55 protein-coding genes, 2 pseudogenes and 2 other annotated features (2 of these 59 running past the window's edge) are annotated in these 57671 nt (G+C 38.3%); of the genes and pseudogenes, 5 read left to right on the plus strand and 52 right to left on the minus strand.

Translation table 11 applies throughout. The features are described 5' to 3' along the window. On the plus strand, nt 1-378 hold the 3' portion of the coding sequence (locus tag M3225_RS12245) for a GntR family transcriptional regulator (protein WP_251394004.1). It extends 354 nt beyond the left edge of the window; 378 of the gene's 732 nt are visible here — the last part of the coding sequence; its start codon lies beyond the left edge, outside the window; it ends in the stop codon at nt 376-378. A 55-nt stretch (nt 379-433) separates the two neighbouring features. Here the strand turns inward: M3225_RS12245 and M3225_RS12250 are convergent, their stop codons facing one another. From M3225_RS12250 to M3225_RS12290, 9 genes are all read right to left on the minus strand, one after another. Next, nucleotides 434-1276: a PfkB family carbohydrate kinase gene (locus M3225_RS12250; protein ID WP_251394007.1), complete on the minus strand. Its 843-nt coding sequence runs from the start codon at nt 1274-1276 to the stop codon at nt 434-436. Nucleotides 1277-1291: 15 nt separating this feature from the next. Then, nucleotides 1292-2176: a carbohydrate ABC transporter permease gene (locus M3225_RS12255; RefSeq protein ID WP_251394017.1), complete on the minus strand. Its 885-nt coding sequence runs from the start codon at nt 2174-2176 to the stop codon at nt 1292-1294. Further along, a complete protein-coding gene (locus M3225_RS12260; protein WP_251394019.1) occupies nt 2176-3057 on the minus strand; it encodes a carbohydrate ABC transporter permease in 882 nt (293 codons plus the stop codon). The genes M3225_RS12255 and M3225_RS12260 overlap by 1 nt, the downstream gene beginning before the upstream one ends. Before the next feature lie 15 nt (nt 3058-3072). Next, entirely contained in the window at nt 3073-4359 is a 1287-nt protein-coding gene (locus M3225_RS12265; RefSeq protein ID WP_251394021.1) for an ABC transporter substrate-binding protein, read from the minus strand. A 116-nt stretch (nt 4360-4475) separates the two neighbouring features. Next, nucleotides 4476-5462, minus strand: coding sequence for an SIS domain-containing protein (locus M3225_RS12270; RefSeq protein WP_251394029.1), 987 nt, complete (start codon nt 5460-5462; stop codon nt 4476-4478). A gap of 123 nt (nt 5463-5585) precedes the next feature. After that, the gene (locus M3225_RS12275) at nt 5586-6695 is read right to left on the minus strand and encodes an ABC transporter ATP-binding protein (protein ID WP_251394054.1); all 1110 of its coding nucleotides are present in this window, start codon (nt 6693-6695) and stop codon (nt 5586-5588) included. Nucleotides 6696-6991: 296 nt separating this feature from the next. Further along, the gene (locus M3225_RS12280; protein WP_243494646.1) at nt 6992-7156 is read right to left on the minus strand and encodes a hypothetical protein; all 165 of its coding nucleotides are present in this window, start codon (nt 7154-7156) and stop codon (nt 6992-6994) included. 288 nt (nt 7157-7444) lie between these two features. After that, on the minus strand, nt 7445-10108 hold the full coding sequence (locus M3225_RS12285) for an MMPL family transporter (RefSeq protein ID WP_251394056.1): 2664 nt from the start codon (nt 10106-10108) through the stop codon (nt 7445-7447). Beyond that, a complete protein-coding gene (locus M3225_RS12290) occupies nt 10105-10566 on the minus strand; it encodes a MarR family winged helix-turn-helix transcriptional regulator (RefSeq protein ID WP_251394058.1) in 462 nt (153 codons plus the stop codon). Before M3225_RS12290 ends, M3225_RS12285 begins: the two co-directional genes overlap by 4 nt. 256 nt (nt 10567-10822) lie before the next feature. Here M3225_RS12290 and M3225_RS12295 point away from each other — a divergent pair, with 256 nt between their 5' ends. Continuing rightward, a complete protein-coding gene (locus M3225_RS12295; protein ID WP_251394060.1) occupies nt 10823-12031 on the plus strand; it encodes an MFS transporter in 1209 nt (402 codons plus the stop codon). 59 nt (nt 12032-12090) lie between these two features. On the opposite strand, the gene M3225_RS12300 is transcribed toward M3225_RS12295, so the two are convergent. After that, nucleotides 12091-13491 carry an amino acid permease gene (locus tag M3225_RS12300; protein WP_251394062.1) on the minus strand — a complete coding sequence of 467 codons (1401 nt, stop codon included), beginning with the start codon at nt 13489-13491 and terminating at the stop codon, nt 12091-12093. A gap of 387 nt (nt 13492-13878) precedes the next feature. Between M3225_RS12300 and M3225_RS12305 the strand changes: the two genes are divergently transcribed. Next, nucleotides 13879-14082, plus strand: coding sequence for a hypothetical protein (locus M3225_RS12305; protein ID WP_251394064.1), 204 nt, complete (start codon nt 13879-13881; stop codon nt 14080-14082). A 171-nt stretch (nt 14083-14253) separates the two neighbouring features. On the opposite strand, the gene thrS is transcribed toward M3225_RS12305, so the two are convergent. Then, nucleotides 14254-15471, minus strand: a complete 1218-nt coding sequence (gene thrS, locus M3225_RS12310; RefSeq protein ID WP_251394066.1) for a threonine--tRNA ligase — start codon at nt 15469-15471, stop codon at nt 14254-14256. Nucleotides 15472-15524: 53 nt separating this feature from the next. Continuing rightward, nucleotides 15525-15753: a binding site (T-box leader), on the minus strand. 39 nt (nt 15754-15792) lie between these two features. Continuing rightward, nucleotides 15793-16019, minus strand: a binding site (T-box leader). 630 nt (nt 16020-16649) lie between these two features. Then, nucleotides 16650-17108 (minus strand): cell wall hydrolase, encoded by a 459-nt coding sequence (locus M3225_RS12315; RefSeq protein ID WP_251394068.1) that lies wholly within the window; start codon nt 17106-17108, stop codon nt 16650-16652. Between the two features lie 248 nt (nt 17109-17356). Between M3225_RS12315 and rpsN the strand changes: the two are divergent. Both rpsN and M3225_RS12325 read left to right on the plus strand, forming a co-directional pair. Then, nucleotides 17357-17634: pseudogene (rpsN, locus tag M3225_RS12320) on the plus strand (30S ribosomal protein S14). A gap of 93 nt (nt 17635-17727) precedes the next feature. Continuing rightward, nucleotides 17728-18120 (plus strand): (2Fe-2S) ferredoxin domain-containing protein, encoded by a 393-nt coding sequence (locus M3225_RS12325; protein ID WP_251394070.1) that lies wholly within the window; start codon nt 17728-17730, stop codon nt 18118-18120. 165 nt (nt 18121-18285) lie between these two features. On the opposite strand, the gene M3225_RS12330 is transcribed toward M3225_RS12325, so the two are convergent. From M3225_RS12330 to M3225_RS12525, 40 genes and pseudogenes are all read right to left on the minus strand, one after another. After that, nucleotides 18286-19587 (minus strand): valine--pyruvate transaminase, encoded by a 1302-nt coding sequence (locus tag M3225_RS12330; protein ID WP_251394072.1) that lies wholly within the window; start codon nt 19585-19587, stop codon nt 18286-18288. 15 nt (nt 19588-19602) lie between these two features. Continuing rightward, complete coding sequence (locus M3225_RS12335; protein ID WP_251394074.1) at nt 19603-20838, minus strand: DUF6421 family protein; 1236 nt, start codon at nt 20836-20838, stop codon at nt 19603-19605. 27 nt (nt 20839-20865) lie between these two features. Further along, entirely contained in the window at nt 20866-21804 is a 939-nt protein-coding gene (locus M3225_RS12340; protein WP_251394076.1) for a DMT family transporter, read from the minus strand. Nucleotides 21805-21836: 32 nt separating this feature from the next. Further along, nucleotides 21837-22397, minus strand: a complete 561-nt coding sequence (locus M3225_RS12345) for a hypothetical protein (RefSeq protein WP_251394078.1) — start codon at nt 22395-22397, stop codon at nt 21837-21839. Nucleotides 22398-22412: 15 nt separating this feature from the next. After that, the gene (locus tag M3225_RS12350) at nt 22413-23675 is read right to left on the minus strand and encodes an ATP-grasp domain-containing protein (protein WP_251394080.1); all 1263 of its coding nucleotides are present in this window, start codon (nt 23673-23675) and stop codon (nt 22413-22415) included. A 293-nt stretch (nt 23676-23968) separates the two neighbouring features. Continuing rightward, nucleotides 23969-25174, minus strand: a complete 1206-nt coding sequence (locus tag M3225_RS12355) for an MFS transporter (RefSeq protein ID WP_251394082.1) — start codon at nt 25172-25174, stop codon at nt 23969-23971. Between the two features lie 180 nt (nt 25175-25354). Next, the gene (locus M3225_RS12360; protein WP_251394084.1) at nt 25355-26527 is read right to left on the minus strand and encodes an iron-containing alcohol dehydrogenase; all 1173 of its coding nucleotides are present in this window, start codon (nt 26525-26527) and stop codon (nt 25355-25357) included. A 190-nt stretch (nt 26528-26717) separates the two neighbouring features. Then, nucleotides 26718-27179: a GNAT family N-acetyltransferase gene (locus M3225_RS12365; RefSeq protein WP_251394086.1), complete on the minus strand. Its 462-nt coding sequence runs from the start codon at nt 27177-27179 to the stop codon at nt 26718-26720. A gap of 39 nt (nt 27180-27218) precedes the next feature. Then, nucleotides 27219-27476, minus strand: coding sequence for a SunI/YnzG family protein (locus M3225_RS12370; RefSeq protein WP_251394088.1), 258 nt, complete (start codon nt 27474-27476; stop codon nt 27219-27221). Between the two features lie 37 nt (nt 27477-27513). Further along, a pseudogene (locus M3225_RS12375) lies at nt 27514-28253 on the minus strand (MBL fold metallo-hydrolase). 256 nt (nt 28254-28509) lie between these two features. Further along, nucleotides 28510-29991 (minus strand): amino acid permease, encoded by a 1482-nt coding sequence (locus tag M3225_RS12380; RefSeq protein ID WP_251394090.1) that lies wholly within the window; start codon nt 29989-29991, stop codon nt 28510-28512. A 101-nt stretch (nt 29992-30092) separates the two neighbouring features. Further along, nucleotides 30093-30371 (minus strand): YokU family protein, encoded by a 279-nt coding sequence (locus M3225_RS12385; RefSeq protein ID WP_013057076.1) that lies wholly within the window; start codon nt 30369-30371, stop codon nt 30093-30095. A gap of 2 nt (nt 30372-30373) precedes the next feature. Continuing rightward, the gene (gene ablA, locus M3225_RS12390; RefSeq protein ID WP_251394092.1) at nt 30374-31783 is read right to left on the minus strand and encodes a lysine 2,3-aminomutase; all 1410 of its coding nucleotides are present in this window, start codon (nt 31781-31783) and stop codon (nt 30374-30376) included. 42 nt (nt 31784-31825) lie between these two features. Beyond that, the gene (locus tag M3225_RS12395; protein WP_251394094.1) at nt 31826-32305 is read right to left on the minus strand and encodes a GNAT family N-acetyltransferase; all 480 of its coding nucleotides are present in this window, start codon (nt 32303-32305) and stop codon (nt 31826-31828) included. Continuing rightward, the gene (locus M3225_RS12400) at nt 32293-33813 is read right to left on the minus strand and encodes a M81 family metallopeptidase (RefSeq protein ID WP_251394096.1); all 1521 of its coding nucleotides are present in this window, start codon (nt 33811-33813) and stop codon (nt 32293-32295) included. The genes M3225_RS12395 and M3225_RS12400 overlap by 13 nt, the downstream gene beginning before the upstream one ends. Nucleotides 33814-33842: 29 nt before the next feature. Then, entirely contained in the window at nt 33843-35300 is a 1458-nt protein-coding gene (locus tag M3225_RS12405; protein WP_251394098.1) for an aldehyde dehydrogenase family protein, read from the minus strand. 28 nt (nt 35301-35328) lie between these two features. After that, a complete protein-coding gene (locus tag M3225_RS12410) occupies nt 35329-36624 on the minus strand; it encodes an aminotransferase class III-fold pyridoxal phosphate-dependent enzyme (RefSeq protein WP_251394100.1) in 1296 nt (431 codons plus the stop codon). Beyond that, complete coding sequence (locus M3225_RS12415; RefSeq protein WP_251394102.1) at nt 36608-37993, minus strand: aminotransferase family protein; 1386 nt, start codon at nt 37991-37993, stop codon at nt 36608-36610. The genes M3225_RS12410 and M3225_RS12415 overlap by 17 nt, the downstream gene beginning before the upstream one ends. Further along, entirely contained in the window at nt 37981-39171 is a 1191-nt protein-coding gene (locus M3225_RS12420; protein ID WP_251394104.1) for a thiolase family protein, read from the minus strand. The genes M3225_RS12415 and M3225_RS12420 overlap by 13 nt, the downstream gene beginning before the upstream one ends. After that, a complete protein-coding gene (locus M3225_RS12425; protein WP_251394106.1) occupies nt 39171-39833 on the minus strand; it encodes a 3-oxoacid CoA-transferase subunit B in 663 nt (220 codons plus the stop codon). The genes M3225_RS12420 and M3225_RS12425 overlap by 1 nt, the downstream gene beginning before the upstream one ends. A gap of 1 nt (nt 39834) precedes the next feature. Then, nucleotides 39835-40491 (minus strand): CoA transferase subunit A, encoded by a 657-nt coding sequence (locus M3225_RS12430; protein ID WP_251394108.1) that lies wholly within the window; start codon nt 40489-40491, stop codon nt 39835-39837. A 179-nt stretch (nt 40492-40670) separates the two neighbouring features. After that, nucleotides 40671-41000, minus strand: a complete 330-nt coding sequence (locus tag M3225_RS12435; protein WP_013057066.1) for a DUF3870 domain-containing protein — start codon at nt 40998-41000, stop codon at nt 40671-40673. A gap of 213 nt (nt 41001-41213) precedes the next feature. Next, nucleotides 41214-41462, minus strand: coding sequence for a ferredoxin (locus M3225_RS12440; protein ID WP_251394110.1), 249 nt, complete (start codon nt 41460-41462; stop codon nt 41214-41216). Nucleotides 41463-41499: 37 nt separating this feature from the next. After that, nucleotides 41500-42384 carry a pyridoxal 5'-phosphate synthase lyase subunit PdxS gene (gene pdxS / locus M3225_RS12445; RefSeq protein WP_014460089.1) on the minus strand — a complete coding sequence of 295 codons (885 nt, stop codon included), beginning with the start codon at nt 42382-42384 and terminating at the stop codon, nt 41500-41502. Between the two features lie 193 nt (nt 42385-42577). Then, on the minus strand, nt 42578-43561 hold the full coding sequence (locus tag M3225_RS12450; protein WP_251394112.1) for a quinone oxidoreductase family protein: 984 nt from the start codon (nt 43559-43561) through the stop codon (nt 42578-42580). A gap of 14 nt (nt 43562-43575) precedes the next feature. Further along, nucleotides 43576-44349, minus strand: coding sequence for an enoyl-CoA hydratase/isomerase family protein (locus M3225_RS12455; protein WP_251394114.1), 774 nt, complete (start codon nt 44347-44349; stop codon nt 43576-43578). A gap of 29 nt (nt 44350-44378) precedes the next feature. Next, nucleotides 44379-45140 carry an SDR family NAD(P)-dependent oxidoreductase gene (locus tag M3225_RS12460; protein ID WP_251394116.1) on the minus strand — a complete coding sequence of 254 codons (762 nt, stop codon included), beginning with the start codon at nt 45138-45140 and terminating at the stop codon, nt 44379-44381. An 11-nt stretch (nt 45141-45151) separates the two neighbouring features. Next, nucleotides 45152-46930: an acyl-CoA dehydrogenase family protein gene (locus tag M3225_RS12465; RefSeq protein WP_251394118.1), complete on the minus strand. Its 1779-nt coding sequence runs from the start codon at nt 46928-46930 to the stop codon at nt 45152-45154. Continuing rightward, the gene (locus M3225_RS12470) at nt 46918-47661 is read right to left on the minus strand and encodes a 2-phosphosulfolactate phosphatase (RefSeq protein WP_251394120.1); all 744 of its coding nucleotides are present in this window, start codon (nt 47659-47661) and stop codon (nt 46918-46920) included. Before M3225_RS12470 ends, M3225_RS12465 begins: the two co-directional genes overlap by 13 nt. Then, on the minus strand, nt 47658-48716 hold the full coding sequence (locus tag M3225_RS12475; protein ID WP_251394122.1) for a phosphotransferase family protein: 1059 nt from the start codon (nt 48714-48716) through the stop codon (nt 47658-47660). Before M3225_RS12475 ends, M3225_RS12470 begins: the two co-directional genes overlap by 4 nt. A gap of 24 nt (nt 48717-48740) precedes the next feature. After that, nucleotides 48741-49142: an acyl-CoA thioesterase gene (locus M3225_RS12480; RefSeq protein ID WP_251394124.1), complete on the minus strand. Its 402-nt coding sequence runs from the start codon at nt 49140-49142 to the stop codon at nt 48741-48743. 18 nt (nt 49143-49160) lie between these two features. After that, nucleotides 49161-49943, minus strand: a complete 783-nt coding sequence (locus M3225_RS12485) for an enoyl-CoA hydratase (RefSeq protein ID WP_374109828.1) — start codon at nt 49941-49943, stop codon at nt 49161-49163. Then, complete coding sequence (locus M3225_RS12490; protein WP_251394128.1) at nt 49943-50824, minus strand: 3-hydroxyacyl-CoA dehydrogenase family protein; 882 nt, start codon at nt 50822-50824, stop codon at nt 49943-49945. Before M3225_RS12490 ends, M3225_RS12485 begins: the two co-directional genes overlap by 1 nt. A gap of 80 nt (nt 50825-50904) precedes the next feature. Next, a complete protein-coding gene (locus M3225_RS12495) occupies nt 50905-51471 on the minus strand; it encodes a TetR/AcrR family transcriptional regulator (RefSeq protein ID WP_251394130.1) in 567 nt (188 codons plus the stop codon). A 90-nt stretch (nt 51472-51561) separates the two neighbouring features. Continuing rightward, on the minus strand, nt 51562-53178 hold the full coding sequence (locus M3225_RS12500) for a long-chain-fatty-acid--CoA ligase (protein ID WP_251394132.1): 1617 nt from the start codon (nt 53176-53178) through the stop codon (nt 51562-51564). Nucleotides 53179-53197: 19 nt separating this feature from the next. Continuing rightward, nucleotides 53198-53971, minus strand: a complete 774-nt coding sequence (locus tag M3225_RS12505; RefSeq protein WP_251394134.1) for an SDR family oxidoreductase — start codon at nt 53969-53971, stop codon at nt 53198-53200. Then, nucleotides 53949-55193, minus strand: a complete 1245-nt coding sequence (locus M3225_RS12510) for an acyl-CoA dehydrogenase (RefSeq protein WP_251394136.1) — start codon at nt 55191-55193, stop codon at nt 53949-53951. The genes M3225_RS12505 and M3225_RS12510 overlap by 23 nt, the downstream gene beginning before the upstream one ends. Before the next feature lie 151 nt (nt 55194-55344). After that, on the minus strand, nt 55345-55608 hold the full coding sequence (locus tag M3225_RS12515; RefSeq protein ID WP_251394138.1) for a DUF1292 domain-containing protein: 264 nt from the start codon (nt 55606-55608) through the stop codon (nt 55345-55347). An 86-nt stretch (nt 55609-55694) separates the two neighbouring features. Beyond that, nucleotides 55695-57419, minus strand: coding sequence for a PAS domain-containing sensor histidine kinase (locus tag M3225_RS12520; RefSeq protein ID WP_251394140.1), 1725 nt, complete (start codon nt 57417-57419; stop codon nt 55695-55697). Between the two features lie 161 nt (nt 57420-57580). Next, on the minus strand, nt 57581-57671 hold the 3' end of the coding sequence (locus M3225_RS12525) for a YckD family protein (RefSeq protein WP_251394142.1). The gene runs 224 nt beyond the window's last position; only the last 91 of its 315 coding nucleotides appear in the window; its start codon lies beyond the right edge, outside the window; its stop codon occupies nt 57581-57583.

Genomic DNA, 57671 nt, shown 5'->3' on the forward strand with positions numbered 1-57671 from the left:
ATGTTATCAATTCCTCCAGAAAGCGAAGTCCTTGAACTGCAGCGTATCTTGTATTATGACGACCAGCCTCTCACCTTAGAAATTTCTCACTACTCCTTAGATTTGTTACCACACTTAGATCAGCACGTCCATAATTCGATTTCAATGTACGATACTATAAAAAATAAGTACAATATTACTCCGGTTCATAATAAAAAATTATTGAACATGGTATTTGCAAATGTGGATGAAGCAAAACATTTAGAATGTGAAGTCGGAGAGCCACTGTTTAAAGTAGAGAAAGTAGCATATGATCCACAAAAAAGACCGATTCATTCATCTTTTCTACACTACCCTGCCAATCGCGTCACGTTCACTATGGACAGTTCTACTTCTTAAATAAAAATAGCGCCTTTGCTCTAAAAAAGCAAAGGCGCTATTTTTATTATTTTATTCATTTTAAAACCATTGCACAGTCTGTTTGGTGCTTTTTTCCATACCCGAATGCTCCGTAATCTTGACAAGTTTGTGATGCCACTAATGCTCCATTATGAAGGGCTTTGGCTATATCTTTTTCTGGTAGATAAGAAGAAAGAAAACCAGCGATGAAAGAATCTCCAGCACCCAGCGTATCCACGACGTTTGTAGAAATTATGGGTTGTTTAAATAATTGATTTTCGACTGATAATAATGCTCCCTCTTCTCCTCTCGTAACACATACGACACTGGTTCCTAACAAATGGACTCGCTTTATTAAATCCATACACTCTTCTTCTAGCAAGCTGCTTCCTGAGAAAAATGCATAGCTGATATGAGGGCATACTTGTTGTAAATATTCCTCGTCATATCTCGTAGAAAAATCAAATGAAATATCAATGATTTTACATAGCAATGGAAGTTCAGCTTCTAAATGACTAAAAACGCTTGTATGAAGGAGATCGTGCTGACGAATATAGGTAAAATCAAGTTCATTCAGCATTAATTTTAATCTGGATTGGATTCCGCCTTTATTCGAGCCTACAAAAATCCGATCTCCTTGTTCATCAAGGGTGACAACCGCCATTCCGTTTTCTCCCACGGCTCTTCTTATTCTCCTAATATCTATCTTTTCTTGCTGTAGAGTATTTACTACATGCTCTGCCGATTCGTCATCCCCTACAATTCCCATATAGGAAGACTGATTATGGTTCAATCTATTACAAAATACTGCTACATTTAATGCGTTACCGCCTGGATAGATCTTTCCTTGATCTTTATAGTAATCTACTACATTATCCCCTACTCCAATTAGTTTCATCTACTTGTCCTCCTATTATTTAACACTTCCGTTAGCAATGCCACGAATAAAATATTTTTGCATAAATAAAAACAACATAACAATTGGTGCTGCTGAAATGGTCAGTCCAGCTAGTAACACTCCCCAATCTGTTTGCAAAGCGTCTCTGAATTGCATTAATCCTGCTGGGATTGTGCGCAAACTGTCGTCGTCGATAAAGATAATGGCAAACATAAATTCATTCCATGTATAGTAAGCTGTCAAAATTGTCGTTGTTAATAAAATCGGTGTGCTCATCGGAATAAAAATCCGAAATAAAATTCCTAAGCTTGTACATCCGTCTAACCGAGCTGCTTCCTCTAATTCTTTTGGAATCGAAAGAAAATAAGCTCGAATTAACAAGATGGTTAAAGGAATTCGATAAGCAACATAAGGCAGAATCAGTGCCAAGTGTGTATTATAGATGCCAAGTTTTTGAATAATGCTGTACAAAGGAATTAAACTTACTTGAGGAGAAAGCATAAGCCCTCCCAGACATATAATAAGGACAAAAGCTTTTCCTTGAAACTCAAAACGTGATAGTCCATAAGCTCCTAACGCACTGACCAGAACCGTCAAAAAACAAGACACGCCCGTGACGATCACACTGTTTAAAAAGTAAGAAGATATTCCGCTTTTCCACGCTGTCACGTAATTTTCAATTAGCCAAGTGTGCGGCATAGACCAGCTGTGAGTAAAGATTTCATCCGTGCTTTTAAAAGAACTTATAATCATCCAAAGCAAGGGATACGCAATGACGATAAAATAGACGATTAACCCTACATATACTATCGTTGTGCCTGTGTACCTCTTCTTTTTTCTTTCTTTAGTGGCTGTATTGACAACATTAGGTAAGGTGACATTTGTTTTAGGTATCTGCATCAAGCGTCTTCCTTTCCTGTTTTAAATGCTTTCATCTGAACAAGAGAAAGCAACAGCGTAATAATTAAAATGACAGTAGCAATTGAAGAAGCGTAGCCCATCATATCTTTTGAAAAGGCTGTTTTGTATAAATACGTACTTAGCACTTCAGATGATGTTCCCGGTCCGCCTCCAGTTAAAATATAAGGTTCATTAAATACTGTAAAAGCACCAGTGAGTGTTAAAATAACAGCAACAAATGTCATTTCTTTTGTTTGCGGCACAGTAATATGAAAGAACATTTTAAATTTATTAGCTCCGTCTATTTCAGCTGCTTCGTACAATTCAGGCGAGATTTTCTGAATTGCTACAATATATAGCATCGCAATATAGCCGATAGATTGCCACTGAGATACAGCAATAACTGCATAAATAGCCGTATCACTGTCTCCTAGCCAAGGTTTTGCCAATGAATCTAATCCGATCATTTTGAGCACTTGATTTAAAAGTCCTACTTCAGGATTGTAAAAAAAAGTAAACAACAAAGCAATAACGGTCATCGAAACGACTACTGGTAAAAAGTAAACCGTTCGAAAAAAAGGAGAAAACTTTCGAATAAGTTTATCTTCTAAAACGGCAGCCACAATCAGACCGCCGCCCACTTGAAAAATAATTGAAATCACGGCATAAAGAATATTATTTTTGAGTGCCTGATAAAAGACAGGGTCTTTAAATAAGTGCACATAGTTATCTATTCCTACAAAAACCTTATCTGGTGAAAATGTGCTCCACTCATAAAGACTATCCCAAATATTCTGAAAAATAGGGATATACACAAGTAGCAAAAAAGCAAATGCAGGAAGAAGATATAAATAAGGGGTTAGCTTATTGCGTTTTAACATTGCTTTTTCACTTCCTTACTTTTTAGATTCGGCACGAACGCTCGCTGCAGCTTTTTGTACATCTTTCATTACTTCTTTAGGTGTTTTATCACCATTTAGCATAAGCTGAGTGCCTGTCAAATAAGCATCTGCAATTCGAGCATCGATTGCCATATCAAACCATGGAGCCATCTCTTTGGCTTGTAAAATATTATCTACTGCTTCTAATTGTTCCGGTGTTGAATTACTACTGTTAGCTGTATCATTTACTGCACTGTATTTCCCTACCTCTTTTACCAGCTTTTCACCCATTTGTTTTGATGTTAAAAATTCAAGAAATTCCATCGCTTCTTTTGGATGCTTTGTTTTAGAAGAAATCATAAATCCTTCAGGGGACCCAGTTAAATTAGTAGCATTTCCTTTTCCATCGTCCACTTTAGGAAAATTAAACATGCCAATCTTAAATTTAGTTGGACCAAAAAGCTTAATTTCAGCGGTTTCAGCATAAAACATAGCTGCTTTTCCATTTGAGAATTGTTGTCTTGCATATTCGTGATCAATAGAATTTGTGTTTTTATTAAAGTAAGGAACTAATTCTTCTAATTTTTCTAGCGCTTTTACATAGCCTTTATCCGTGAACGCCCCAGTTTTTGAATTATAGTCTTTTGAAAGAACGTCAGGCTTTACCATGCGTTGATTTAAGGTTCCTACGTAGTGAGAAATGGTCCACGTATCCTGACTTCCAAATTCTAAAGCTGTATAATGCTTCTTTTTTAACACGCTTAAAACGTTTAGTAGCTCGCTCCAATTCGTAGGCGCTTTTAACCCTAATTTATCGAAGATATCTTTGTTGAAAAAAAACATTTTTCCATCCATTGTAACAGGAACACCGTAAATTTTATTATTAACGGTATAGGGTTTAATTTGAGATTGAACAAGCTGGGAAGACCACGCTGAATCTTTTTTGTAATAAGAGGTTAAGTCTAAAGCTTTATTTCCTCTGACAAATTGTCTAGCAAACTCATCGCTCCAAGAAAAGTACACATCTGGAGGGGTATTAGTACCTGTCATTACTTTAATTTTGTCTTTATACGAATCGTTTAAGACCGCTTCTGTTTTAATATCAATATCAGGGTGCTGTTTTTCAAATTCTTTTACAACTTCTTCAAAGTAGCTTTTTTCAGGTTCTTTTGGCCACCTGTGAAAGAATGTTAATGTTGTCTTTCCTGTGTCTGAGTTTGAAGATGTTTGTTTTCCAGCACACCCTCCGAGCATTAAAGAACAACTTAAAAGTGAGGCTAAGATTAAATTTGTCTTTTTCATATAGAACCTCCCTTATTGTAAGTGCTTTCATATATAAGTTATACTATAATGTTATAAAACATTATAGTATAACTCGTAAGGAAAATATACAGATTTCTATCTTTACTAGGAGATTATTAATATTCTACTTTCCACATATAGCGTCTTTTACTTAAAGGGTGATTGCGTGCTTCCGCTAATTCTTCAGCATATTGACGTAGTACACGGTTTAGTACAAGTGGAGCGATATACCCTTGTACATCTTTGTCAATTCCTTCGAAATCATATGCTTTTGCATCTAGGACAGTTAATTTCTTGCCGTATCGTTTAGAGAATGATAAGGCGCGTTCTTCTAAAGGTCTTGTTTCATCTAGTCCAGCGAGTATGATAAACGGTACGTTTTCATCAATAATTTCGAATGGACCATGGAAATACTCTCCAGCGTGAATAGCGTGAGAATGAATCCACTGCATTTCCATCAAAATACAAATGCTGAATGAATAGGCTGCTCCATAGTTTGAACCACTGGCCATTGTGTAAATAACCGGCTCAGACTTATGTGATTCAGCAAATTTTCTCGCATTGCTCGCTTCGTATTCCAGAGCTTTTTCATAAACAGATTGTAGATTTTCTAAGCTGGTAACTAGCTTTGCAAATTTATCATTTTTTTCTGCTACGTATAAGAGGCCAAATACAAGCTGATATAAAACGCCTAAGTTTGTTTCAAAAGCATCGATATCATTGCCCCACTCATACTTAATAAAAATATCTGCGTTGTGGGCTAAAGGTGAAGTAGGTTCATTTGTTAGGGCTACAGCATAAGCGCCTTTGCTTTTAGCGAACTTAGCTGCTTCTGTAGTCTCAGGAGTTGTTCCTGACATGGAACATAAAATAACTAAGGAGTCTTTTCCTAGCTGCTGCGGATTACGGTGGATAAATTCGTTCGAGCTATACAAATCGGATGTAATCTGTTGGGCTTCCCGATCTAGTACATACTTAGCTGGATACATGATCGCAGAAGATCCTCCACATGCGACGAAAAACACATTACGAATTTGCTTGCTTTTTAATTCGTTTAATACGGCTTGCACATCACTTTTTACATTCACTACTGTTTTGCTCATTTTCCCCACTCCTTAAATAAAATATGATATACAACATTATGTAATGTTATATATTGTTATATTAAACTGCAAACATTAACTAGTCAATACATTTGTCAGAATATTTAACGTTTTTATTTGTCTTTATTTTATAGAAATACATTCTTCGGTTTCTTTATCAAAGAAATGCACGTGGTTTAAATCTAAGGAAAACGTACATTTATCCCCTGCTTCAAATTTATGTGAAAGAGGTACTCGAGCTACAAACGATTGATCTTCTAAACTAGCGTATAAAATTGTTTCAGCCCCTAATACCTCTATCACATCTAATAAGGTAGTAAAGCAGACCTCCTTCTCTAATGTCTCTTTACTATGGGCTTGATTGTATACAATATGTTCAGGTCGCACTCCCATTATGACTTCTTTCTTATTGTATCCTTTGGAATGTAAAGAATATATTAAAAAATCAGGAAGCTGTATTTTAGTGTGTCCTATTATAAAATAAGTGTCTCGGAGACAGCCTCGAAAGAAATTCATTGCAGGTGATCCAATAAAACTGCCTACAAATACATTCTTCGGGTGTTTATAAATATCTTGAGGAGTTCCAATTTGTTGAATAATTCCGTCTTTCATTACTACTAGACGCGTAGCCATTGTCATAGCTTCTACTTGATCATGAGTTACATAAATTGTCGTTGTTTGCAATCTTTGATGGAGCTTAATAATCTCAGCACGCATTTGCACGCGCAGTTTTGCATCTAAATTAGATAATGGCTCATCCATTAAGAAAACTTTCGCCTCCCGAACAATGGCACGACCTAAAGCAACTCGCTGACGCTGTCCTCCAGATAAAGCTTTTGGCTTTCTATCTAAATATGTTTCTAGACCTAATGTTTTGGCTGCTTCATTTACCCGTCTATCAATTTCATCTCTTTTTATTTTTCTTAACTTTAAACCAAATGCCATATTTTCTCGAACAGTCATATGAGGATAAAGAGCATAGTTTTGAAAGACCATAGCAATATCACGATCTTTGGGAGCTACTTCGTTCATATGCTCTCCATCAATGTAGAAGTCACCTTCTGAAATCGTTTCTAGACCTGCAATCATTCGCAGTGTAGTTGATTTACCACAGCCTGATGGTCCGACAAATACAACGAATTCTTTATCTCCAACCTGAAGGTTAAAGTCATTTACGGCGATATTTTTTTTATCATATATTTTATATATTTTGTCCAAATGTAACATTGTCATCAAGCATCAGCTCCTTATATTCAATTTTCTAGAAATACAGTACGGCAAGTTACAAGTTACTTTTTTCTTAACTCTTTCCTCCTTTTTGTTTAAATTGTTAACTTGAGACATTAAAGTAACTTAATGATTATACTAATCGAATCTAGTTATGCAGAAAATAAATATGTAAAGTTTGCTAACACAAAATATACAAGTAACCGTTCACTTCCCAAAAAATAAAAACCTTCTCCACAATAAGAAGGTTTTACATCATAATCTGTAAAGAAACTGCCTTTGCCTTACTTTTGAAGATTTTATTACATATCTTCTTTGCCCTGACAGCTCGGACATTCATAAATATGCACAAAATAAAGTCCAATATGGTGAAATCGTTTCCCCAAGCAATCTGGACATGTGCCTGCTTCACGCATTTGTTCCCGTCGTTTGTCTCGCTGATTAGCTAAGAAATTTACAAATTTCATAAAAAAACCTCCACATGTTTTTGACTATAGGTTTTCCTGATTGGAGGTCTTTTATTCGACTAGGTTTATCTGTAACAGTTTCTGCTTGGTTATGTTTTTATAACAAACAAGCTCAAGTTTTCCAATAGTACAAAAAGGATAGATAGAGCAGTCTTATGACGCTCATCTATCCTTTATTTTTATCCTATATAATGTTTAACGTTATATAGGAGTGTGTCACTATTAATCTTCCTAACAAATATCTGATTTTTGATAAAACCTAGCATATACAAGTTATTCTTCTACTTTCTATTCCATTTCTTTTTCTTTTTTTCGAAGAAACGGCCACCAGTTTCCCTCTCCAAGCGTCACAACAATCGCTGGCATAAGAAGCGGAAGAATAACAAGACCATAAAGTAAAAGACCAATAATAACAACTGTTGCTACATGCACAAGTGTTAATACACCTGATGGCATCATAGCCCCAAACGTTCCGGCTAGTATAATAGCAGCAGTAATAATAACCGACCCCATCTTACTCATAGACGTAACCATTCCTTCTGCTACGCCGCTCTTCACTTCTTCGTTAAAACGGTCTAACAAGAAAATAGAGTAGTCAATTCCCAGGGCAACTAAAATAACAAAACTAAAGAATGGCACCGCCCAGCTGATTCCGTCATTCCCCATTATATCCACGAATAGAAGCTCTGAGATTCCCATTGCTGTATAATACGTAAGCAGCAGTGAAGCAATCATGTATACAGGCATTACCATTGAACGGAATAAAATGGTCAAAACAATAAACAGTCCAATCATCATAATGACCATTGTGCGTGAAAGATCCGTTGTGGATAAATCTTTTAAATCCGCATTTGAGCTCGATACGCCTCCGTAAACAATTTCTGTATGCTCAAACGGCGTATCTACGACTTCGTTTGCCACCGCTTTTTCAATATTTTTTACAGTTGAAATGGCTTCTTCAGAATATGGATTTTGATCAAGCACTACACTTAGCTTAACTCCTTTTCCATCTGCAAAGGAATAGTTATCGATGGATTGTTTAAACCCTTTATCTTTCATCACTTCTGCTGGAAGATAAATACCCGTATCTCTAACTGTTGAGCTGTCACTCATGTTATCAAGCATATCTGTTGCTTTTGTTAAACCATCTGAGATCTTCGTCAGTCCATCATTCGCACTATTAACACCTTTTGCTAACTGATTGATACTGTCCGATAGCGTTCCTACTTGACCTTGCTGAGCTGAAAGATTCTCATTTGCTTGTTCAAGACCGGTTTGAATGGTAGTAAGTTCTTTGCTGATTGCTGCAAGCTGAGGAACCGCTTGTTGCACATTTCCTGTGGTAGAAAGCTGAGTGCTGACGAGCTGCAGCTGTTGATTAATTTGAGCCAATCCGTCTGCTACAGGTGTAAGCGACCCGCTAGATTCTTCTTTAGAAGCAGAACCTGTTTGGTCAGCTATTTGATTTAGCCCTTTTTCAACATCACTTAATCCTTTTTGTACATCTCCAATTCCTTTAACAGCATCTTTGATTCCATCTGATACAGAGCCCAGCTGTGAATTAACATATAAATCATTAATTTTTTCTCCTGTAGGTTGTGTGATGGTCATGACGGAGTCCACGTGATCCACTTTTTCAATTGCTTTGCTTATATTTCCTAAATAAGGAATAACATCCGCTTTTGTTAACTCTTTATCTCCTTTAATAATAACATTGACAGGAAACGCTTTTCCTTCTCCGAGTGCGTCACTGATGGCATTTAGTCCTTTTATAGATTTATAATCACTGCTGATTTCAGCAGTAGAGTCAAACGACACTTTTGAGTCATACGTCACAATAAAAGGCACGGTAATAATAGCTGTAATGACTAAAAACACGAACGGTCGCGTCACTGCATTTTTTCCTAAAAAGCCCCACAGCTTATTATCGCTATGAGAAGCCACTTTTTTAGACGGCCAAAATAATTTTTCTCCAAGGGTAACCATAAAAAGTGGAAGCAGGGTAAATAAAATGACTAGCAGCACACCTACGCCCACTGCTACGCCGACAGCCGATTGGAAAATAGCAAACTTGGCAAATCCGATGGCTGCAAAACCAATAAATACGGCAATTCCGCTGATGAATAGCGTTCTTCCTGCTGTACGGTAAGCTGTGATTGTGGCTTCTACTTTATCATGCCCGTTAGCCAATTCTTCACGGAAACGGTTAAGTAAAAGAATGCAGTAATCCGTACCAATTCCAAACAGAATAGCTACTAAGAACGTTTGCGTAAACGTTGAGATTGGAAAATCTACATTTTTAACTAAAATACCTAATAACGACTGACTGATTAAGTATGTGATTCCTACTATTAAAATAGGAATAAACGGCGTCACTACTGAACGGAAAACGAGTAAAAGTAAACCTAAAATCAAAAAGATGGTAATAAACTCGGTTTTCTTTAACCCTTCTTCTGAACTGTGTGCGAAATCTTGATTAATAAGAGATGCACCTGTTACATATGCGGTAACGTCTTTTGGCACGCTGTCATAAATCTGATTCGCTATTTTTTCGACTTTTTCATCCGATCCACTGACAGTAACCGGAACTAAAACTGTTTTTTTGTCTTTAGACATTAATTGATTACGAACATCTTGATCATCTGTTAAAGGAGTTGTTACGTCTTTCACACCTTTAATTTTCCCTGTCTTATTAATGATTTGCTGTATTTGCTTCTCACTATCTGCATTTAATGCTTTATCTAACTTAATAACCATGCTGATAGTGTTACTGTCTTCCCCGGCATCTTTTAAAATTTGGCTGGCTCTAGATGAAACTGCATCATCTGGAAGCTGGGACTGTCCTTTTTCACTTGCAAGCTTTGTTAAATTCGGTGCCGTTAGCATCAATATAACCGTTAAAGCTAAAATAAAGGCAGCAATCACCCATTTAAATTTCACGATAAATTTCATTCTTTGCTTTCCCCTTTTGTATTTAACTTTTCTTTTGCCATTGTAAGAATTTCAATAAATGTATCTATTTTTTCTTCTTCTACATCATCAAACAAATTCTCAATGATACCAAAACAGGCAGCATTCCCGTCATTTATTACCTTTTCTCCTTCAGCCGTAATCTTAATAAGCTTAGAACGTTTATCGCTCTCTAGTTCGTTAGTGTCCCACTCTACAAGCCCTTTCTCTAATAGTTTTTTGATTCGATTGGAAATGGCACTTTTATGAACACCTTGTAAGACAGCGAGACTGCCAGGTGAGGACGGGCCTTTGATCATTAAGCTATTTAGCAAATCAAACTGCTGCCTTGAGACATGTTCGAAGAGGTTATGGCTTATCTCTCTATGAATCACTTCTGTTCCTACAAACAAAACTTCTTCAAAAAGTTCTACAGCTTGATATAACTTGCTTTTCGTCACTTATTTTCCCTCCTTTACTCATTTAGTTTATAGGTATAAACTATTTAACTTTAAAAATAGTTTATAGGACTAAACTTTATTCTGTCAATAAATTTATGTCTGACTGTCTTCATATATGATAAAGATAAATGGAATTTTAAAAGATACCGCTTACATCGACTTTTTTGGTTGTCAAAGCTCAATCACTTAAGTATTATTAGTAATTGACTTCTTTTTAAGAAGATATAAATTTTATACACAGAAAGGGTGACTACACATGAATACAATGCATGCTAATGAGCAGGTCAGTAAGAAAGATTCCTTTCCAATTGCTCTCATCTCGTTAACTCTTGGAGCTTTTGCTATTGGAATGACGGAATTTGTTATTATGGGGATACTGCCTAACGTTGCAGAAGACCTTCATGTTAGCATTTCGACTGCTGGCCAGCTAATTACGAGCTACGCTTTAGGAGTAGCAATCGGCGCGCCAATTTTAACCATTTTTACTCATCGACTTCCTCAAAAGCTTTTGCTTTGTTTACTCATGCTTTTATTTATTCTCGGAAATGCAATTGCTATTATTGCACCTAACTATGGAATTTTGATGGGAGCTCGTTTAGTTACGGCACTGTGTCACGGTACTTTCTTTGGAGTAGGTGCTGTTATTGCTTCACGGCTCGTGCAGCCGCACAAACGTGCAAGTGCTGTCGCAACGATGATGGCAGGTTTAACTATTGCAAATATCATCGGCGTTCCTGTAGGAACATTCATTGGTCAACACTTAGGTTGGAGAGCTTCATTTGGGGCTATTACGATCATGGGGATTATTGCATTTATTGGTATTATTCTGTTTATCCCAAAGCTTGGTCAAGACAAATTAACGGGTCTAAAACAGCAGTTTGCTGCTTTTACTCAACCAAAACTTCTCGTAATGCTTCTTTTAAGCGCAATAGGATGCGGTAGTTTATTTACTGTTTTTACGTACATTACACCGCTTCTTGAAGACGTTACAGGAGTAAGTGAACATAGCGTTACATGGATACTTGTATTATACGGATGCGGCGTTACACTTGGAAACGTTGTTGGAGGCAAGCTTGCAGACTGGAAGTTAATGCCTTCAGTTGTAGGTATATTTGCTTTTCTTTGCATTGTGCTGACTATTTTTACGTTTACTGTTAAAAGCCCAACAGCAGCGATTATCACGCTGTTTTTCTGGGGAGCAGCTGCATTTGCTGTAATGCCTGGTATTCAAGTGAAAATTATGAATTTAGCACAAGAAGCACCTGCTTTAGCTTCTACTTCAAACCACTCATTTGCTAACTTAGGAAATGCTTTTGGCGCCTTTTTCGGAGGCGTAATCATTAACCATATGGGACTTACTTCACTTCCTTGGATTGGCGCTATTTTTGTAGGAACTGCTTTTATTATCAGTACTTGTCTCTTTATTGTGGAAACACGCAAAAAACATATGGAACAATCGTCCTAACTGTCTGACAACTGAATAAAAAAAGAGCCTTTCTTTGATGAAAGGCTCTTTTTTTGTTTCTAACTCGCTTTTTTCATTTCTTTACTTGTTAATCGACTGTGTTTACGAGAGTAACCTATATACACAACTATACCAAGCACAATCCATATGCTAAAATATAGCCATGTTGTTTTAGGAAGGTTAATCATTAAAAATAAACAAGATACTACAGATAAAATTGGCAAAACCGGCACAAACGGCATTGTAAATCCGCGTTTTAAATTTGGATGCGTTTTACGTAAGATGATAATACTGACGCCCACCATGCCAAAAGTTAAAAGAGCTCCGATATTTGCTAAATTCGCAAGTTCTTTCAGATCAATAAATCCTGAAATTAACGCCCCGATAACGCCTACTAGCCAAGTAGAAAGAGTCGGAACTCCCGTTTTCTTATTTGTTTTGGCAAATGCTTTTGGCAGCAAGCCGTCGCGGCTCATCGAGAATAAAATGCGTGTTGCTGCAAAAATGTAGGCGAAAATAACAGCCATAATTCCAATGACAGCTCCTGCAGCAATAACTCCTGCCACTGCATTTTGTCCTACTGAATGGAGAACATAAGCCATTGCTTCTGGAACGTTCAGTTCCTTGTAAGAAACAACTCCAGTCATAACAAGGCATACTGCTACATAAATAATCGTGCAGATCACGAGTGAACTAATAATTCCAATTGGCAAATTGCGCTGCGGGTTCTTTACTTCTTCTGCTGATGTAGATAGAGCATCAAAGCCTAAGAAAGCAAAAAATACGGCCGCTCCCCCTGTCACAACACCTTCAATTCCATAAGGCATAAAAGGAGTCCAATTAGACGGCTTCACATAAAAAGCCCCTACAATAATAAAGAGAAGGATAATAAATAATTTAACAAGCACCATAAAGTTATTCACTTTTTTACTTTCTTTTGTTCCTCTTGAAAGCAGCCATGTAATAAGAAGTGTAATACAAATAGCAGGAAGGTTCACTAGACCTCCATTTGCAGGAATCGTAATCAATTCTTTTGGCAGTGAAAAACCAAAGCCTTCTAAAAAATTGTTAAAATAAGAAGACCATCCATTTGCTACTGCTGACATTGTTAATAAATAGACGGAAAGCAACGTCCATCCCATTAAGTGTGCTACCACTTCTCCAATTGTTGCATATGTATAGGTGTAAACGCTGCCAGATACAGGTATAGTTGAAGCAAATTCCGCATAGCACAGCGCAGCAAAACCGCATACAATAGAAGCCAGTATAAAAGAAAAAATAACGGCTGGTCCAGCATCGTTAGCAGCCACCAAGCCTGTTAACACTAAAACCCCCGTTCCTATTACGGCTCCAATACTAAGAAGAGTCAAATCGAATGCTCCTAATGTTTTGACTAGAGATTTGTTTTGACTTTGTTCTAATAATTGCTCGATTGACTTCTTTTTAAATAGTTTTCTCATTGCACTCTCTCCTCTCTGTTGCACTCACCCATTAAAAAACCTGAAAATGACGTCTTTTCCCATTTGGCTACCCATTTCTACTTTAGATACAGAAGTAATTATATAGAAATAGTTACTAACTTGTCTATTAGTATACTAATATCATTATATATATTTCAAGAGTTTTTGTAAGCGATTTCTTAATATCGCTATGTTTTAGATTTATAAACTAAATAAAGCAGTTATCATTGTACTTATGCATAATAAATTTGAATAAAAATAATATTCTAAAAAATAAAATTATAGGTCTTTAGATAACTTTTTCACCAACTATCTCCAGATATAAACTCCTGACGTACGTATTATTTAAGGAACTATGAATGTTTTATCTTACCGGGTGTTATAATGATGAAAAATGAAGTGTATGAATGGCGGAAAGAGATGCTTAACTTACTTATTGGCTGTATTTTGTTAGCTTTAGGAGTGTACTTTATGTTTAAATTACTTTTTTATTCTCCTTCTAAAAAGAAGCGAGATCAGCAAAAGGTGAGCAAATTACCTAATGAGAATTCAGCTTCATCCAGCACAAACGATTCGAATGGCATAAGATAAATTTTTTTATAGAATACCGGCATTTGTCTAAGGCAAAAGTTATACCGCTGATATATATTATCTTATACCCTTCTAGTTCAATATTCCCTTCATTTTGGTGTAAGACAAAATGAAGGGAATCACTATCCGACTTAAAAAATCGGATTTTTCTATTTAGTAAGGTGAGTAGTTTCAATAAACTCCGTTTGAATTCATTTCTTTACTCAAGTGTATAGCTGCATCTTCAACACTTATTGTTCCAATATTTTTCTTTCCATGCTTTCGCATGGAAAGAAATTCATTTTCCACTTCTTTATCTCCTATCACGGCCATATAAGGAACTTTCATCATTTCTGCTTCTCGAATTTTCAGACCTATTTTTTCAATGCGATCATCCACCTCAACACGATACCCTTGTGACTCCAGCTCATGTTTCACCTTATATGCATATTCCACATGCGGCGGTGCAATAGGCAATAGCTTGAGTTGAACAGGAGCTAACCAAAGAGGAAATTGACCTTCGTAATGTTCAATCAAGATAGCCATAAATCGTTCAACGGATCCGTATATAGCGCGGTGAATCATTACAGGGCGGTGCGGTTTGTTGTCTTCTCCAATATACATACAGTCAAACTTCTCTGGCATTAAGAAATCAAGCTGAACTGTTCCGCACTGCCAGCTGCGACCTAAGGAATCTAAAATATGAAAATCGATTTTCGGCCCGTAAAAAGCCCCGTCTCCTTCATTTACCTGGTAGTCTAAGCCTTTTTCAATTAACACAGATTGAAGAGACTTTTCTGCTTGGTTCCATGTTTCAATATCCCCCATAAATTTTTCAGGACGTGTGGATAGCTCCACTTTGTAGTCGAAGCCAAAATGTGAATAAAAGTCATGGATAAACGCTAGAATGCGGCTAATCTCAGCTTCTATCTGACTAAGTTCTACGAATAAATGCGCGTCGTCCTGTGTGAATGACCGAACTCTCAGCAATCCGTTTAAAGAGCCTGAAAGCTCATGACGATGAACTAATCCAAGCTCTGCGTATCGAATCGGAAGTTCTCGGTAGCTTCTTCTCTTGCTGTTAAACAATAAAATGGCTCCGGGACAATTCATCGGTTTAATCGCATAGTTTTGTTTGTCAACATTTGAAAAATACATATTCTCATGGTAGTGCTCCCAGTGCCCTGATTGTTCCCAGAGCTCCTGTTTCATCATGAGGGGTGTCTTTATTTCTTGATAGCCTGCTTTGTAATGCTTTTGTTTCCAGTAGTTTTCTAACTCATTTCGAACAATCATTCCATTAGGTAAAAAAAACGGCATTCCAGGAGCTTCTTCCATCGACATAAACAGCTCCAGTTCTTGACCTAATTTTTGGTGATTTCGTTTTTCTGCTTCCATTTGTTTTGACATGTTCATTCCTCCAATATGTTTTTATTCATCAAAAAAACCGCACTCATCCCTAGTGAAGGGACGAATGCGGCCGTGGTACCACCCTAATTCCGTAAAATACCCATACGTATTTTACGCTTAAAAAGATAACGGTTTTACCGGTCGCGGTTTCAGTGTATACACATTCCCCGCTGCAGCTCCAAGGTGGTAAATTCATTTCGTTTTCTAAGGGTTCTCAGCCAGTGACCCTACTCTCTGTAAAGAAAATTCAAAAATGATTCATGTCCTTTTCATTGCTTGTATATTCATTTTTCCCACATAAAAAACCGCACTCGTCCCTAAAGAAGGGACGAATGCGGCCGTGGTACCACCCTAATTCCGTAAAATACCCATACGTATTTTACGCTCAAAAAAGATAACGGTTTTACCGATTGCAGTTTCAGTTATGTACGTTCCCTGCAATAGCTCTAAGGTGGTAAACTAGATGATTTCTTAAGGGCTCTCAGCCAGTGGCCCTATTCTCTGCGAAGAAAACTGCATCTAATTCATGTCCTTTTCATTGCCAAATAATGTTTGTTAGTTGTTAAAAGCGATTATAGTGTATAAATTTAACAGAAGTCAAGAGATATTTTTTATTTTTTAATGTTATAGAATTACCTTATGCTTGAATTTCTAAAAAGTTACTTAGGAATACGCCCACTTAAAAAGTTTTTTATTATAATGTTCATAACTTACTTACGGCGTTATCATAAATTGATTTTATGCTTACTTTACTTTTATTTTAAGGTAAAAGAAGAAAAGCGAGATAAATGTTATGAACCCATATACAGCTCATTCAAATCCTCTATCCGCAACAAAAATATCACAAAACAGCCGAGCACCTGCCAATCCAAAATGCTCTTGGAGACATCTTAAGAAAGCGTATAAAACGAAATAGCGACTTCGGGTAAAACAGAGACTATCGATAATATACTAAAATATTAAATCTTTTTAAATCGCGTAAATATTGGACGAAAATTCATAGGAACTATTTTGTTAGATACATGGACGTGAAAACTCATCTTGCATACTTCATGCTATGTTATTTCTTCTTAAAATTTATTCTAATGCTCTAATAGTGAATATTACTCTACTGTTTATTTTGTATACACAAGTAAAAAAGCTAATGACAGCATGTAGCTAACCATTAGCTTTTTTAGTTATTTTGCAAATACATGATGTCCAATTTTAATTGTTTCTTGTTTTCCGCGAAGCCACTGATCTCCCGTTTTATCAGGGTTAAAGAAGAATAATGAACCTTTTCCTTGACCTTGGAAGTTAATTGCTTCTTCTACAGCTTTTTTTGAACCTTTGTCTGCAGGTTTATTAATTTGACCGTTGCTGACTGGGCTGTACTGACCTTTTTGATAAATAACGCCTTTTACAGTGTCTGGGAATTTGCTGCTGTCGACTCTATTTAATACAACTGTCGCCACGGCTACTTTGCCTGCGTACGACTCTCCTTTGGCTTCAGCTGATACAAGACGAGCTAATAATTCTTTATCATTTTTATTTACTTGAATGTGCTGTTCATGAGCGGGCGCTGCAGCAACTGCTGAGTAACCTGCACCAAAACTTGGGATAAGCATTGCTATAGCAATCACTAGTTTCTTCATCATAAAAATAAAAGCCTCCCTGCTATTTCTTGACGTGGTTCATATGCTAGCAGAAATATAAGAGGCTTTCATTACGAAAAATTATCCAATTACAAAAGAAATTGGATGTTATTATCTTCTTTAAAGGATCTTTAACTTATAAAACTGCACCTTTTATGATTAAGTATTAGTTGCATTTACTTCCTTAGTAGTTTATGATGTAAAAATATAAATAGTAATGATTACGATTTATATGAAATTCTTAAGAAAGGATTGATTATTTTGCTAAAAAATCAAAAATAGCGAAAGAAAAGAACGACAAGCGCTTGTCGAAAAATATGCTGAGTTAAGAAAACAGGTAAAGGAACAGGGAAATTATGATGAACTACGAAAACTCCCAAGAGATTCTTCTCCTACTCGCTTGCATAATCGCTGTGAAGTAACGGGAAGGCCTCGCGGATATTTACGTAAATTTAAACTTTCTAGAATTACTTTTAGAGAGTTAGCTCATAAGGGACAGCTTCCTGGAGTGAAAAAGTCAAGCTGGTAAATTTCTAATCAAGTAAAAGCCTCTCTCTTTGCTAAAAAAGAATTAACACGCTTTTTAAATCGTAATCATTACTTTTTAATAGGAGGAATCAAAGTGGCTACATGGAACTTAGATAAAACGAACCATCACGTTCTCATTTGCAATGGAAGCAGCTGCAATCGAGTTGGAGCCGAAGAAGTTACACAAGCGATTCGAACTGAGATAGCTAATCAAGGGATGGACGAATACATACACACCACTCGCACTCGATGTAATGGAAGATGCCATGATAAATGCGTCGTAATTTCCTATCCAGACGGTATTTGGTATAAAGATATGAAACCTCATGATGCACGAGAGCTTATTAACTCTTTAAAGACAAGTCAACCTTTTGCCGAAAAAATAAGCCATACTTTTTGCGGAGAAGGTTTCCAACGAACAGAAGGTACTGTGAAAGGTATTTCAAAAGAAAAAGAAACAGTCATAAAAGTATCTAAAAAACTTTAATTTACAACAGTGAGAACATGGTACTTATAAAGTTAACCAACTAACAGAGAAACATCATTAAAAATGTATGGTTGTTCTCTCTAATGCACCTATTACTTAATCTAAACAACAAAAGCCGACCTTAGAAAACTGGTCGGCTTTTGTCATCTCTGAATCTTAAAGAAATTATATTGTTTCTATTTGAAATATAAAATCTGAACTGTATATTTCCTTAACTACTGACGAAAGAATATCAATTCCTTTCTTTAACTCCTCATCTGTAGCAGTAAGACTTATGCGAATACACTCCTGATTGTGAGAAGAAGATTGACTACCGTGAAAGAATGACCCTCCTGGTACTACAATCAAGTTTTCCGCTTTTAATTTATTGTATAGATCGTTATCACTGAAAGGCAAACCTTCTAACCAAAGCCAACCAAATAACGAACCTTCTGCTTTGTGCAAATACCAAGGAATATCATCCGGCATACGTGTAGTTAAAAGATTTTTTAAACAGTCATGTTTCTGTTTATAATGAGCTCTTATATAGTTAGTTGAAATTCCAGCTAACTTCCCGCTCTTCAAGGTGTTAACCACCATCCGTTGACCTAGCCTAGAAGAGTGAATCAAAATATTTGATTGAAATGCTTCCATTACTTTTATAAATTCACTTTTTCCTATAGCAATCCCTATTCTCTCTCCAGGCAAACCGGCTTTAGAAAGACTCATGCAGTGAATGATGTTGTCATGTATAATTGGATTCATTTCAACAAAATTGATAGCCGGAAACGGCGGTGCGTACGCTGAGTCAATTAGCAATGGAATGTTATAGTCCTTGCATACTTGGGATATAAACTGTACGGCTTTTTCTGAAAGAATGTTACCGCTTGGATTATTAGGTCTTGATAATACGACAGCTCCGATATCTGGATCCTGAGCTATTTTATCTTTAAATGCCTGTTCGTTAAATTCATAACGAAACGTATGATTATCAAGCTTTGAGACGATAGGCGGAATTCCTTCTATTATACCTTCCTCTAGCCCCACTCCACTATACCCAGCGTAATCTGGCAGCATAGGTATTAATGCTTTTTTTACTCTTCCTTCTTTACTTGTACCGCAAAATGAATTTAGAGCTAAAAAAAAGAGATTTTGACTTCCTGAAGTTATCAAGACTTGTTCTCTGTCCAGTTTAATATGATAATTCGTAGAAAAGTATTCTCTTATGCAATCAATTAATTCATGCGTACCGTAACTAGAACCATATTGGCTAATCAAATTCTTTAATTGTTTGTCGTTTACAATATCTCTTAAAGCTTCTTCCCACATTTCATAAACCTGAGGGAGTATTGCAGGGTTGCCAGCACTTAAATTCACATATTGATTGAGATCAGAATTGAGCACTTCTTGGATGTCATGCATAATGGCGCGAACGCCTACTTTATTAGTCATTTTGTTTCCTATTTTACTTAAATGTAAAGTAGTCATTATTGCACCTTCTCCTTAGAGGTTATGGTCATCGAATAGTAAGTATGGAACTTCAATCTTTTTATTTTGCTGATTAATAAAGTAATTGTCCGGGATAATAAATTTATCACCGTTCTCACTAGGTAATAAGTATTTTCGAACATAATGTTCAGCTTCTTCTTTATAGTCAAGGTCACTTTGAATCGTTTCAAGTTCCTCAATTTCTTTTACTAAAAAATCTAGTTCTTTCAAACACATGTCTAAATCTAGATAAGCATGTTCCCTTTTTCGGGATATTGAACGCCCATTTGCAACCAGCCAGCTAAAAAGAAAAAATCCTGTTCCGGAATCAAAGTTTCGAGGTGCATTATGCTGACTAGGGTATCTTAAAAGTCGTTCAAAGAGAACAAATTCCGTTATCTCTTCCCAAAAAGGATATTTTCTTTTATGAAGAGTCAGCACCGTCTGGCAATCTACTTTAACTTCTTCTAGTATGCCTGCAAAAAAATTCATTTTAGCCTGTATATGTTGGTTAAAAGGTTTATTTCCGCAGTGATGATAATAATCATGTAGATATCCCCAGATTACTCTTGCTTGATAAGTGTCTTCTCTATTCATAGTATGAGATTTAAAGTTAAAATCAGGAAAGATAGAATAGGCTCTTTTTAATGTATCATCGTTGTATATGCTGCAAAATTTATTAAAGAAAAATATCGCAAAGTTTTGACTTGTTACTTTTTCTTTTGTTTTTACATTCTCAGGGAAAAATACAATACACTTCCCTTCCATAAACCCTTGAGTTCCAGCTAACAACTTTAAAGATTCACATCCATTTTTAGGGTGAGGAAGATCTGCTTCAATTGATTTCATGATTTCAGGTTCATCGCGAACGGCGATAAAAGCCTCTAAATAAAACCCTCTTTTTGTAGGGCCATTAGGCGTTACAATCGGTCCTAAAAAGAACGTCGCTTCCCCGTTTGCAGGTGGACTATAAGTGATTAATGTTTGATCAAAGTAAGGAACCTGATCGAGTCCTCTTTCAATCCAATTACATACGTCATTTTTTAATGCATTCCACACTTCAGGTAAGTTTAAAGAGTTATATACCGTTTCAGTTTCAGCAACTACTTTTAATAAGAGTTCTCTAGCTTTTTCATAATTTCTTTTGACTTCTCCATTTGGCCCCTGATATTTTCTTATCTGATTTAGAGCGGGTACTATTTTATCGTTCAATAACTCCACTAAACTTTGGGTATGATTTTTTGTTAACATGATTAACAACCTCCTTTTTTAGAACAGCTATTTAGCAGAAATATTTTTAGATGATTTAAGAGTAGAGTTATTTGTGTTTTTCTCTATTTGCTTTTTCAAGTTAATAAATATAACCCCTGCTATTACAAACGCTGTACCTATATAGACCTGTTTGTTTAATGTTTCACCTAAAAAGACAAACCCTACATACAAGGCGATAACCGGTGAAATAAATAAATGCGCCGTTGCTTTTGATATATGCCATTTTTTTAATAAATAAATATTAATAGAAAACCCCAAGACCGACCCTATAATGGCCAAATATAATAATGATATAAGACTAATCCCAGAGAAAGTGCGGTTTCCATTCTCTACAAATAAACTAACAATCAGTAAACAGGCTCCTCCACTTAGCATCGAAAATGAATTAAAGGTCATAATAGGCAAAGATTTGATGCGAGATTGTACTTGAACAGTTATAAAAGCAGAACCTAGCATAGCCATTAAAATGACAATCATTGCTACTATTTGAATCACATTTCCCTGTATAAACAGCTGATTTCCAAATACAACGCTCATACCAATTAAGCACATGACGACCCCTATCTTTTGTCCTTTTGTAGCTGGTGTTCCTTTAAACAATCGATTAAATAAAAGGGCAAACACTGAAATGCTGGCAGCTAAAACAGAAACAAGTCCGCTTGGCAAATAAACAGAGGCCCAATAAACAGAACCAAACGGTAGAGCAAAATAAAAAAGTCCGTTTAATGCTGAAATGATTACTACTTCTTTTGAAACGGCCATTTTTTTTGTGAATAAGAGATAGAGGGCGATTAATAAACTAGCAATTAAAAACCTCATACCTGCTGACCATAAAGGCAAGCTATCTTTTAATCCAGTCTTTTGAAAAGCCCATGTCGTCCCCCCGATGACGGCTAATAGACAAAACAAAAGATGTACATGAATACGGGTTAATTTAGAAATCATTGTTTCACCTTATTTCTTTTAAAAAGTTGAGCCTATTTTCTTCCGTGGAGCGTAAAACACATCGGCACTTCTCCAAAATCTTTTACAACTGTTAAGCCCTGCTCGTTAGCAGCTTTACTTGTTGTAATACAAGCGTCTACCTTTCCTTCTAAGCAGTCAATTGCCGCTTGAGCATTACTATTTACTAACTGAACATTGGTACTGATGGAATGAGCTAAATCAACAGGGGCAGGATGTGAAGCAATTAATAGATTATTGTTTGCTATCACCTCTTCTTTAGAGGCAAGTACCATGTTATACGTTGGCATAATAAAGCTATCTACTAGCTCTAGACTAGTTAAATTTTTGAACACAATATCATGTAAGTAAGGATATACCGCACAGCCTAAAAGAGCAGAACTTTCCGTTCCTTTTACATGAACTAAAGCTTCTTCCAACGTTTGATGTAAAAATACCTGACCTTGTATGCCTTGGTGTTCGAACCACAGATAGCCTGCTTTTTCACAATTTGTTCCTTTAGGACCCAAGGTATGGATAATGCTAATCTTTTGAAGCTGCTTATTTTTTTTACTAGATGACTCTGCAACTATCATGTCCTTTGATACCCCCTATGCGTTGACTTTATTTTTATACACGATTTTCACCTTGTCATCTAAATAGCTGTAATACTGTTCACATTCGGAATAAGAGTCATGAGTGGTCAAAATAAATCCAGGGTAACCTGAAAAGTGCGGATACGGTAAAATGTCTGTACCTTTAGCTATGAATTGAATAATCCTTTTTACTTCAGTATCTCTACGAACGTCTTCTAAGCCTTGAATTTCTTTAAAAATTCCATGGCCTTGCACAGGAATAATATAGTTGCCCACCACTTTCTTTTGTTTTCTTTCATTTTTTAATGCAGGAGGTTTTAATCCTAATACATAGTAAAAAACTAGCTCCATATAGTTAATGCCTGTACTTTCTTTTACAATATAATGAGAAATACCAGATCCTCCAATGCGCGCTCCTATTTCAATTACATAAGGTTTTCCTGTTGGATCTAAGCGTAATTCAATGTGAGCAGGTCCATTCTCAATCCCTAAAGCGTTTGCCGCTCTAGCTGCTTCTTGTGCAATAGATTTCCAAACATTTTCTTCTAGCTGAGCTGGAGCTATATAAACACCTTCTTCAAAGAAAGGTCCTTTGGAATTTCCTTTGTAACCTATAGAGAGTACATAAACCTCTCCTTCTACAGAAAACGTCTCAATAGCAAACTCTGGTCCGTCTATAAATTGCTCAATTACCATTCCCGTTTTATTTTTTGTGAATTTACTTAGGTCTTCTTCATTTACGCGCCTCACTTTTTCTATGCTGTCGATAAGTTCCTTTTTGTTATTCGCTCTTGTTACTCCTTGACTGGAAAATCCATTAGAAGGTTTTACCACCACAGGATAGGAAAATAAAAGATTCTTTAATTCATCCTCATTTTCAACCTCTTTAAAATAAGGAGTATTAAGATCATTATCTTTTAAAATCTTCCTCATCTTCTGTTTGTTACGACAGTTACTAATCACAAACGGTGATAAGCCGGGTAAGCTTAATTCTTCTATCAGCTGAGCTACAAACTCTAACGCCGGCTCATATAATGTCATAATGCCGTCAAAAGGATTTTTGTTATGCTCTGCTTTAATAATTTCAAGAGCTTTGTCTGGAGTGTGAAATAGATCAATGGGTATAAAATTTTGTACGTTTTTAAGATGCTTAGGTTTTACTTCCTCTTGGTTATAAAAAAACGTTACTTTAATTCCGAGAGCTTCCGCTTCTTCAAAGATAAACGGTAAATATGTATTTTGTAACACAACTGCGAGGTGCTTATTTTTTAACGTCATTTAATTCCCCCCTACTTTTAAACAGCCTTTCACTGTTCGATTACTAAATTCTAATGACAGCTTCATATATTTGTCAATTTAATTTTATATAACATTAGGAATATATAGAATATTTAATATATTAGTAAAGGGTAGCGAAACAAATGGTTTATAGGATTGGTACTAAGGCGAAATTAAGAGCGGAAATTTTGCTATTTGATTATAAGGATATTGTTAGAAAAAATTTAATGAGAATCTTTGTAAAAAAAGAAAAAGAAGTGAACTATAGATTCACTTCTTTTTTGACGTAACATTTATTTCATAGCCTGTACATGGTTATTAGACTTTTGTTTTGCCTCTCGCTGAACGAAAAAAACAATGCAAAGCGCCAGTAAATACAAACACGCAAAAGCTGTTATGTACCAAAGTGCTGAGGTAATTCCGCTTGCGTCCATAGTAAAGCCAATAAGTGCAGGAAAAATAGCGCCGCCAAGCCCTGAAAAGCCAGTAATTAAACTGGTTACAATACGAGCAGATCCAGTAAACGTATGGTTAGCATATACCATCGTAATGGAATAAATACCTGACATTGCAAGCCCTAAAAAACCTAGTAAAATATAGCCTGCTAAAGCTTCTTTTAACACGATAAACAGCACTAAACTCACAATTGTTCCTCCGATGCTGCTAAAAAGATAGCGTTCGTATGTAACGATTCGAATAATCCATCCAGTGGCCACTCGTCCTATTAGCATAGCAACCCAAAAAACGCTTATGCTCAAAGTAGCCTGTGATGGAATTACGTCTAGATACGTGATAAAAATAGACGAAAGAAAATTATTCATACTGCTTTCTACTCCGGCGTACATAAAAATCATCACACTAAAAAGAGCAAGTATTTTCCACCTTTGACTTTTAGAAAGCACAGGCGCAGGTTCTGAGCTGGCATCTGAAGCATCGCTTTCTAAAGTTGAAACAGTCTCTTTTTTAAAAGGAATCATTTTACATGCCACAACCATTATTAAAGCCAGTACACTTGTTATAAAAAATGAAAACCTCCAGCTGTTCTGTGAAATCAATAAGCTAGCTACTAACGGCATCAACAGCGCGCCTAAGCCAAACGATACTTCTAAATAGCTCATAACAATAGCTCTTCTACCGATAAATACTTCCATCATTAAAGTAGCTACAACTACTTCCAATGCTGCTACACCAATACCATTTAAAAAATTGAATACAATAATCCATTGAAATGGAGGCAGCAAAAGCATACCTATTTGTGATAGCGCTATCATTAATGCGGCGATTGTAAGTAACTGCATTTCGCTGAAGCGTCCTAATAGAAAAGAAGAAAGCGGAACTCCTATTAAAAACCCTAAAGATCCTAATAATACAAGCTGTCCGCCAACTGTATAGGACACATGATAATGTGTTAATAATTGCGGTAAGACAGACCCTACTGCTGTAATGACTAATCCACCTAACAAATAAAGCGCATATGAAGCTAGCGCAAACTTTTTCATCTCTCCACTCCCTTAAATAATCATCTAAAGCTTTCTTTCTGTACTTAATTATAAAGCTTTTTCTTTAATTGTTAACTGAAATTCTAGAAAAAGTCCCTTCTTCATACTCTACTTAATTTCCAGTCATTTATAAGATAAAAAAGAAGAAGACGTATGTCTCCTTCTTTTTTATCTTTCACTTTATAGTGACGCTTTTAGAATAGCTAGAATGTCATCTTTATTTAGTTTCTTAAAGTTACCAAAACCTCCGTGCTCCATTTCACGAGCAGCAATTCCAGCAATTTCGTCTAGTCGCTCTTCTCCGATATTGTAATCCGCTAAGCGAGAAGGCGCGCCAAGAATTGACCAAAAAGCGCTTAACTTATCGATTCCTTCTAAAGCAATTTCTTTGTCGCTTTTACCTGTAGTGTCAATATCGAACATGCTTGTCATTACACGCTTCATACGAGTTACATCTTGATCTACAACGTATCGCATCCAATTTGGGAATAGTATTGCTAAACCGCCCGCATGAGGAATATCGTATACTGCTGATACTGCGTGTTCAATTGTATGTGAAGCCCAATCTCCAAAATAGCCCATTTGAAGAGTTCCGTTTAGTGCGATTGTTCCTGAATATAAAATAGTTTCACGGTGTTCGTAGCTTTGCAGATCTTCTAGTAATTTCGGTGCTGTTTCAATCACTGTTTGTAATACGGAATAGCACATACGATCTTGTAAAGGTGTGTTTTTCACGTTATGGAAATATTGTTCAAACACATGGCTCATCATGTCCACCATGCCGTAAATGGTTTGATCTCTAGGAACAGACATCGTGTTAACAGGATCTAATATAGAAAATACAGGGTGCGTAACAGAGCTTCCCCAAACGTATTTTTCATTTGTTTCCCAATTGGTAATAACGGAATCAGGGTTCATTTCAGAACCTGTCGCTGCCAATGTTAATACCGTTCCAAACGGCAATGCTTTTGTAGCCGTTACTTTTTTGTTAATGATATCCCAAACGTCGCCTTCATACTCAGCTCCGGCAGCAATTGCTTTTGTGCAGTCAATAACGCTTCCTCCGCCGACTGCTAACATGAAGTCAATGTTTTCATTTCGGCAAATTTCAATTCCTTTTCGTACTGTAGATAGTCGAGGGTTAGGCTCTACTCCAGCTAACTCGTGTATGTTTACGTTTAACCCTTTTAATAGCGTAAGAACTTGATCATATAAACCGTTTTTCTTAATGCTTCCTCCGCCGTACACAAGCAAAATATTTTTTCCGTATTTCGGGAGTTCTTCTGATAATGCTTGAAGCTGATCTTTTCCGAAGATTAGTTTTGTGGGATTATGATAAATGAAATTTTCCATACTATCTGTATACCTCCTAGTTGAATGTGAATTAAGTTGTCGCATTACGCGAACAAGAATGTAATTATAAATGTAAGACAAAAATTTTTCAAGAGTTAAGTTCTCATATCGCGTACTTTATTTTATTGATTGATTAAAATGAAGAAAATGATTTCTTAGACATAGAAAAGAGAGCACCTACATGCTCTCTTTAAAGTTCTTTGTAAGCCACTTTCCTATACGTAACAAAGCCTTCTTTTTCGTAAAAGCTCTCTGCAATCGTATTGTCACTCCAATAATCTAACTCAATTGTATTTATGTCGTTTGCGCGAGCAATGTTATAGATTTCTTTCATCAAATTTGAGCCAAACCCTTTATTTTTATGATGTTCTGCAATATTTATTTGATGAACGTAAATTGACTCGTAAGTCTTTTTAAACACTGTTTCTGCATACTGCTTTATTTCTAGCCAAGCGAATCCTACATGTTGCCCTTCGTCTTCTGCTAGAAGGAAGATAAACCTATCGTTTTCCATCATTTTTTTTAAAAATTCATTTATCTGATGAAAATCATATTTTTGAAAGTGCTGCGGGTATAATTCTACATGCAGTTGATGAACAGACTGATTAAGTTTGGTAACCTTATCAGCATCAAAAGTACGGCTAATCTTCAATTTTCTCTCTCCCATATATCTCGTATTTAGTAATGGTCGTTATGAATTTATTTCATTTAATATAGCCGGTGCGTTTGATGTAAATAACAGATAGTTTTTATTGGTCGTTTTAATAAAGATTCGGTCAGTTGTTCCGTACGGAGGGCCAATTCGAATGGCGTTTGCTTCTTTACCTCCATACGTGTCATCTTCCGTTACTTCAATAATGTCTTCTAACGGAATCGTAAAGTGTGAAAGCTGCCATTTTATAATGAGATTACCGTTTGTTTTTTTGACACTAATAGTTGGTGTAAACATTTTATACATCCTCTTTGGTTTCTATTTTCCCTTAACTTTATCCCTCTACAACATGTTCTTTTATTTTTAAAATCTCTTCTTTCGGACAACCTTGAAAATAACCTCCATGATAACAAATAACATGCTCGATGTCGTAGTGTAAGAATTTTTCAAGTGATTGTACTGCTTGTTCCATATCTAAGGTCGTTTGTTTAACAGGTCCCATCAGTTGTCCATTTGCCAATACTAAAGCATCCCCAGCAACCAGTGTTTTTGATCTCTTTAAATAAAAACTTACATGCCCAGGCGTATGTCCGGGAGTGAAAATAACTTCAATTTCTCCACAGTATGGGAGCACTTGACTTCCTTTTAATACTATATCTACGCCAACTTTTGGAGGATTGTTATATAAATATTTTATTTCATCAGGTATAGCTTCTAGTTCTTCTTTACTCATTCGACTCGCATTTGTTTTGATAAGCGGAAGTTTACTTCGATATACGGCTTATCAAATTCATGAGCATATACTATGATATTTTCACCTGATTTTTTTCGTATATCGGTAGCACATCCTATATGATCTAGATCTTGATGTGTTAAAAGAATTGCTTGTAGCTGTTCCATAGACATATTTAATTCATTTAACGCCTCTTTAAGCTGATAGATTTGTCCAGGCATTCCTGTATCAATTAAAATAGCTTCATCGTTATTCCACACTAATGTCGGATTTAATGTTATATCTTGATCAAACGCTCTGGCAGTCAACTGTAGCATTTCAACACCTTCAGAAATTCTCATCCCACACCCCTTTTCTTATTAAAATACAAAGGTTTTCAACCTTCATAATTGCTTAGCATGCAGCGCTATTATTGAATTTTATCAATAAACAAAATAAAAACTAGACTGGAAAAAAATCACTTTTTATGTTATGATATTTATAGAATAAAACTTGATATGAGAGAATTTTTGAGATTTCTATAAATAAAAAAGGTGAACCTTGTTGTCTAAGATTCACCTTTTTAGCTTACATTCATCATTAGCCACTATAGCTTTTTTATTTCTTATCCTCTTTTTGAATACACTCATGCAAAGGTACAACCTTCGTTTTCTTTGCTATTTTATATCCCCACCAAGTAGCTAAAAAGAGAGGAAGTCCGATGTATGAGACCGTTAAGCCGTACCAATCAATTTTGTCAGAGAGTACTGCTTGATAGTTCTGTCCTAGAATAACGATGAGACACATTCCAAATGCAAGAACAGGTCCTAGAGGGAACCATTTTGCTTTATACGCCAGCTCATCTATCTCTCTTCCTGAAGCGACATATGCCTTTCGGAAACGATAGTGGCTGACGGCAATACCAATCCACGCAATAAATCCGCTCATGCCTGAAGCGTTTAAAAGCCACATATACATTTGATCACCAAAAATTGATGTTAAAAAGGCAAGACCGCCAATAATAGTGGTTAAAACAAGCGCGTTTACTGGAATCCCTCGACGATTAATTTTTCGAAGTGCTTTAGGTGCTTGCCCTTCATTTGCCATTGACCATAACATTCGCGTAGAAGCGTATAAGCCAGATGTTCCGGCTGATAAAACTGATGTAAGAATAACAGCATTCATCACCGAAGCAGCTGCAGCAATTCCTGCTTTTTCAAAAACAAGCGTAAATGGACTAACAGCAATGTTATCCACGTCTCCTCCTAAAAGAGATGGACTTGTGTAAGGAATGATAAGCCCGATCACAGCGATCGCTGCAATATAAAATAGAAGAATACGCCAAAAGACTTGCCGAATGGCTTTTGGTATATTTTTTTGAGGGTTTTCACTTTCCCCCGCAGCAATACCGACTAGCTCTGTACCTTGAAAAGAAAACCCCGCGATAAAGAAAATGCTTAGTACGGACAGAAATCCGCCGTTGACCGGCGCTTCTTCTAATGTAAAGTTTTCAAAGCCAATATATTCACCGCCGAAGATGCCAAAGATCGTCAGAAGGCCCACACCGATAAACACAATGATGGTTACTACTTTCACGAGAGCAAACCAATATTCAGATTCTCCATAACTTTTTACAGATAGGAAATTAAGTAAAAAAATTAAGCCTAAAAACAAAGCGCTCCAGATAATACTTGGTACATCAGGGAACCAAAATTTCATGATAATAGCAGAAGCAGCTATTTCTACAGCAAGTGTAACAGCCCAATTAAACCAGTAGTTCCAGCCGAGCGCAAACCCAAGCGCTGGATCTACATAATGACTGGCGTACGTTGAAAAAGAACCTGATACCGGCATAAACGTGGCCATTTCTCCAAGGCTAGTCATGAGAAAATAAACCATAATTCCAATGGCCCCGTAAGCAATCAGTGCTCCTCCAGGTCCAGCCGTTTGGATGGAAGATCCCGTGGCTAGAAATAAACCCGTTCCTATTGAACCTCCAATGGCAATCATGGTCATATGACGCGCTTTTAAATGGCGTTTTACATGCTTATCGTCCTGTTTTTTTTCTTCTTCATTACGATTTATATCGATCGCTTCCATACTTACCCCACCTTTATAAATGAACTATGCGAACATGTTTAACGTAAAGCGTATAAGAATATCCATCTCCTATAAAAAGTAGGAGATGGACCCTTCATTGCTTACTTTGAAAAATCAAAGTAGTTTCGTTTTAATAGACGAGGCAAGCTCATAAGTTGTTCGTACGTTACACTTTTTTCTAAGGCAGAGGTGTTGATTAAAAACAGTTGATCTTCAATGTGCCCAACCGTTTCATCTGTTTGATACGTAATTCCGCATTCTGAACATGTAATGGAAGGCGTCTCTTTAATTTCTATGGCTTTTGTACCGTCAGGAAGCTCCCAATAAACCGTTGCATCCGTCTCCTTCGCTTCATATGATTCGCACCATTGGCACTTCAATATTATTCCTCCTTTGCTCCCGCCGTTTCGTATTTCTTCATTTGCGTTTCAAATTTTTTCTCTTTTAATTGATCGCGCTTTTCACGCTTGTCTTTCAAAGAGCTGTGCTCTGGATTTTGGTGATACGTTTTCCGGCGGTCAAGACGGTTTAGACCTTCTGGGGTTAAGTTGAACTTTGTATCATCAATAATCGAAAGAACACCGTTGCTTTCAAATTTTTCAAACACTTCAGGATATACTTTTTTATAAAATTCTTCTGCGCTGCCACCTTGATAATTTTGCGGCTCCGGATAAGATGTAATAACACCTTCAAAGTTTCGGAGCACCACTTTATTGGAGCTTTGAGAAATAATGTAGTTTGGCTGCAACGGAATTTTACCGCCTCCCCCAGGAGCATCTACGATAAACGTAGGAACTGCATAGCCGGACGTATGCCCGCGAAGTCCTTCCATAATTTCTAGACCTTTACTGATTGGTGCACGGAAATGGCCGATTCCTTCTGATAAATCACATTGATAAATATAGTAAGGACGCACGCGAATTTTTACTAAATCATGCATAAGCTGCTTCATGATTGGCACGCTGTCGTTAATTCCGGCTAAAATAACGGCTTGGTTCCCAACTGGAACTCCTGCATTTGCAAGCATTTCACAGGCACGCTTTGATTCTTCTGTGATTTCAATTGATGTGTTAAAGTGCGTATTTAGCCAAACCGGATGATATTTCTTTAAGATGTTGCACAAATTTTCTGTAATGCGCTGAGGGAATACTACCGGCGCTCTTGTACCAATACGAATAATTTCTACGTGCGGAATATCACGCAAATTCTTCAAAATGTATTCTAAAATATTGTCATTGATTAATAGGCCGTCTCCTCCGGAAATTAATACATCACGAATTTGAGGATTGGCTGCAATATAATTAATAGCTGTATCCAGCTGTTTTTTTGGAACGCCCATTCCGATTTGTCCTGAAAAACGTCTTCTTGTACAGTAGCGGCAGTACATAGAACATTGATTTGTAACTAAAAACAGCACGCGGTCGGGATAACGGTGCGTTAAACCAGGAACCGGTGAATCTTCATCTTCGTGAAGCGGATCTTCTAAATCATACCTTGTTTTATGCAGTTCTTCTGAAATAGGAACGGACTGCATTCTGATTGGACATTTCGGATCATTCTCATCCATTAACCATGCGTAATAAGGAGTGATGTTTAACGGAATCGTTTTGGTTGCGATTTTTACACCTTCTTCTTCTTGAGATGTTAGATTTATGACTTTCTTTAAATCTTCTAATGTTTTAATCGTGTTTGTCAGCTGCCATACCCAGTCATTCCACTGCTCGTCCGTTACATCTTTCCAAAGCTCGATTTCTTTCCAGTGTCTGCTTGCTTTATATAATGTATTTTTCATTTTATATTCCCTCCAAAGTTCATTTTTTGAATAGATTTTCCACTAAGAGATTGACCGCACCATATAATAACGATCTTCTCCTTCGCCAAACTCTCCTGCTCGTGTTTCTTTAATCATAAAGCCCATTTTTTTATACAGCTTCACAGCGCCTTCATTTTTTACATTCACAGTCAAACAAACGCTTTCAAAATTATCTTTTTTTAGAATCGAAAATATTTCTTCTAAAAAAAGTTGTCCAATTCCGCTTCCTTGTTTGTCAGAGCGGACGTAGAAACCAAAGATATAAGCCTTTTTGACATCTTTGTAATCTCGAAGCAGCTCGCAAATGGCAATTGGCCTTGCGTCATTTTCCCGGAAATATTGAATGAGCTTGCCGTAGCGGGCTAAAGGTACAAGCGTCTGTTCATCAACGGCTCCCATGCCCGGAAATGCATCTTTTTCAAGTTCAATCATCACCTTTTGCTGCTCGGGACTTAACGACTCTGGGACTTCGATATAGTACTGCTCTTTTAATGCATCCATTTCTCTTTCCTCCTTTTTTCACTTTCATATTTTGCATCTTGCAGCGGCCATATTGGGCTTGGAAGGTGCCGATAATTAAAGGTCGTTAAGCGATTTGATGCTACGCCAGGGGCATCAACATAGATGATAGAGCCTACAAGTGGTTCAAAGGCAGCTCTGAAATGATTTTTAGCTTTTAAACCAATGATTTTTTTCGTCGCTGGCTCAATGCCAATGTGGCGAAAAAGTTCAGGATCATTGGCTGATACCGGCCTTCCAATCAGCAAAATGTCCATTTCTCCTACTTGAATATGAGCTGCACCTTTTACATTTACTTTTAAATGCTGATTAAACGGTCCTGAATTGTAAAACTCACCTTCTGATAAAGCAATGACCTTGGCTTCAACTTTAATGGGCTTTCCGAACTCAGGAGAGACTTTCCCTCCTAAGGAAAGAGAGACGTAATTTCCTATTCCCGCTTGCACGCATTTTTTGATAGAGTCAGGGTCGTAAAGACCTCCAAACAGCGTCCCCGGCATATTTAGCTTCAGCATGTATTCCAAAAGCTCTGTTGTATCGCCGCTTCCGCAGCTTAAAGGATTGTCCGCTATATCAGCGAGCACTGTCGGCTTTGTGTTTGATAGTTTTAACGCTGTTTGCACACCTTCTTCAACGGTAGGCAAATCCATGATAAATTCTTCTTTTATACTCCAAAACTGAGAAGCTAGTGCATTTGCTACTTTTTCTGCTTTTTCAGGATTCAAAGCAGCTACGAGCACGCTTGCTCCGGCGATTGGAATATCAGAATACGGAAAGCCTCCAAAAACGGAAACATTGTATACGTCTGCTTCTTGCTCGGCTTGTTTAGCAAGGTCAATCATTTTTTTCATAGGCCCTTTTGCAGTTCGCATATTAATTGACGGCAAAAGCATAGGCAATTTCTTTAAAGATGCATAATAGAGAGCGCTTTCTTTTATTTGTGTTAAAAGTGCTTGCGCTGCATTTACCCCTTGTTCATACATATCAACATGAGGATATGTTTTAAAACCGAAATGAAGCGGCGTGTACTTAAGCATATCTTCACTGATATTTGCATGCATATCGAGCGTAGTAGCAATGGGAACGTCACTTCCTATACAGCCTCTTATCTGATGTAGCAAATGGGCTTCAGGATCAAAAAGATGTTCTACTACCATTGCACCGTGCAAAGCAATTAACAAACCGTCCAGCGGGCCGACATGAGTAAGTACATGCAGTATCTGCTGTTCAATTGTGCAATAAGCTTCAGAAGATACAATCCCGGACGGAATCGCTGCTGCACAAACAAGGGGAACGATTTCTACTTGCTCATCTTGCTTTAATACATCTAAAAATCCTCCTACTTCTGTTTTGGTTCCTGAGTATGCTTTATATATTTCCGTTCCAACAAAATATCCTTCTTGTACAAACTGTTCTATCTCTGTTTTTAATGGACTAAAGCTGTGAGATTCATGATAAAAAAAGGCAATGCCAATGCGATGTGAAGACATGTGCTCCTCCTTTTCGCTAAGGTGCGAGATTAATAGTTGGTGTAGACAGACTTCCATTCTGTCATAACATCAAATGCATGATGAGAAACTTCCCTGTGGCCGTTGCCAGACATTTTCATCCCTCCGAATGCTACCCCCATTTCAGCATTAGATGTTCCGTTATTGATATAGACTAACCCGCTAACAGCCTCTTTAGCTGCTCGGCTGGCGTAATGCAAGCTGCTTGTATAAATAGAAGTGGAAAGCCCGTACATCGTCCCATTATTGACGCTCATTGCTTCTTCATAGCCCTCTACTTCAATAAAAGCAAGCACAGGACCAAATATCTCTTCTTGAGCAATTGTATGGTTAGAACGGACGTTATCGATGATAGTAGGCGTGTAATAACAAGTACCTAACTCTGATAAAGCATGACCTCCGAGCGCAATATTCCCGCCTTCTTCTACCGCTTTTTGTACGTAATTTTCTACCAAACGGCCCTGCTGTTCATTTACAAGCGGGCCTATCACAACCCCTTGTTCAAGACCATTTCCAATCTTCATTTCTTTTGTAAGAGCTACTACTTTTTTCAAAAGCTCTTCTTTGACTGATCGTTCCACAATAACTCTGCTAGCTGCCGTACAGCGCTGCCCCGTTGTCGTAAATGCTGATTTGACAATTCCTTCTGCTGCTTTATCCAAATCGGCATCTTTTAATACGATAACCGCGTTTTTCCCTCCTAGCTCTAATGAAATGCGTTTTAAGGTTTTGCTGCTCATTTCTGCTAATTGTTGCCCAACTTCCGTAGAACCTGTAAATGAGATGATTTTCACTTCAGGGTGCGTAGCAAGCTTTTGTCCAACGATTCTACCCGATCCTGTAAGCAAGTTAACTGTTCCTTTTGGAAGTCCCGCAGCGTGTAATACTTCCATAAAAATCTTCGCTGAAAGCGCCACTTCTGAAGCCGGCTTCCAGACAACGGTATTGCCAGCGATTAAAGCGGCAAACATTTTATAAGAAGCGAGAGAAACAGGAAAGTTCCAAGGTGTAATGCATGCCACAACTCCAAGCGGTTCGCGCACCATTTTTATATCTCGGTCAGGAAAGCCAGCGGGCACTATTTCGCCAAACAAGCGCCTTCCTTCTCCTGCCATATACTGAGCTGTTGCAATGACAACTCCAACTTCCCCTATGGATTCTGCCAGCGGCTTTCCCATCTCTTTTGTCATCACTTGAGCTAGCTCTTCTTTTCTGTTTTCAAAAAGCTCAGCTGCTTTTGTTAAAAATGCTGCACGTTCAGGAATAGATGTATTTTTCCAGTGGCTGTAGGCTGCACTAGCCGCTTTTACCGCATCATCTACTTGACCAGCCGTAGCGGCTGCGCACGTTCCGACGAGCTCTTGTGTTGCAGGATTTATGCTTTCAAAATAGGTTTGCTTTTCTTCACTTACCCACTCTCCATTAATATATAAATTTCCTTGTAACAGTTCGGTTTTAATCTGACTCATATTGTTATCCTTCCTTTCATTTAAAAAGCTAGTTAATCGAAACTGCTTCTGTAATGACTTCCTCTAGTAAAGACAGCCCTTGATTCAGCACGTCTTCATCAATATTTAGCGGCAACATTAAACGAATGGTTTGTCCTTTGACTCCGCAGTTCATAATAAGCAGTCTTTTTTCCAGCGCTTTTGATTTAATAACAGGGACATACGCAGCTGCGGTTTCAACATGAAATTCAATAGCAATCATCATACCGATTCCTCTGACTTCTTTGATGGCAGGTAAATGTCCGATGGAATGCTGAAGGCGTTTAACAATATCGGCACCTACTTTTTCACTGCGCTCTACAAGCTTTTCTTCTTCAATGATTGAAATATTAGCTAAAGCAGCTGCACACGATACGGGATTTCCGCCAAAAGTAGAACCATGTCCAGCGGTTGGCCATTTCTCATGCAGTTCCCGGCTTGCTACAATCGCTCCTAGTGGCATACCACCGGAAAGAGCTTTTGCTAAAACTAAAATATCTGGCGTAACTCCAGCGTGTTCTCCCGCAAACATTTTTCCAGTACGCCCAAATCCCGTTTGCACTTCATCAAAAACAAGCAGAATGCCGTAATCATTCGCTATGTCTCTCAGTGCGCGTAAAAAGCTAGAAGGAGCAGGATAATAGCCTCCTTCGCCCATGACTGGCTCAATTACAATCGCTGCTACGCGTGAAGGATCTACTCGCAGTTCAAACAGCTTTTGCAGCTGATTTAAGCAGTATGCTTCCGCTTCTTCCTCGTCAATATTGGGAAGCTGACTTGGATACGGATAAGGTGCGTGATATACTTCTCCTAAAATAGGCTCGTAGTAGCTGCGGTATTTAGAGCTTGAAGCCGTAATAGCTGTAGCTCCTAGTGTACGGCCATGAAAAGAACCTTCAAAAGCAATAATCGCTGGTCTGCCAGTGGCCGCTTTTGCTAACTTAAGCGCTCCATCAATGGCTTCTGCGCCTGAGTTTGAAAAAAACACCGTATCTAAGTTTCCTGGCGTAATTTGCGCAAGTTTTTCTGCCAAATTCACAGCTGTTTCGTAGTAGCCGTAATTTAAGCCTAGGTGAAGCAGTTGATCTGCCTGTTTTTTAATCGCCTCTACCATCTTTTCATGCGTATGGCCCACTGCATTAACGGCTACTCCTGATACAAAATCAATATATTCCGTTCCATCAGCTGTCCAGAATTTAGCACCATGAGCTTTTTCAATAACAAGCTCTGTTACTCTTGTCATCACGGGTGATAAATGTTTTTTTCCTTTGATTTGAAGCTCTTCTGTTTTATTTTGTACTTTCATATGACTCATCCTTTCTCATGTGCTGATGAAAAATAGAAAATGCATTATCTAGCAATCTCACTATTTCCTCAACTTCTGATTTCGTTATATTTAAAGGAGGACTGATAATCATATGCTCTCCTTTATGTCCATCTACAGATCCGGATCCTGGATAAAACACGCCTCCAAGCTCCATACAAATTTCATTGAGCTTTTCGCTAGCTCCTTCACTTGGGTTGAAAAATACCTGTTGATTGGCATCTTTCATTAGTTCTAATCCGATTAAAAGCCCGCGCCCGCGAATATCGGAAATATAAGGATGCTTGCGCTGAAGGGCTACTAAACATTCCATTAAATACGCACCTTGAGTTTCTACGTTTTGAAGAATATTCATTTCTTCATACATATCCAAAGCAGCATGCCCTGCCGCTATTGAAACAGGATGTCCACTGTACGTATAGCCATGAAGAAATTTTCCACTGCTATTTTCTATCAGCCCTTGAATCAGACGGTCATGGACAATCATTCCTCCTAAAGGAGCGTAACCTGCTGAAACTCCTTTACCAAACGTTAGGATATCCGGTTCAATTCCGAATTGTTCCACTGCAAAATCAGTGCCCGTTCTCCCAAAGCCTGTCATGACTTCATCAATAATCAAAAGAATGTCATAGCGGCTACAAAGCTCACGTACTTTTTTAAAGTAATCAAGCGGAGGTACAACAGCTCCTTGTTGACTTCCTACAATCGGTTCCGCAATAAAAGCTGAAATATTTTCCGGACCAAGCTCTAAAATGGTGCGTTCAATATCGGTGATGCAGCTCCAGTTTTGCTGTGCCACGCAGTCCTCTTGATCGCGGTTATACGGACAGCGATGACAATACGGAGAATAGACGTGAGCAAAATGTAAAAGATTAGGTGTATAAGGGTATCGTCTTTTTACATCTCCTCCGGCTGATAGTGCACCTATCGTATTTCCATGATAGGACTGCCACCTTCCAATCACAATTTGCTTTTGTGTCTTTCCGGCATCTCTGTGATATTGTCTTGCCAACTTTAATGCACTTTCATTTGCTTCTGCTCCTCCTGATGTAAAATAGACTTTGTTTAAATGAAAAGGAGCCATTTGACCAATTTTGCCTGCAAGTTTGTGCAAAACATCCGTTTCAAAACGTAATGTATGAACAAACGCCGCTTTTCTTGCCTGCTCAGCCATCGCCTCGGCTATTTGGGCAATGCCGTGTCCTAAATTTGCCGCCACAGCCCCAGAGCAGCCGTCTAAATACCTTTTTCCTTGTTCATCTATTAAGTAGCTTCCTTCACCGTGTATAATTATCGGATACTTTTTTGTTAAATCTCTATGAAACACATAGTCTCTTTTTATTTCGTCCATCTTTCCACCACCATTGCCATTCCTAAGCCTCCTGCAACGCAAATAGTTGCGAGACCATATCGTCTTTTTTGCTTTTGGAGTTCATGACACAGAGTTGTTATGATTCTTGCTCCGGAGCAGCCTAAAGGGTGTCCAAGCGCAATCGCTCCTCCGTTTACATTCACTTTTTCTGATGTGATATCCCATTCTCTTAAGCAAGCAATACTTTGAGCAGCAAATGCTTCGTTTAATTCAATTAAGTCTATATCACTCAAGTTTAAATCGACTTTATTTAAAGCAATTTGTGAAGCCGAAACAGGGCCAATTCCCATTTCCTTTGGAGAGACGCCCGTTGCGGCAAACGACACAATCTTTGCCATAGGTGTTAATCCGAGGTGCTCAGCTTTTTCTTCCGACATCAACAGCAGCATTGAAGCGCCATCGTTTCTGCCGGATGAGTTGCCGGCTGTCACTGTTCCATTCCTTTGAAAAACTGGCTTAAGCGTACCAAGCTTTTCTTTACTAGTAAGCCGAGGAAATTCATCAGTTGCAAAATGCCTGATTCCTTTCTTTCCTTCTTTTACAGGCACAGGGATAATTTCCTCTTCAAACAAATCAAGTTCTATAGCCCGCCTAGCTTTTTCCTGACTATAAAAAGCAAATTCATCTTGTTCCGTACGGCTAATGCTATACTTTTCAGCGATCCACTCGGCCGTCTGTCCCATTGTAAACGTTCCATATAAACTTTCAGGCTGTGATTTTGGCTGACTTTCTGTATTAGAGTCATAGAGTGTTAAATCACCAACGTGAAAACCAAAACGAGTGCCTACCGTATAGTGCGGTGCTTGAGACATGCTTTCCACTCCTCCGGCTAATACTACTTCGGCTTGACCTGATAAAATAGACATGGCTCCATTCATCACAGCCTGCATGCCCGATCCGCACTGGCGGTGCACGGTATAAGCTGGAATACGTTCAGAGAATTGGGCTTTCAGCCCAGCTACTCTTGCTATATTAGGAGCATGAGCGCTTTGCTTCGTTTGTCCGACGATAATTTCATCAACAATTTCTGACGTGTATCCAGCTGAAGACAAATTGTTTTTCATCACAAGAGAGACTAGTTCTTCCGGAAGCGTATCTGCAAGCGAACCGCCAAACTTTCCAATAGGCGTTCGAAATGCATTTACAATCACTGCCATTATGCCGTCACCTCATTGTCTTTACTAAACAATTTAGAAACATGAAAAGAAGCCTGTGTTTTTTGCTGTATTTCTTCCAAAGAAACACCCGGAGCTGTTTCAAGAAGTTCAAGACCAAGGTCCGTTACCGAAAAGACAGCTAATTCCGTAATAATCATATCGACTCGCCGCTCTGAAGTAAGCGGATAGGTTAACTTTTTGACTAGCTTTGACTCTCCTTGACTATTCGTATGAAGAGTCGTAACAATAACTTTTTTTGAGCCTTCTAATAAATCCATTGCTCCACCTACACCAAGAACACTTTTTCCGGGAACAGCCCAGTTCGCAATTCGGCCTGCTTCATCTACTTGAAGTACTCCAAGAATGGATACATTTACATGGCCCCCGCGTATCATAGCAAAGGAATCAGCGCTGTTAAAAAATGAGGAGCCTTTCAAAACCGTGACGGGCAGCTTCCCAGCATTCACAAGTTCTGGATCTACATAAGCTTCTTTAGGAGTAGGCCCAACACCGAGAATCCCGTTTTCTGAATGTAAAAACACATGAACATCGGGTGAAATGTAATTAGCAACAAGAGTAGGAATCCCTATCCCTAAGTTCACTACATCTCCGTGACAAAGCTCTTTTGCAGCACGCGCAGCAATATATTGTTTGACGTTCATCTTATTTTTCTCCTTTCATTACAATATAGGTAACGTATAAATGAGGAGTTACAATTTCTTCAGGAGAAATCTGTCCAACTTCAACCACTTCTTCTACTTCTGCAATCACTATATCAGCGGCCGTTGCCATCATTGGATTAAAGTTTCTTGCTGATTTGCTGTAAATAAGATTTCCGAGTCGATCTGCTTTTTTAGCTTTTATAAGAGCTACATCTGCGTGCAGTGATTCTTGCAAAACATATTTCTTTCCTTTTAACACTCGTTCTTCTTTTCCTTCAGCCAGCTGGGTTCCTACGCTCACAGGCGTGTAAAATCCTCCGATGCCTGCGCCTCCTGCTCTAATAGCCTCAGACATTGTTCCTTGCGGGATGAGCTCCACTTGAAGTTCTTGTTTTTGATAAGCATGTACAACTTCTGGGTTGGAAGTAAAATAAGATCCTATAGCTTTTTTGACTTGTTTTTTTTGAACTAATACACCTAATCCTTTTCCAGGTTCGCCGAGGTTATTACTAATAATCTCTAAATTTTTAAGGTTTGATTTGGCAATCGCTTCAATGAGACTAAGCGGGCTTCCAACAAGACCAAATCCACCTACCATAATGCGTGCGCCATCTGTTATTTTTCCTACTGCTTCTTCGCGCGTGATGATTTTGTTCATTTTGTTTCCTCCTTTTCTTTTTATATTTCACAGCGCTTTACACGAAAAAAACCAAGCAGGACACAATGACTCCAAAAAGAAACAGGAATGTCCCCGACTCTTTGTAAAGTGTGTGTGTCTGCTTGGTTTTAATAAGACCATGAAAAGAGGTTGTCTTCTCACTTTATTCTAACCAAACGCTATGTAATTTTTTGATTCACATTATCCCAGTAACGTTGGATTGCAGCCTGAAGCGCTACGATAATCGCCTGTTGAGATGGAGCAAAATAATAATTTTGAATACGTTCAATAAGAGGTTCAATTCCATCTGCAAGGCAGTAACCAATAAGCAGCTTCCGGAAAAAATTTTGCGTCAGCTCCGTAATAAACGTAAACTCAGCATTTACAATTTTATGCTCTGTCAGATCCACTTCTAGTACAATTCCCGCATGCTTATACATTTCATACATGGAAGTTCCCTGTGGAGCTTTTGCATATCCTGTCACAATGACTGTATTCAGTATTTGCATGCCCCTTAATCTCCTTTTAAAAACTATTTGGTTAATTCGCACTTTCACATGAATAATTCTGAAAGATCAAATGAGATTCTCTCATATGCTTTTAGTTATGTAAGTGCTTTCATTTTTAAAAAGATATGTTCTTACACAACTAACATTTCGCCTTTTCTAGACAAAATCCTTCTTTTCTTTTTAAAAAGTTTTCTATTTTTTATTTATTCCGATTTATTGGAATTTATTCGAGTCTCCATTAAACTTTTCGTCTGCTATACGGATGGATTCTGTTGGACAGCCCTCAAACGCATCCATTAAATCATCTTCTAGCTCTTTAGGCACTTCAACCGTTCCTTGATTATCATCAAGTATAACAAACGCAATTCCTTCATCATCGTAATCATAAATATCAGGTGCCGCAGCTCCGCATGCGCCGCACGCAATACACGTTTCTTTATCGACTATCGTATATTTTCCCATCATCATTCTCCTGACTAAGTTTAAAAGTTATTACTCATTACCAGCCGCGTTCTTGCATACGATTTTCCGGTAATAACGATGAAATTTCAATCCCTTTCATTGCGCTTCCTAATCCTTTTGACAAGCTTGCAATAAGTTCATAGTCTTGATAATGTGTTGTTGCTTCAACAATTGCACGAGCAAATTTTTCAGGGTTGTCTGATTTAAAGATCCCTGAACCAACAAACACACCGTCTGCTCCTAGCTGCATCATTAACGCTGCGTCTGCAGGCGTTGCTACACCGCCTGCTGCAAAGTTTACAACCGGTAAACGACCTTCACGTTTAATTTGCAGCAATAACTCATAAGGCGCACCTAATAGTTTGGCTTCTGTCATTAACTCATCTTCGTCCATACCTACAACTTTACGTACTTGAGCGTTTACTTGGCGCATATGACGCACTGCTTCCACGATGTTTCCTGTCCCAGGTTCGCCTTTTGTACGAAGCATTGAAGCACCTTCGCCAATTCGTCTTGCTGCTTCCCCTAAATCACGGCATCCGCATACAAATGGAACCGTAAATGTACTTTTGTTAAGGTGGTATTCCTCATCAGCTGGAGTGAGCACTTCACTTTCATCAATGTAGTCTACACCCATTGCTTCTAGCACGCGTGCTTCAACGATATGGCCGATACGAGCTTTTGCCATAACTGGAATGGATACAGCGTTCATTACTTCTTCAACAATTGTTGGATCTGCCATACGAGACACGCCGCCTGCTGCACGGATATCAGCTGGAACACGCTCTAATGCCATAACGGCAACAGCACCTGCTGCTTCTGCAATTTTTGCCTGTTCTGCATTGATAACGTCCATGATAACGCCGCCTTTTTGCATTTCCGCCATTCCCCGCTTGACGCGGTCAGTTCCATTTCTTACCATATTCAATTCCTCCTTTATATGTTCAAATACTTATTATGCAACTTCCATGCCAGTGTTAAAATATAGAAGAAATTAGTAAAAAGCATTGATTTTTATGCCAAATTATTAAGCGGTTTCTAAAAATTTGGCATATAAAAGCCAATTTTTTAAAACAAAACAGCTCCCATCCCTATTAGAGACGGAAGCTGTTTTGTTAAGGAACTAACACTAATTTCCCGGTCGTTTTTCTTCCTTGAAGCAGACGATGTACATCTGCCGCTTCATCAAGTGAAAATGTGCCGCCCAGCATCAATTTTAACCGACCAGAATTTACGTAGTTTAATAGCTCATGCAGGCTTTCCTGATAAAGCGTTGGTTTTGTCATCATTTGAGGTAAGAAAAAACCGAGAACCGATTGATTTTTTTCCATCAGGCGGGCTGGGTTTAATTTTACAGGTTTTCCGCTAGCCATTCCGTAAAAAATGAGGCGCCCAAATGGTGCAAGACATTGAAGGGATTCATAGAATATATGCCCCCCTACCATTTCTAAAATAATATCGGCTCCTTTTCCTTCCGTTACTTCTAAAATTTGTTTCTCCCAACCCGTTTCTGTATAGTTAATCACTTCGTCAGCCCCGAGATTTTTTGCAAGCTCAAGCTTTTCTTTGGAGCTCGCTGTAGCAATGACTTTTCCAGCTCCAAAAATTTTGGCAAGCTGGACAGCTAAGGTTCCAACACCGCCTGCTGCCGCATGAACGATGACGGTTTCTCCTTTTTCAAGACGACCCATTGTTTTTAAAATATGATAAGCCGTTAGTCCTTGAAGAGGCAAAGCAACTGCTTGTGTTAAATCCACATCGTCCGGCAAAGGAATGAGGCCTCTTGAATCTGCCAGCGTGTACTCAGCGTAGCCTGTTGCTCGATTAGATCCTAGCAACGTCACAACTTTTGTACCTACTTTTATCCCTTTTACGTCCTCACCTACTTCGACCACTTCTCCCGCAACTTCAGAACCTGGAATAAAAGGGAGCGGTGTTTCTACTACATAGGCTCCTTCACGCCGCGCAGCATCGGCGTAATTAACTCCAATTGCAGCAACTTTAATGAGTACATCTTTCTTTTTTGGTATAGGGCGTGCAATATCGATAACTTGAAGAACATCAGGTCCTCCGTACTGCGTAAATTGAATGGCTTTCATCGTATATCCCCCTCTTATTTCCCTTGAAATATTGGCTTTCTTTTTTCTTTAAACGCGGATATTCCTTCTTGATGATCACTCGTTTCTACCATAAGAACTTGCGTTAGCCTTTCTTGTTCGAGGACTTGTTCTAACGTTAAATGAAAGGAATCATTGACAATTTTTTTCATTTTCCCATACGCTTTAGTCGGTCCTTGCGATAAGCGACTTGCAAAGGACGTGACCTCATCTTTCAGCTGATTTAACGGCACTACACGGTTCAAAAACCCGGCTTTATAAGCTGTATCGGCATCCAGAGGCTCTCCTAAAAACAATAGTTCCTTAGCTCTGTGGGGTCCAACGACCTTTGTAAGAAAGTAAAGGCCTCCTCCGTCTGAAATCAATCCAACTTGAGAAAAGCTTAATACGAACCGACTTTCTTCTGATGCAATGATAAAGTCAGAAGCGAGAGCTAAATTAAAAGCCGCTCCTGCTGCAAACCCCTGAACTGCTGAAATAATCGGCTTCTCTAGATTTTGCATCGCTAAAATACATTCATTTAAACGGCCGATATGTTCATAAACATCAGCTCCTGATGCTTTGCCCATCGTTTTTACATCGCCTCCGGCAGAAAACGAGCGCCCTGCTCCATTTAATATAACGACTTTAATAGACTCATCGCTTTGTGCCTTTTTCATTTCAGCTGTTAACCGTTCAAGCATTTCCTCACTGAATGCATTTAAACGATCCGGACGATTTAACGTTAAAGATAGAATAGATCCCTGCTTTTCTACTAATAAATCACTCATAATTCGGATTCCCTCCTCTTTACTGTGTATTAAACGATAAGCCATCCACCATCTACTAATAAATCACTTCCCGTCATATAAGATGCCTCTTCAGACGCTGCAAAAGCAATGACGTTTGCAATTTCTTCCGGCTTACCAACACGTTTTAAAGCCGTATTTCTTTCGATTGCCTTAGTGAAGCGCTCATTTTCAAGTCCAGGCTGTGTTAAAGGCGTTTCTACGAATCCAGGAGACACAGAGTTTACTCTGACTTCATGAGGTGCTAATTCAAATGCCATTGCTTTTGTAAAATTGATTAAAGCAGCTTTAGCAGCGCTGTAGTGAGGAATTTGCGCACCTGCTTTATGTCCTGAAAGAGAAGCGACGTTGACAATAGAGCGATTTCCTCCTATCTTTTCAGTTAACAAAGGAATCAATTGTTTTGTCACAAGAAATACGCTTGTTAAATTGACGTCCTGCACGTGTTTCCACTGTTCAAGAGTTGTTTCTTTGATTGTTGAATTAACAGATCCTCCTGCATTATTAATTAATAAATGAATTTGTCCATACTTTTCTTTTATGAATTCAGCCAGCTCTTTGACGTCTTCTTCTTTCGTTACATCAGCTGAGAAAATATCTGTGCATTTTCGCTCACAACGTGTGTCAACAGCCGATGCAGCCTGTACTAGTTTTTCTTTCGTTCGCCCGACAAGAATGACGTGAGCGCCTTCTTTTGCCATTCTCTGAGCGGTCGCTTCTCCAATGCCGCTTCCAGCCCCCGTAATAACAGCTATTTGCCCTTCAAAACGCATGATACCCCTCCTTATACAACATATCGTCCGCTATTAATAAACTCACGCGCGATGTCTCGATTGCGCGTGAATTCGCCTTCACTTTGCAAATCATTCATCCACTTTCCAAGAATTGTGCGGTACTGTCGGTGCTTTTCACCCGTTAACATCCCATTTATTAATTGTCGGGCCTGCTTTTCAATGTCAAATAGCGTTTCGCTCACAACAGTTTCTGTCAGCTTGCTTTTTAACTTTTCTTTTTCTTCTCCATTTCTATTCAAGGCTTTTTCCGCTCGCAGCACGGATGATTCCATAGCAAATAGTCCAACAGCAATTTCTGCGAGTTTCATAAGCGTTTCTTGTTCTTGTGCTAGATTTGCGTGAAACGTTTGAAATGCTGTTCCTAGCAAAGCAAGAAATAAATGTCTTGTCGTAATAACAGCCTGCTTTTCTCTTGCTAGAAGTTCATTTGAAGGTATTTCCCACTGACCACTCATCAATTCACTAACAGCATGCTCCACTTGTTTGTTTAGCTTTATTTCTCCTTTGCCTGCTTTTTTTAGAAGCTGAGTCGGAAGCAAAAGGCGGTTGATTTCATTTGTACCTTCAAAAATACGGTTGATGCGTGAGTCACGGTATACTTGCTCTATTTTATATTCTTGAATAAACCCTGCGCCGCCATGAAGCTGCAGCGATTCATCGGCAATTAAATCAAGGGTTTCTGACCCATACACTTTACATACTGAACATTCTATTGCAAATTCGGCCAGCTGTTTAGCTACTAACTTATAATTTTCACTTTCATATAGGCCACCAAGCGCTTCTTCTAGTAAACCAGCTGTACGGTACTGAATAGATTCAGATGCGAAAATACGCGCTGCCATTTTTGCTATTTTTTCTTTTGAAGCATTAAATTCCGCAATAGCTGTTTTAAACTGCTTGCGCTCTTTTGTATAAGCTAAAGCAAGTTCAAAGGCATATTTGGCTGCGCCCATACACGCAGAACCTAAGTTAAAACGCCCGAGGTTTAAGACGTTCAAGGCAATTAAATGACCTTTGCCTACTTGTCCAAGTATGTTTTCTACAGGTACCAAACAATCTTCATAAATCACTGGGCGGGTAGACGACCCTTTAATCCCCATTTTCTTTTCTTCTGGCCCAAGAGACAGTCCTGCAAAATCTTTTTCTACAATAAAAGCAGTAAAATGTTCTCCGTCTACTTTTGCATACGTAATGAACGTATCTGAAAAGGCAGCATTGGTAATGTACTGCTTCGTTCCATTTAATACATAATGCGTTTTTTCAGGATTTAATACGGCTTTTGTCTGAGCCGCAAGAGCATCAGAACCTGCTTCTGGCTCTGTCAAACAGTAGGCACCAATATATTCGCCGCTTGCCAATTTAGGCAAGTATTTTTCTTTTTGCTTCTTGGTGCCAAAATACGTAATAGGAAGTGTCGCGATGCACGTATGGTTAGAATGAGCGACTCCATATCCGCTTGTCCGTCCAATGATTTCACCGACGAGTCCTTTGCTTACTTTATCAAGACCTAGTCCTCCATAGGTTTCTGGAATACTATGAGCAAGAAGTCCAAGCTCGCCTGCTTTATGCATCAATTCTACTACTTTATTAAAATCTTGCTGCTCAATGTCATGATGGTAAGGGTCGACTTCTTTTTCAATAAACTGCTTTGCTGTCTGAGCAATCATATAATGCTCATCCGTTAAGTCTTCGGGTGTATAAACGTGATGCGCAGATGTTTTTTTTAGTAAAAATGATCCGCCTTTTGCTCTTGTTTTCATTTCAGACATATCATTTCCTCCCCGTTTACTAACATTTTTTTCACTATTTTAGGAACTACGGAATAGATGTTTTTCCGGCTTACAAAGCCAATTTCGTCTAGAAAACCATACTGAGTGAGCATTTCTCCTACGGCTGAGCGTTTCAATATTTCAACAGGTGAATGCTCGTAAGCTTCATAAAAAAGCAGTGCAGCTTTTGCAGCATCCGTTAAATGAAATGTTTTTAGTCGCAGCAGGCAGTTTATAAAATAACCCGCTCCATATAAATCTTCTAGACAGAAGCGATCAGATGAACCTGAACAAACCAATAAAACACTTTCATCTTGGCTTGGTTGACAAACAGCACTGGCAACCGCTTCTCCGTTTAAAAGTGAAGCTGCATATACGTGTTTCGCTTTTTCAGCGTTATGGATGGCTACCGTTCCATTAGTGGTAGACAAAATAACTGTTTTATTTTGAACATGCTGCTTTAAAGTGCTAGGGTTTGGATCAAAAAAGCCTTTAATCGTTTTTCCTCTATATTCGCCTACAAGCGCAATTTCGTCAGGCTTATACGTTTTTGCTTTTTTACGCGCTTCTTCTTCATTTTTCACCGGAATAACCTCTATTGCTCCTTGCTGTAAAGCAGCCGTGATTGTTGATGTAGCCAATAAGATGTCAAATATAACAACCGTTTTTCCTTCTAGCTTTTTGGCAAGAAGCTCTTCTTTTTTCAGTATTACGTGAATTTTCCCTTTCATATATGCCCTCGTTCTGTGTGCAGAGCATGAATAATCAGTGTTTTTACATAATCTCCAAATTGTGAAAACCGTTTATCATTTGTTTGGCCTTTTTTATAACGGTAATAAATTTGCTGACAAATGACAGCAAGTTTGAAGTACGCAAATTTTAGGTAAAAGTCAATGTGTGAAACATCCCGTCCGCTTTTTTTAGCATATGCTTCTACAAAGTCTCGACGGGAATAAAAGCTTTTTTGCACAGTAACAGGTGGATTCCCCAGTCCTCTTTTTAAAAGTTCAGGGTCGCTGTCTTCCATCCAATAGCTCAGCGCCACTCCCAAATCAGCAAGCGGGTCTCCAACGGTTGTCATTTCCCAGTCGAATAACCCTACAATCTTATTTCCATCCGGTGAAAATAACGTATTATTAAGCTTATAATCATAGTGAATGATAGTTGAATGCTGTGATTTCGGGATGTGTGTGGTCAACCATTTCTTTAGTGCTTCTACTTCCGGTATGTCACTTGTTGTTGCTTTTTCATAACGATGAATCCAGCCGTGTACTTGACGTTCTAAAAAACCTTCAGGCTTGCTGATTCTTTCAAGAAGTGTTCCTTTATAAGAAATGTCATGAAGTTGAACAAGGACATCTACCATTTGTTCTGAAATACGACGGCAAAGTTCGCTAGTTCCTTTCATTTCTTTTGGAAACGCTGTGTCGATGAGAACACCGTGCTTTCGCTCCATTAAAAAAAAGGATTTTCCGACCACTGTCTCATCTTCACAAAACACATACGGCCTAGGAGCGAGAGGGAAAGATTTCGATAAAACAGATAAAATCTTGTATTCTCTTTGCATGTTATGCGCTTTTGGCGCAACTTGCCCAAAGGGAGGGCGTCTCAACACCGCCTCCCACTCTCCGACTGAAAGAGCATAGGTTAAATTGGACGCACCTGATCCAAATTGCTTGATTAAAAGAGGCTCTGTAGGTAAATCAGGAATAGAAGTACGGAGAAACTGATGCAGTTTTTCCGTGTTTAATTCTTCTCCTTTTCGTACAGGAATGATTTGTGACATTTTTTACCACCTGCTTTTTTATAGTTAAACAGCTACTTTATAATTCATTAAAAACTGCTTAATGTCCGCTGGAATGGAAATGCTTTTTTGTGTGCCAAAATCAAAGTACACGATGACAGCTTCTCCTTTAGCAATCAATGATCCCGTCTTGCTGTCGGTAATTTCATGGCCAATTGTAAAGCTTTTATTACCGACTCTAGACACAAAGGTTTTAATCATTAACACTTGATTAAAATAACCTTGCGCAACAAAATCACATTTAGTAGACGCTAAAATATACTCCCACTTTTCCGTATGCATTGATGCTCCCATCTCTTCAAAGAAAGCAATCCGAGCCTCCTCTAAATAAATAAAATAGCTCGTATTGTTAATGTGACCCAGTGCGTCCGTTTCGCAAAAGCGCACTTTGACCTGTGTTTCATACATGATTTTCTCCTCCTTTACTTATTTATGTGAAAAAACAGCGGGACGCTTTTCAATAAATGCTGATACTCCTTCTTTAATATCTTCTGTTTGAAAGACTTCTTCAAACAGCCCTGCCTCAAGTTCAAGGCCTTCAGATAATGTGCGATTCATTCCTTTATTTACCGCTGTCTTAATTCGAGAAAGTGATGGAAGAGAGTGACGGTTAAATTTGCGAGCCAACTCTTTTGCTTTTTCGAGCCCTTTTCCTTTAGGCGTTACATGATTGGCAAAGCCTGCATGAAGCGCTTCTTCTGCAGAGACAGGACTGCCGGCAAACATCCACTCTTTAGCTTTAGATACGCCGATTATGCGTGGAAGACGCTGAGTTCCGCCGCCTCCAGGAAATAATCCGAGCTTCACTTCCGGAAGACCGATTTGAGCATGTTCTTCGGCAATGCGTATATCAGCGGTTAGTGCAAGTTCGCATCCTCCTCCAAACGTTAAACCGTTTAACACGACAATTGTTGGTTTTTCAATGTTTTCAAGCTTTTGCAAAACGCGATGAGTTTTCATAAACTCTTCTTTAATGCCGCTTTGCCCCATTAACTGAGGAAACTCTTTAATATCGGCTCCAGCCATAAACGCCCGGTCGCCCGCTCCTGTTAAAATGATTGTAATCACATCAGATTCTTTGCTAAGCTCTTCATACGTTTCTTCAAGCTGCTGCACAACAGCCTGGGTCATTACATTTAAAGGCGGGTTATCAATGGTTACAATTGCCGTTTTCTCTTCTTTTTCGATACGTACAAATTTTTTCATTATTACTTCACTCCTTGTGTGTGGTATGTGTAAAAACCTTTTCCTGTTTTGCGCCCCAGCTCGCCTTTTTGAACTTTTTCTTCAATGCACGCAGCTGGCTTGTCCTCTGGATCCCCTGTTTCGCTATAGCGCTGCTGCATCACAAAATATCCGACGTCAATTCCTGAGAGATCCATTAATTCAAAAGGACCGATCGGGTGATTGAGTGCTTTTTTGCAAATCGTATCAATGTCTTCAAAATCTGCGTATCCATTTTCGTAAAGGAAAACGGCTTCTTTTTGCAACGCTCCTAAGATTCGATTGGCAATAAAACCTGAGATTTCTTTTTTCAGAAGGACTGCTGTGCGATTAATTTGCTTGCAAACTTCCATTGTCGTTTGAGCTGTTTTTTCATTTGTCTTTTCACTCATCACAACTTCTACGCAGTCCATTACAAGGGGAGGAAAAAAGAAATGCATGTTAACGATTTGTTCTGGACGGTTTGTGGCACTTGCAATAAGCGAGTTAACAATTGTTGAACTATTCGACGCTAAAATGGCGTGACGTGGTGCGTACTCATCTATTTCTTTAAAGACACTTTGTTTTACATCTAACTTTTCCACCACGGCTTCAATAACAAAATCAGCGTTTGAAACCGCTTCCTTTAATGTGTTTGTAAAAGACAATCTTCGAAATGCGGCTTCTTTAGCATCAGAAGAGATTTTGCCTTTATGAATCCACTTGCCCATAATTGCTTCCAGCTTATTTTTTGCATCAATGAGTGACTGTTCATTCATATCTTGAATAATCGTTTCATATCCTCCAAGTGCACAAAGCATACCGATTTGATGTCCCATTTGTCCTGCTCCAATAACAGCAATACGCTGTATATCTTTACTATTCATGTTATAGCCTCCTTTAAGTATAAAAGGAGAGAAAGAGCTTATACTTTCCCGCCTTTTACGAGCACTGTCTAGCCTAGCAGCTACTGTGACTGAATACCTTTCATCAGCATCTTATAAAAAATAGCGGCAACTTCTCGATCTGACTTTTCTCCATCCGGCTGAAACCAAAAATAGCTCCAATTTGTCATTCCTAATATGCCTAGCGTCACGATATCTGAAGGTAAATCTGAACGGAACTGCCCTGCTTCCATTCCTTTTTCAATAATTTCCTGTACGTTCTCTTTAAAACGATCGCGCTTTGGAATGATTTGCTGTAAGTGTTCTTCACTCAAATGACGCATCTCTCGAAAGAACACTTTAGCTCGAAGCCCTTCTTTCTCAATATCATGAACAAGTTTGAAAATAATGCTGTGCAGCTTTTCCGGATACGATGTTGTCTTATCTGCAAGAATCGTCTCTTGATTTTCTATTAATCTTTCAATATATTGAAGGTGAATATCCATTAAAAGCTCTTGTTTGCTTTTAAAATAATAATAAAACGTTCCCTTTGTGACGTTTAATTCATTTACAATATCTTGAATAGACGTTTCTTTGAAACCTTTTTGAGCAAAAAGCTGAATGCTTCGTTCCATCATCAAATCTTTCATCGTCAAACCCTCTCTGTCTTTTCTCATTTTCACAAATTATACCATGGCTTAGAGGGAGCTTTTGAAAAAGTTTGTTTATGTTCAGCTTATTTACATAGTTTCTTTCACCACTTCTTCTCGTAGTGCCCGTCGCAAAATTTTTCCTACATTGGTCTTAGGAAGCTCCGCGCGAAATTCAATGATTCGCGGAATTTTGTAAGCTGCAAGATGATGTCGACAATAGGAAGTAAGCTCTTCTTCGGAAAGAGATTTCCCTTCTTTTAATACCAAAATCGCTTTAATTGTTTCTCCTCGATAAGGATGCGGCACACCGATTACAACGGCTTCTTTAATATAGGCATGTTCATATAAAACTTCTTCAATATCTCGAGGATACACATTAAAACCGCTCGCAATAACCATATCTTTTTTGCGATCAACAATGGATAAATACCCGTCTTCATCTATCTGTCCAATATCTCCTGTGTACAGCCAGCCGTTTCTAAGCGCGTGAGCTGTCTCTTCAGGTTGATTCCAATAGCCCTTCATAACTTGAGGACCTTTAATCACTATTTCTCCAAGCTTTCCTCTTGGCATCTCTTTTGTTCCTGTAGCCACATCTACAATTTTATAAGCAGTTTTTGGAACGCCGAGTCCAACTGTACCTGGCTTTCGTTCACAAAACGGCAGGTTGCAATGCGTAACTGGCGATGCTTCCGATAAGCCGTACCCTTCTAACACTTTAGCACCCGTTTTTCGTTCGAACTCTTTCATTAACTCAACAGGCATTGGCGCACTGCCGCTGTTGCAGATGCGAATACTTTCGATATTGTATTCTTCTGCCCGCGGATGATTTGTAATAGCGACATACATAGTTGGCACGCCAGGAAAGATACTAGGCTGCTCTTTTTTTATTGTATTTAGTACTTCTTCTAAATCAAAACGCGGCAATAGCAATAGTTCATTCCCGCAAAGAATAGATAAATGCATACAGGAAGTCATGCCAAATACGTGAAACAATGGAATAACGGTTAAGCATTTTTCTTTTCCTAATTCAATATCATGCTTAAATATTTCGTATGATTGAACCGCATTTGTATAAATATTAGCATGTGTAAGCATCGCACCTTTAGATGGTCCGGTTGTTCCTCCCGTATACTGAAGAACAGCAATATCATGTGCTGGATGGATGACCGGCGGCTTGAGTTCATGTTTTATGGTTAGAAAATCTAGGAAGGAAATGTCTGGTGATGTAGGAACAAAAGGTTTTTGCAAGCTGACGGTTATTGCTTCTTCTATATCAACGCGGTTTCTTATCTCTTGAAGTCTCGTATAAAAATCATCGAGTATAATTATTTTTTTTGCGCCGGAATCGTGTAAAATATGCTCTAGTTCTTGTTCGACAAGCATAGGGTTGATCTGAGTGACAATGCCGCCCGCTGCTACAATACCAAAATAGCTTATTATATATTGCGGACAATTTGGCAGCATAATTGCTACACGATCTCCTTTTTTAATGCCCTTTTTCTGCAGTGCTCCTGCAAATACGCGGACTGAGTGATACAGCTCTTGGTATGTTAACGTATGCTGATACATGCGCGTTGCTGTGTGAGCAGGATAACGTCCGGCTGTTTCTTTCAGCATATCAAATAGTGAAATATCTTCGATGTGAATGTCATGAGTGTAGGCTTCTGGATAAGGTGTAAACCATTTTTTAACGTCTTCCATCAAGTTACTCCTTTCTTATTCACATAGCATGAACTCCACCGTCTACTGTCAGAATATCTCCCGTAATATAATTAGACGCTGCAGAAGCAAGAAAAACAGCCGCTCCTTTTAAATCAGCTTCGGAGCCAAAGCGTTTTAAAGGGGTTTGACTTAGAAAATAATCTTTTCCTTGTTCCATAATCGCACCTGACATTTTAGTAGGGAAAAATCCCGGCGCAATCGCATTAACTTGAATATTATGTTGCCCCCATTTGACAGCTAAATCTTTCGTGAACGTAATGACCGCTCCTTTACTCGTGTTGTAACCGATTGTATCCATATACTGAGGATCCGTTCCTCCAAGACCCGCAATTGAAGCAATGTTAATAATCTTACCAGCTTTTTGTTTAATCATTTCTTTTCCAGCTTCTTGGGACATTAAAAACGTTCCCGTGACATTAATATTCATCACTTTTTGCCATGCTTCAAGAGGCATTTCTTCAGCCGAAGCTCCCCACGTAGCTCCGCTGTTATTAATTAAAATATCAATGCGACCGAATGTTTCAATCGTTTGATGCACGACATTTTTAATATCTTCAGGCTGACTGATATCGCATGTTAAAGCAAGGGTTTTTACACCGAGGAGAGCCAATCGATCAGCCGCTTGCTGACATGCTTCTTTTTTTCTTGAACATAGAACAATATTTGCCCCTGCTTCTGCAAGCCCTTCTGCCATTTGTTCTCCTAATCCTCTGCCTCCGCCGGTAATAATAGCTGTTTTCCCAGTTAAATCAAACAAATCCTTTATGTGCATATGTTGCCTCCTTTTCTTGATAGGATTTTAGCTCAAGTCTTGCAAGCTGTGCTTTATGCACTTCGTCTGGACCATCAGCGAGACGAAGAGTGCGGGCATTTGCCCAAAGTGCCGCAAGTGGCGTGTCTTCTGAAACACCTGCTGCTCCAAATGTTTGAATGGCGCGATCAATGACTTTTAAAGCCATAGCAGGAGCCATTACTTTAATCATGGCAATTTCTTTCCGCGCTTTTTTGTTTCCAACTGTGTCCATCATATAAGCAGCTTTTAATGTTAATAAGCGAGCTTGTTCAATTTCAATACGCGATTCTGCTACCCATTCTTGAATAACCCCTTGCTGGGAAAGCAATTTATTAAACGTAGAACGACTTTGAATACGCTTACATAATTCTTCAAGCGCTCTTTCCGCTGCTCCTATTAAACGCATGCAGTGATGAATACGCCCAGGTCCTAATCTGCCTTGAGCAATAGCAAACCCTTTTCCTTCGCCTAGAAGCATATTAGACGCTGGCACACGAACATTGTCATAATGAATTTCAGCATGTCCATGAGGAGCGTGGTCGTATCCAAAGACCGGCAGCATTCGTTCAATTTTAACTCCTGGAGTATTTAAAGGAACTAGAATCATAGACTGCTGTTCATATTTAGATGCGGTAAAATCGCTTTTCCCCATGACAATAGCAATTTTGCAACGAGGATCTCCCGCACCTGAAGACCACCATTTTCTTCCGTTGATTACATATTCATCGCCTTCTCTTACAATACTGCACTGAATGTTCGTTGCATCAGAAGAACCTACATCCGGTTCTGTCATAGAAAAGCAGGAGCGAATGTCGCCATTTAACAGCGGCTTTAACCATTTTTCTTTCTGTTCAGGTGTTCCGTACCGAACCAGTACTTCCATATTGCCGGTGTCAGGAGCTCCGCAGTTAAAAGTTTCTGGTCCAATAATAGAACGGCCCATAATTTCGCAAAGAGGGGCATATTCTACATTTGTTAGACCTGCTCCGTATTCGCTTTCTGGCAAAAATAAGTTCCATAATCCAGCTTGCTTTGCTTTTTCTTTTAACTCTTCCATGATTGGAGGAACAGCTGACCATCTAGACGGCTGTTCATTCAGCTGTTGTTCGTATAGCCGTTCATTTGGGTAAATATGCTCTTCCATAAAAGAGTTCAATTCTTTTTGCAGCTTCACTACTTTGTCAGAGTAAGAAAAATACACGGTAGTCCCTCGCTTTCATTTACTTACTAACCGGTTGGTATGTTACATATTCATAATAAATGAACAGAAATAATTCAGCAAGATATTTTTAGGAAAATTCTAAAAATTATATTATTTAAAAATAAAAAAGAGAGGTTTTACCCTCTCCTTTTTATGCGGATGTCATTTCATCAAATACGGCTGATACCTTTTCAAACTCATCATCATCTTCAATTGATGACCATTCACCATCATCTTCAATTTTCAAAAAGAAAACATCAATTTCTTCTTCTGTTTCAATTAAAACTTCTTCCACAAACGCAACGGCAATATAATCGTGCCCTTCAATCGTCATTTTCCCAAGCACTTCAATATCTTGCTCTTGATCATTTTCATCTAAAATTGTAAAAATCTCTCCCGTTTCAATGCGTTCCATCTTATTCCCTCCTAATTTAACATCATTATTCGTTCACTAACATGTATTCCCCTTTAGAAAAGGTTTCATGCTTATAAAAGTAGAATCTACTTTTTAAAAGGCAGAAGAATGTCTACGGTAGTTCCTTTTCCAAGTTCACTTACAAAGTTAATTTCTCCTCTATGTTCTCGAATAATCTTATAGCACACCATCAGTCCGAGCCCCGTTCCTTTCTCTTTGGTACTATAAAAAGGTTTTCCTAAATGCTGCATTCGTTCCTGCGTGATACCTGGCCCCTCGTCGCTAAATCGGACAACAAGGTGCTCGTGATTAAATCTTTTTAGTTGAATCGTTACGGTTCCTCCACTTGGCATAGATTCGACTGCATTTTTAAATATATTGCTAAACACCTGTTTCAACTGATTTTCTACGCATAATACGAGAGGAAGATGAAGATCAATCTCTTTTTTTACGTGAATTTTCTCTGTAATCCCCTGAACCTCAGCTAGCTTTAAAGTATTCTCTAAAATATCTTGGACGTGTTTGTCTTTGTAGGTTTTCGCCTGAGGCTTTGCAAGACTCAAGAACTCATCGGCAATCAATTCAATTCTATCTAACTCATGATTTATCATTTCTACATAGTAAGGCTGACCGCTTGTTTCTTTTAATAACTGCATAAATCCTTTTACCGCCGTCAGAGGGTTTCTAATTTCGTGAGCAATACCAGCTGCTAACTGTCCGACTAAGGAAAGCTGAGCAGATTCACGCAGCAATTTTTCAGTTTTTTTACGTTCTGTAATATCACGAAACAAAACTTGAATTGCCTGCTTTCCCATATAGGGAATAGGAAAGGCAATGGTTTCGGCATCAATCGTATGACCGTCTTTATGAATAAACTTTTCTTCCTGTAGGTCTACAGATTTATTTTCTGTTTTCATTCGATAAATTCGCTGTTTTACAACATCATAGTAATCAGGGTGAACAAACTGATAAACACAAGCTCCTAATACGTCTTGAGGACTTTTGTATCCTAGCGCTTTGGCTCCTGCAGGGTTGATGTAATCAATTTTCCCTTCACTATGAACGATAATAGCCTCCGGAGATAACTCGATCAAACTTCGGTAGCGTTCTTCGCTTTCTTTTAAAGCCGTTTCAGCCTGTTTCCGTGATGTTATATCTCGATAGACAAAAGCAATGCATAACGGCCAATCATTCATATTTTCTACGCGGAATAGTGTGACGCTTACATTAATTAAATGGCCGTCTTTATGCTGTCTGACCGTCTCGAATTCAGTTTTCGATTCACCTGATTGAATGGTCTTATGAAGTTCGCACACTGGCTCCTTTAAAAACGAAGGTATGATTGGAAGAGGCTTTTGATAAATTTCTTCAAACGTCCAGCCAAATGTATTCTCAAACGCAGGGTTCACTTGAAGCGTTTTACCCTCTAAGTCAACGATAGCAACAGCATCTGCGTTATGATAAATAAAAGGTTGAATCTGCTCTTTTTTCTCCTGATAACTAGTTATATTTACGCAATGTCCCATGATTTCCGGTTTTTCTGTGTAAGATAAAGGGGTTAAGTTTACTACATAGCGTTTATCATTTATTTGAAGCTCGTACATAAGCTTTTTCTTTTTATTTAGCGCTTCGAAAAAATGCTCATACGAGACCCATTCTTCTAGAGGTATCTTTTGATCATGAACGCTTTCACCTTGGTACATACTGTAAACAAGGTGGTTGTCTTTTTGTTTGTAAGCAAATATGATTCCTAGCTCCTCAGCTGAATGATTTTCTGCATGTAATCGGACTATTTTTTTATTTTCGTTCATCGTTCATATTTACCTACCCCTCACTAGCATCTTTCCTAATCGTCCTCATTCTCTTAATTTTACATGAGGATTTTAGAATTTACTAGATAAAGAAGCGGAATTTTCCATTCATTCACATAAAGAAAGCACCTGTATAGGCGCTTTCTTTATGTGAATATGAATTACTTTGGATGATGTGTTTTATGACAGTGCCGCTTCGGGATAAAACCATTTTGCTCCATATGCTGATAGCGATTTTCCATATGTGAAGAA

Source organism: Priestia aryabhattai (assembly GCF_023715685.1).
GTDB classification, from domain to species: Bacteria; Bacillota; Bacilli; order Bacillales; family Bacillaceae_H; genus Priestia; species Priestia aryabhattai_B.

What these genes read in the sequence shown, in the direction of transcription:
- M3225_RS12250 (WP_251394007.1), bottom strand. Translation starts at nt 1,276, where the DNA reads ATGAAACTAATTGGAGTAGGGGATAATGTAGTAGATTACTATAAAGAT.
- M3225_RS12255 (WP_251394017.1), bottom strand. Translation starts at nt 2,176, where the DNA reads ATGCAGATACCTAAAACAAATGTCACCTTACCTAATGTTGTCAATACA.
- M3225_RS12260 (WP_251394019.1), bottom strand. Translation starts at nt 3,057, where the DNA reads ATGTTAAAACGCAATAAGCTAACCCCTTATTTATATCTTCTTCCTGCA.
- M3225_RS12265 (WP_251394021.1), bottom strand. Translation starts at nt 4,359, where the DNA reads ATGAAAAAGACAAATTTAATCTTAGCCTCACTTTTAAGTTGTTCTTTA.
- M3225_RS12270 (WP_251394029.1), bottom strand. Translation starts at nt 5,462, where the DNA reads ATGAGCAAAACAGTAGTGAATGTAAAAAGTGATGTGCAAGCCGTATTA.
- M3225_RS12275 (WP_251394054.1), bottom strand. Translation starts at nt 6,695, where the DNA reads ATGACAATGTTACATTTGGACAAAATATATAAAATATATGATAAAAAA.
- M3225_RS12280 (WP_243494646.1), bottom strand. Translation starts at nt 7,156, where the DNA reads ATGAAATTTGTAAATTTCTTAGCTAATCAGCGAGACAAACGACGGGAA.
- M3225_RS12285 (WP_251394056.1), bottom strand. Translation starts at nt 10,108, where the DNA reads ATGAAATTTATCGTGAAATTTAAATGGGTGATTGCTGCCTTTATTTTA.
- M3225_RS12295 (WP_251394060.1), top strand. Translation starts at nt 10,823, where the DNA reads ATGAATACAATGCATGCTAATGAGCAGGTCAGTAAGAAAGATTCCTTT.
- M3225_RS12300 (WP_251394062.1), bottom strand. Translation starts at nt 13,491, where the DNA reads ATGAGAAAACTATTTAAAAAGAAGTCAATCGAGCAATTATTAGAACAA.
- M3225_RS12305 (WP_251394064.1), top strand. Translation starts at nt 13,879, where the DNA reads ATGAAAAATGAAGTGTATGAATGGCGGAAAGAGATGCTTAACTTACTT.
- thrS (WP_251394066.1), bottom strand. Translation starts at nt 15,471, where the DNA reads ATGTCAAAACAAATGGAAGCAGAAAAACGAAATCACCAAAAATTAGGT.
- M3225_RS12315 (WP_251394068.1), bottom strand. Translation starts at nt 17,108, where the DNA reads ATGATGAAGAAACTAGTGATTGCTATAGCAATGCTTATCCCAAGTTTT.
- M3225_RS12330 (WP_251394072.1), bottom strand. Translation starts at nt 19,587, where the DNA reads ATGACTACTTTACATTTAAGTAAAATAGGAAACAAAATGACTAATAAA.
- M3225_RS12335 (WP_251394074.1), bottom strand. Translation starts at nt 20,838, where the DNA reads ATGTTAACAAAAAATCATACCCAAAGTTTAGTGGAGTTATTGAACGAT.
- M3225_RS12340 (WP_251394076.1), bottom strand. Translation starts at nt 21,804, where the DNA reads ATGATTTCTAAATTAACCCGTATTCATGTACATCTTTTGTTTTGTCTA.
- M3225_RS12345 (WP_251394078.1), bottom strand. Translation starts at nt 22,397, where the DNA reads ATGATAGTTGCAGAGTCATCTAGTAAAAAAAATAAGCAGCTTCAAAAG.
- M3225_RS12350 (WP_251394080.1), bottom strand. Translation starts at nt 23,675, where the DNA reads ATGACGTTAAAAAATAAGCACCTCGCAGTTGTGTTACAAAATACATAT.
- M3225_RS12355 (WP_251394082.1), bottom strand. Translation starts at nt 25,174, where the DNA reads ATGAAAAAGTTTGCGCTAGCTTCATATGCGCTTTATTTGTTAGGTGGA.
- M3225_RS12360 (WP_251394084.1), bottom strand. Translation starts at nt 26,527, where the DNA reads ATGGAAAATTTCATTTATCATAATCCCACAAAACTAATCTTCGGAAAA.
- M3225_RS12370 (WP_251394088.1), bottom strand. Translation starts at nt 27,476, where the DNA reads ATGTTTACACCAACTATTAGTGTCAAAAAAACAAACGGTAATCTCATT.
- M3225_RS12380 (WP_251394090.1), bottom strand. Translation starts at nt 29,991, where the DNA reads ATGGAAGCGATCGATATAAATCGTAATGAAGAAGAAAAAAAACAGGAC.
- ablA (WP_251394092.1), bottom strand. Translation starts at nt 31,783, where the DNA reads ATGAAAAATACATTATATAAAGCAAGCAGACACTGGAAAGAAATCGAG.
- M3225_RS12395 (WP_251394094.1), bottom strand. Translation starts at nt 32,305, where the DNA reads ATGGATGCATTAAAAGAGCAGTACTATATCGAAGTCCCAGAGTCGTTA.
- M3225_RS12400 (WP_251394096.1), bottom strand. Translation starts at nt 33,813, where the DNA reads ATGTCTTCACATCGCATTGGCATTGCCTTTTTTTATCATGAATCTCAC.
- M3225_RS12405 (WP_251394098.1), bottom strand. Translation starts at nt 35,300, where the DNA reads ATGAGTCAGATTAAAACCGAACTGTTACAAGGAAATTTATATATTAAT.
- M3225_RS12410 (WP_251394100.1), bottom strand. Translation starts at nt 36,624, where the DNA reads ATGAAAGTACAAAATAAAACAGAAGAGCTTCAAATCAAAGGAAAAAAA.
- M3225_RS12415 (WP_251394102.1), bottom strand. Translation starts at nt 37,993, where the DNA reads ATGGACGAAATAAAAAGAGACTATGTGTTTCATAGAGATTTAACAAAA.
- M3225_RS12420 (WP_251394104.1), bottom strand. Translation starts at nt 39,171, where the DNA reads ATGGCAGTGATTGTAAATGCATTTCGAACGCCTATTGGAAAGTTTGGC.
- M3225_RS12425 (WP_251394106.1), bottom strand. Translation starts at nt 39,833, where the DNA reads ATGAACGTCAAACAATATATTGCTGCGCGTGCTGCAAAAGAGCTTTGT.
- M3225_RS12430 (WP_251394108.1), bottom strand. Translation starts at nt 40,491, where the DNA reads ATGAACAAAATCATCACGCGCGAAGAAGCAGTAGGAAAAATAACAGAT.
- M3225_RS12435 (WP_013057066.1), bottom strand. Translation starts at nt 41,000, where the DNA reads ATGCAAATACTGAATACAGTCATTGTGACAGGATATGCAAAAGCTCCA.
- M3225_RS12440 (WP_251394110.1), bottom strand. Translation starts at nt 41,462, where the DNA reads ATGGGAAAATATACGATAGTCGATAAAGAAACGTGTATTGCGTGCGGC.
- pdxS (WP_014460089.1), bottom strand. Translation starts at nt 42,384, where the DNA reads ATGGTAAGAAATGGAACTGACCGCGTCAAGCGGGGAATGGCGGAAATG.
- M3225_RS12450 (WP_251394112.1), bottom strand. Translation starts at nt 43,561, where the DNA reads ATGAAAGCCATTCAATTTACGCAGTACGGAGGACCTGATGTTCTTCAA.
- M3225_RS12455 (WP_251394114.1), bottom strand. Translation starts at nt 44,349, where the DNA reads ATGAGTGATTTATTAGTAGAAAAGCAGGGATCTATTCTATCTTTAACG.
- M3225_RS12460 (WP_251394116.1), bottom strand. Translation starts at nt 45,140, where the DNA reads ATGCGTTTTGAAGGGCAAATAGCTGTTATTACGGGGGCTGGAAGCGGC.
- M3225_RS12465 (WP_251394118.1), bottom strand. Translation starts at nt 46,930, where the DNA reads ATGTCTGAAATGAAAACAAGAGCAAAAGGCGGATCATTTTTACTAAAA.
- M3225_RS12470 (WP_251394120.1), bottom strand. Translation starts at nt 47,661, where the DNA reads ATGAAAGGGAAAATTCACGTAATACTGAAAAAAGAAGAGCTTCTTGCC.
- M3225_RS12475 (WP_251394122.1), bottom strand. Translation starts at nt 48,716, where the DNA reads ATGTCACAAATCATTCCTGTACGAAAAGGAGAAGAATTAAACACGGAA.
- M3225_RS12480 (WP_251394124.1), bottom strand. Translation starts at nt 49,142, where the DNA reads ATGTATGAAACACAGGTCAAAGTGCGCTTTTGCGAAACGGACGCACTG.
- M3225_RS12490 (WP_251394128.1), bottom strand. Translation starts at nt 50,824, where the DNA reads ATGAATAGTAAAGATATACAGCGTATTGCTGTTATTGGAGCAGGACAA.
- M3225_RS12495 (WP_251394130.1), bottom strand. Translation starts at nt 51,471, where the DNA reads ATGAAAGATTTGATGATGGAACGAAGCATTCAGCTTTTTGCTCAAAAA.
- M3225_RS12500 (WP_251394132.1), bottom strand. Translation starts at nt 53,178, where the DNA reads ATGGAAGACGTTAAAAAATGGTTTACACCTTATCCAGAAGCCTACACT.
- M3225_RS12505 (WP_251394134.1), bottom strand. Translation starts at nt 53,971, where the DNA reads ATGCACATAAAGGATTTGTTTGATTTAACTGGGAAAACAGCTATTATT.
- M3225_RS12515 (WP_251394138.1), bottom strand. Translation starts at nt 55,608, where the DNA reads ATGGAACGCATTGAAACGGGAGAGATTTTTACAATTTTAGATGAAAAT.
- M3225_RS12520 (WP_251394140.1), bottom strand. Translation starts at nt 57,419, where the DNA reads ATGAACGAAAATAAAAAAATAGTCCGATTACATGCAGAAAATCATTCA.